Origin of the sequence: Brevibacterium album DSM 18261, assembly GCF_000426445.1 — a bacterium.
In the GTDB taxonomy this organism is placed as follows: domain Bacteria; phylum Actinomycetota; class Actinomycetes; order Actinomycetales; family Brevibacteriaceae; genus Brevibacterium; species Brevibacterium album.
In genome coordinates this window covers 566212-623882 of the sequence record NZ_AUFJ01000010.1, presented here as the reverse complement: position 1 = coordinate 623882, position 57671 = coordinate 566212, and the positions used below count along the sequence as shown (strand labels likewise).

Annotated in this window: 48 protein-coding genes and 1 pseudogene (2 of these 49 only partly in view); 30 read left to right on the top strand and 19 right to left on the bottom strand. The window is 70.2% G+C overall.

Annotation, left to right across the window (positions count from 1 at the left end; genetic code table 11):
- Positions 1-336 carry the beginning of a glycosyltransferase family protein gene (locus K318_RS0106940; RefSeq protein WP_245579791.1) on the bottom strand. 1539 nt of this gene lie to the left of the window's left edge, so only the first 336 of its 1875 coding nucleotides appear in the window; the start codon lies at positions 334-336; its stop codon lies beyond the left edge, outside the window.
- A 208-nt stretch (positions 337-544) separates the two neighbouring features.
- On the opposite strand from K318_RS0106940, the gene K318_RS20050 reads away from it, so the two are divergent.
- The 9 genes from K318_RS20050 (at position 545) to K318_RS0106895 (ending at position 11988) form a co-directional block, all read left to right on the top strand.
- The gene (locus K318_RS20050) at positions 545-2497 is read left to right on the top strand and encodes a polysaccharide biosynthesis protein (protein ID WP_051297639.1); all 1953 of its coding nucleotides are present in this window, start codon (positions 545-547) and stop codon (positions 2495-2497) included.
- The gene (locus K318_RS0106930) at positions 2494-3597 is read left to right on the top strand and encodes a glycosyltransferase family 4 protein (protein WP_029088945.1); all 1104 of its coding nucleotides are present in this window, start codon (positions 2494-2496) and stop codon (positions 3595-3597) included. Before K318_RS20050 ends, K318_RS0106930 begins: the two co-directional genes overlap by 4 nt.
- A complete protein-coding gene (locus K318_RS0106925; protein ID WP_029088944.1) occupies positions 3594-4823 on the top strand; it encodes a glycosyltransferase family 4 protein in 1230 nt (409 codons plus the stop codon). Before K318_RS0106930 ends, K318_RS0106925 begins: the two co-directional genes overlap by 4 nt.
- Entirely contained in the window at positions 4820-6649 is a 1830-nt protein-coding gene (locus tag K318_RS0106920; protein ID WP_051297638.1) for a glycosyltransferase, read from the top strand. Before K318_RS0106925 ends, K318_RS0106920 begins: the two co-directional genes overlap by 4 nt.
- On the top strand, positions 6646-7533 hold the full coding sequence (locus K318_RS0106915; RefSeq protein ID WP_051297637.1) for an ABC transporter permease: 888 nt from the start codon (positions 6646-6648) through the stop codon (positions 7531-7533). Before K318_RS0106920 ends, K318_RS0106915 begins: the two co-directional genes overlap by 4 nt.
- Positions 7517-8578, top strand: a complete 1062-nt coding sequence (locus K318_RS20045; protein ID WP_051297636.1) for an ABC transporter ATP-binding protein — start codon at positions 7517-7519, stop codon at positions 8576-8578. The genes K318_RS0106915 and K318_RS20045 overlap by 17 nt, the downstream gene beginning before the upstream one ends.
- A gap of 7 nt (positions 8579-8585) precedes the next feature.
- Positions 8586-9461, top strand: coding sequence for a DUF6270 domain-containing protein (locus K318_RS23575; RefSeq protein ID WP_051297635.1), 876 nt, complete (start codon positions 8586-8588; stop codon positions 9459-9461).
- A 142-nt stretch (positions 9462-9603) separates the two neighbouring features.
- Positions 9604-10758 carry a non-hydrolyzing UDP-N-acetylglucosamine 2-epimerase gene (gene wecB, locus K318_RS0106900; protein WP_029088941.1) on the top strand — a complete coding sequence of 385 codons (1155 nt, stop codon included), beginning with the start codon at positions 9604-9606 and terminating at the stop codon, positions 10756-10758.
- 369 nt (positions 10759-11127) lie between these two features.
- Entirely contained in the window at positions 11128-11988 is an 861-nt protein-coding gene (locus K318_RS0106895) for a hypothetical protein (protein WP_156913833.1), read from the top strand.
- Between the two features lie 33 nt (positions 11989-12021).
- Here K318_RS0106895 and K318_RS0106890 read toward each other — a convergent pair whose 3' ends face one another.
- From K318_RS0106890 to wecC, 6 genes are all read right to left on the bottom strand, one after another.
- Positions 12022-14241 (bottom strand): hypothetical protein, encoded by a 2220-nt coding sequence (locus K318_RS0106890; RefSeq protein ID WP_029088939.1) that lies wholly within the window; start codon positions 14239-14241, stop codon positions 12022-12024.
- Positions 14238-18743 carry a glycosyltransferase gene (locus K318_RS23570; RefSeq protein ID WP_051297634.1) on the bottom strand — a complete coding sequence of 1502 codons (4506 nt, stop codon included), beginning with the start codon at positions 18741-18743 and terminating at the stop codon, positions 14238-14240. Before K318_RS23570 ends, K318_RS0106890 begins: the two co-directional genes overlap by 4 nt.
- On the bottom strand, positions 18740-19339 hold the full coding sequence (locus K318_RS24630) for a hypothetical protein (RefSeq protein WP_156913831.1): 600 nt from the start codon (positions 19337-19339) through the stop codon (positions 18740-18742). The genes K318_RS23570 and K318_RS24630 overlap by 4 nt, the downstream gene beginning before the upstream one ends.
- Complete coding sequence (locus K318_RS0106875) at positions 19336-20802, bottom strand: hypothetical protein (RefSeq protein ID WP_156913829.1); 1467 nt, start codon at positions 20800-20802, stop codon at positions 19336-19338. Before K318_RS0106875 ends, K318_RS24630 begins: the two co-directional genes overlap by 4 nt.
- A 455-nt stretch (positions 20803-21257) precedes the next feature.
- Complete coding sequence (locus K318_RS0106870) at positions 21258-21704, bottom strand: hypothetical protein (RefSeq protein ID WP_156913827.1); 447 nt, start codon at positions 21702-21704, stop codon at positions 21258-21260.
- Between the two features lie 384 nt (positions 21705-22088).
- On the bottom strand, positions 22089-23342 hold the full coding sequence (wecC, locus tag K318_RS0106865; RefSeq protein ID WP_029088936.1) for a UDP-N-acetyl-D-mannosamine dehydrogenase: 1254 nt from the start codon (positions 23340-23342) through the stop codon (positions 22089-22091).
- Between the two features lie 264 nt (positions 23343-23606).
- On the opposite strand from wecC, the gene K318_RS20030 reads away from it, so the two are divergent.
- Entirely contained in the window at positions 23607-24704 is a 1098-nt protein-coding gene (locus K318_RS20030) for an LCP family protein (RefSeq protein ID WP_245579790.1), read from the top strand.
- Between the two features lie 50 nt (positions 24705-24754).
- The gene (gene ppk2 / locus K318_RS20025; protein ID WP_084499795.1) at positions 24755-25693 is read left to right on the top strand and encodes a polyphosphate kinase 2; all 939 of its coding nucleotides are present in this window, start codon (positions 24755-24757) and stop codon (positions 25691-25693) included.
- 46 nt (positions 25694-25739) lie between these two features.
- Here the strand turns inward: ppk2 and K318_RS0106850 are convergent, their stop codons facing one another.
- The 4 genes from K318_RS0106850 to K318_RS0106835 all read right to left on the bottom strand — a co-directional run bounded on the left by K318_RS0106850 (position 25740) and on the right by K318_RS0106835 (position 29896).
- Complete coding sequence (locus K318_RS0106850; RefSeq protein WP_029088935.1) at positions 25740-26672, bottom strand: LCP family protein; 933 nt, start codon at positions 26670-26672, stop codon at positions 25740-25742.
- A 183-nt stretch (positions 26673-26855) separates the two neighbouring features.
- Positions 26856-27989, bottom strand: coding sequence for a fatty acid desaturase family protein (locus K318_RS0106845; protein WP_051297672.1), 1134 nt, complete (start codon positions 27987-27989; stop codon positions 26856-26858).
- Between the two features lie 373 nt (positions 27990-28362).
- Complete coding sequence (gene cspE / locus K318_RS0106840; RefSeq protein ID WP_029088933.1) at positions 28363-28566, bottom strand: transcription antiterminator/RNA stability regulator CspE; 204 nt, start codon at positions 28564-28566, stop codon at positions 28363-28365.
- 694 nt (positions 28567-29260) lie between these two features.
- Complete coding sequence (locus K318_RS0106835) at positions 29261-29896, bottom strand: NUDIX hydrolase (RefSeq protein WP_051297633.1); 636 nt, start codon at positions 29894-29896, stop codon at positions 29261-29263.
- A 96-nt stretch (positions 29897-29992) separates the two neighbouring features.
- Between K318_RS0106835 and K318_RS20020 the strand changes: the two genes are divergently transcribed.
- The 3 genes from K318_RS20020 to K318_RS23565 all read left to right on the top strand — a co-directional run bounded on the left by K318_RS20020 (position 29993) and on the right by K318_RS23565 (position 31538).
- On the top strand, positions 29993-30424 hold the full coding sequence (locus K318_RS20020) for a YchJ family protein (protein ID WP_035281056.1): 432 nt from the start codon (positions 29993-29995) through the stop codon (positions 30422-30424).
- Positions 30425-30508: 84 nt separating this feature from the next.
- Positions 30509-30955: a VOC family protein gene (locus K318_RS0106825; protein WP_029088931.1), complete on the top strand. Its 447-nt coding sequence runs from the start codon at positions 30509-30511 to the stop codon at positions 30953-30955.
- A gap of 10 nt (positions 30956-30965) precedes the next feature.
- Positions 30966-31538 carry an OsmC family protein gene (locus tag K318_RS23565; protein WP_051297632.1) on the top strand — a complete coding sequence of 191 codons (573 nt, stop codon included), beginning with the start codon at positions 30966-30968 and terminating at the stop codon, positions 31536-31538.
- 145 nt (positions 31539-31683) lie between these two features.
- On the opposite strand, the gene K318_RS0106815 is transcribed toward K318_RS23565, so the two are convergent.
- On the bottom strand, positions 31684-32301 hold the full coding sequence (locus tag K318_RS0106815) for an HhH-GPD-type base excision DNA repair protein (RefSeq protein ID WP_029088930.1): 618 nt from the start codon (positions 32299-32301) through the stop codon (positions 31684-31686).
- 100 nt (positions 32302-32401) lie between these two features.
- Between K318_RS0106815 and K318_RS0106810 the strand changes: the two genes are divergently transcribed.
- Both K318_RS0106810 and K318_RS25880 read left to right on the top strand, forming a co-directional pair.
- A complete protein-coding gene (locus K318_RS0106810; protein ID WP_029088929.1) occupies positions 32402-32626 on the top strand; it encodes a FitA-like ribbon-helix-helix domain-containing protein in 225 nt (74 codons plus the stop codon).
- Positions 32623-32961: pseudogene (locus tag K318_RS25880) on the top strand (type II toxin-antitoxin system VapC family toxin); the annotation flags it as partial. The gene K318_RS0106810 and the pseudogene K318_RS25880, both read left to right, overlap by 4 nt.
- A 142-nt stretch (positions 32962-33103) precedes the next feature.
- On the opposite strand, the gene K318_RS20010 reads toward K318_RS25880, so the two are convergent.
- Positions 33104-34834 carry a sodium:solute symporter family protein gene (locus K318_RS20010; protein ID WP_051297631.1) on the bottom strand — a complete coding sequence of 577 codons (1731 nt, stop codon included), beginning with the start codon at positions 34832-34834 and terminating at the stop codon, positions 33104-33106.
- Positions 34834-35178: a DUF4212 domain-containing protein gene (locus K318_RS0106800; RefSeq protein WP_029088928.1), complete on the bottom strand. Its 345-nt coding sequence runs from the start codon at positions 35176-35178 to the stop codon at positions 34834-34836. The genes K318_RS20010 and K318_RS0106800 overlap by 1 nt, the downstream gene beginning before the upstream one ends.
- A gap of 289 nt (positions 35179-35467) precedes the next feature.
- Here K318_RS0106800 and K318_RS20005 point away from each other — a divergent pair, with 289 nt between their 5' ends.
- The 9 genes from K318_RS20005 to K318_RS0106755 all read left to right on the top strand — a co-directional run bounded on the left by K318_RS20005 (position 35468) and on the right by K318_RS0106755 (position 44138).
- Complete coding sequence (locus K318_RS20005; protein ID WP_051297630.1) at positions 35468-35950, top strand: hypothetical protein; 483 nt, start codon at positions 35468-35470, stop codon at positions 35948-35950.
- Entirely contained in the window at positions 35947-36393 is a 447-nt protein-coding gene (locus K318_RS20000) for a hypothetical protein (RefSeq protein WP_211233293.1), read from the top strand. Before K318_RS20005 ends, K318_RS20000 begins: the two co-directional genes overlap by 4 nt.
- Complete coding sequence (locus K318_RS0106785; RefSeq protein ID WP_029088927.1) at positions 36390-38045, top strand: solute symporter family protein; 1656 nt, start codon at positions 36390-36392, stop codon at positions 38043-38045. Before K318_RS20000 ends, K318_RS0106785 begins: the two co-directional genes overlap by 4 nt.
- The gene (locus tag K318_RS0106780; protein ID WP_029088926.1) at positions 38042-39364 is read left to right on the top strand and encodes a histidine kinase; all 1323 of its coding nucleotides are present in this window, start codon (positions 38042-38044) and stop codon (positions 39362-39364) included. The genes K318_RS0106785 and K318_RS0106780 overlap by 4 nt, the downstream gene beginning before the upstream one ends.
- Positions 39365-39500: 136 nt before the next feature.
- Positions 39501-40568: a LytR/AlgR family response regulator transcription factor gene (locus K318_RS25520; RefSeq protein WP_245579789.1), complete on the top strand. Its 1068-nt coding sequence runs from the start codon at positions 39501-39503 to the stop codon at positions 40566-40568.
- Positions 40569-40741: 173 nt separating this feature from the next.
- Positions 40742-42169, top strand: coding sequence for a sugar porter family MFS transporter (locus tag K318_RS0106770; protein ID WP_029088924.1), 1428 nt, complete (start codon positions 40742-40744; stop codon positions 42167-42169).
- 143 nt (positions 42170-42312) lie between these two features.
- The gene (locus K318_RS0106765; RefSeq protein ID WP_035281051.1) at positions 42313-43338 is read left to right on the top strand and encodes an LLM class flavin-dependent oxidoreductase; all 1026 of its coding nucleotides are present in this window, start codon (positions 42313-42315) and stop codon (positions 43336-43338) included.
- A gap of 150 nt (positions 43339-43488) precedes the next feature.
- A complete protein-coding gene (locus tag K318_RS0106760) occupies positions 43489-43755 on the top strand; it encodes a type II toxin-antitoxin system Phd/YefM family antitoxin (RefSeq protein ID WP_029088922.1) in 267 nt (88 codons plus the stop codon).
- Positions 43752-44138, top strand: coding sequence for a type II toxin-antitoxin system VapC family toxin (locus K318_RS0106755; protein ID WP_029088921.1), 387 nt, complete (start codon positions 43752-43754; stop codon positions 44136-44138). Before K318_RS0106760 ends, K318_RS0106755 begins: the two co-directional genes overlap by 4 nt.
- Positions 44139-44575: 437 nt before the next feature.
- Here K318_RS0106755 and K318_RS19995 read toward each other — a convergent pair whose 3' ends face one another.
- Positions 44576-45040 (bottom strand): maleylpyruvate isomerase family mycothiol-dependent enzyme, encoded by a 465-nt coding sequence (locus tag K318_RS19995; RefSeq protein WP_051297629.1) that lies wholly within the window; start codon positions 45038-45040, stop codon positions 44576-44578.
- 164 nt (positions 45041-45204) lie between these two features.
- Here K318_RS19995 and K318_RS0106745 point away from each other — a divergent pair, with 164 nt between their 5' ends.
- The 4 genes from K318_RS0106745 (at position 45205) to K318_RS19985 (ending at position 51255) form a co-directional block, all read left to right on the top strand.
- Positions 45205-47295, top strand: a complete 2091-nt coding sequence (locus tag K318_RS0106745; protein WP_029088920.1) for a 5'-nucleotidase C-terminal domain-containing protein — start codon at positions 45205-45207, stop codon at positions 47293-47295.
- A gap of 186 nt (positions 47296-47481) precedes the next feature.
- Complete coding sequence (locus tag K318_RS19990) at positions 47482-48108, top strand: FMN-dependent NADH-azoreductase (protein WP_035280775.1); 627 nt, start codon at positions 47482-47484, stop codon at positions 48106-48108.
- Between the two features lie 60 nt (positions 48109-48168).
- Positions 48169-49539, top strand: coding sequence for a diacylglycerol/lipid kinase family protein (locus K318_RS0106735; RefSeq protein ID WP_029088919.1), 1371 nt, complete (start codon positions 48169-48171; stop codon positions 49537-49539).
- A gap of 75 nt (positions 49540-49614) precedes the next feature.
- Positions 49615-51255 (top strand): AAA family ATPase, encoded by a 1641-nt coding sequence (locus K318_RS19985; RefSeq protein ID WP_051297628.1) that lies wholly within the window; start codon positions 49615-49617, stop codon positions 51253-51255.
- 129 nt (positions 51256-51384) lie between these two features.
- On the opposite strand, the gene K318_RS25515 is transcribed toward K318_RS19985, so the two are convergent.
- Positions 51385-52500, bottom strand: a complete 1116-nt coding sequence (locus K318_RS25515; RefSeq protein WP_051297627.1) for a GmrSD restriction endonuclease domain-containing protein — start codon at positions 52498-52500, stop codon at positions 51385-51387.
- A gap of 299 nt (positions 52501-52799) precedes the next feature.
- Between K318_RS25515 and K318_RS25510 the strand changes: the two genes are divergently transcribed.
- A complete protein-coding gene (locus tag K318_RS25510; protein WP_156913823.1) occupies positions 52800-54239 on the top strand; it encodes an FAD-dependent oxidoreductase in 1440 nt (479 codons plus the stop codon).
- Positions 54240-54325: 86 nt separating this feature from the next.
- Here K318_RS25510 and K318_RS0106715 read toward each other — a convergent pair whose 3' ends face one another.
- The 3 genes from K318_RS0106715 to K318_RS25505 all read right to left on the bottom strand — a co-directional run.
- Positions 54326-55975 (bottom strand): FAD-binding dehydrogenase, encoded by a 1650-nt coding sequence (locus K318_RS0106715; RefSeq protein WP_029088918.1) that lies wholly within the window; start codon positions 55973-55975, stop codon positions 54326-54328.
- Positions 55976-56155: 180 nt separating this feature from the next.
- Positions 56156-57058, bottom strand: a complete 903-nt coding sequence (gene zupT, locus K318_RS0106710; RefSeq protein WP_035280771.1) for a zinc transporter ZupT — start codon at positions 57056-57058, stop codon at positions 56156-56158.
- Positions 57059-57141: 83 nt separating this feature from the next.
- Positions 57142-57671, bottom strand: the 3' portion of a protein-coding gene (locus K318_RS25505; protein ID WP_029088916.1) for a GntR family transcriptional regulator. It continues 208 nt past the right edge of the window; only the last 530 of its 738 coding nucleotides appear in the window; its start codon lies beyond the right edge, outside the window; it ends in the stop codon at positions 57142-57144.

The following is a 57671-nucleotide window of genomic DNA, read 5'->3' as shown; positions in this document are numbered from 1 at the left end:
GTTGCCGTTCCACGCGGATTCGACGAAGAGCAGGTCAAGGCCGTCGAGCTGGTCCCGCCAGCCCTCGCGCGTGAGCGGCACGGTCGTCCATTCGCAGGAGAAGGCGAGCTGGGAGAAGTCGTCGAGGATCACACCCGCACGCACGCCGCCGAATACGGGGGGACGGCCGTCCGCAGTGACGGGAGCGTAGGCGTCGAGGCCGTCACCGGGCGCGCGCCGCGGCGGATTGCGCCGGTCGACGCGCCTGCGCCTGCGCCACTCGGAGAGCTGCGGGAGGCCGCCCCTGCGGAGGTGCCACAGAGCCGTGCGGACGTCATGGAATGTCGGCCTGGCCACGATGAGGGTATGGCTCCTTGCGTTCAGATCAGGGGCGAACCCACACTATACTCGCATTGTTCTGGCATTCTCCGCCGGGGAATGAGGACCGAACGGGGCGCACGCGCTCACAACCAGGCGAAGGGCGCACGGGCATTTGACGATGACTTCACCGGACACACCCGGCCACAGCATGATGGGGTGGTCCAGCAGTGTCCGCCGTCCCCTCATGCGCGCCGTGCTCCGCGCGATGCGCGACGGGATCATCTTCGCCCTGTGCGTGTGGGGCGCAGCCCTGGCCCGGTACGACTTCTCGCTGTCCGAGCCCAGCTACCCGGCGATCGCGGTCTGCTCGGCCATCGGCTTTCTCGTGTTCACGGTCTTCGGCACCGCCCTCGTCTACCGCGGCCGCTACTACCGGGGCTCCGGTGACGAGTACATCGGCATCGGGGCGCTCCTGGCGGTGTCGAGCGGGCTCATGTACCTGCTGGGCGCCTTCGGTCCGGAGTTCCTGCGGATCCCCAGCAGCGTGCCCCTGACCTCGTCCGCGCTCGCCGTCGTGGTGATCGGCCTCGTCGGCTGGACGCGGAGCACGCTCCACAACCTCAGCCGCAGCCGCAGCGGGCGGAGCCGGAGGACGCTCATCGTCGGTGCGGGCTACCACGGGCTCGCCGCGTTCCGGATGATGGCCGACGACCCGCATGCCGAGCACGTGGCCGTCGGCTTCCTCGACGACGATCCGGAGAAGAGCTACCTGCGGATCGAGGGCGTGCGGGTGCTGGGCACGCTGGCGGACCTGCCCACGGTGCTCGAGGCCCGCATGGTGGACACCGTCGTCCTGGCCAGCCACTCGCTGCCCACGGAGAAGCTCGATGCGATCGTCGAGGCCACCCGCCGCCGGGCGGTGGAGCTCAAGGTGCTGCCGGAGCTCGACGCCCTCGACCTCCGCGAGCGCGGGGCGGCCAGCCACTCCGCTGTCGCGCTGCGCCCGACCTCGTTCCGCTCGGTGGAGATGGACGACCTCATCGGCAGGCGGCCGATCTCCACGGACATCGAGGAGATCGCGAGCTACCTGGACGGCAAGACCGTCCTCGTCACGGGTGCGGGGGGCTCGATCGGCTCTCATCTGTGCAAGCAGCTGGCCCGCTTCTCCCCGGCCCGCGTGGTCATGACCGACCGGGACGAATCGGGACTGCACTCCACCCAGCTGATCCTCGAGGGCTCGGCGATGCTCACGAGCGAGGACCTCGTGCTCGGTGATCTGCGCGACTCCGGTTTCGTCCGCTCCCTCATGGCCGAGGTGAAGCCGGACATCGTCTTCCACGCGGCGGCACTCAAGCATCTCACCTTCCTCGAGCGGTTCCCGGACGAGGCGATCAAGACGAACGTGGGCGCGAGCCTCAGCCTGATGGACGCGGCGGTGGAGCAGGGAGTGCGGCAGCTCATCCACATCTCCACGGACAAAGCGGCCGACCCCACCTCCGTGCTGGGCGCGTCCAAGTACCTCACGGAGCGGACCGTGGCCGCGCTGGCCGCGGAGACCGGCCTCGGCTTCATGTCGGTGCGGTTCGGCAACGTGCTCGGCTCGCGCGGCTCCGTGCTGGGCTCCTTCGTCGCCCAGGCGCAGGCCGGAGGCCCCCTCACGGTGACGGCCCCGGAAGTGCGGCGCTACTTCATGTCCGCGGACGAGGCGTGCGAACTCGTCATGCAGGCCGGCGCCATCGGCCGGGCCGGCGAGACCCTCGTGCTGGACATGGGCGAGCCGGTGTCGATCGAGGCGCTGGCACGCCGGGTGATCGCCCTCAGCGGCCGCGATGACATCGAGATCGAGTACACCGGGCTGCGCGCCGGCGAGAAGCTCGAGGAAGCGCGGCTGGCCGCGGGTGAGGAGGATCTGCGTCCGCGGCATCCGCTCATCACCCAGGTGCCCATCGCGGCGGTGTCCCTCGCAGGGGTCCGCGCACTCGTCGTGAGCGCACGGCAGGCCGGCCACCGGCGCGATGCGGAGCTCGTGGCCGCGCTCCGGCGGATGATCGCCGCACCGTCCCCGGAGGCAGACGCGGGGAGCCGGGGTGCAACGGGCGGCCCCGCCGTCGCCGAGCGCGCGGCGGCGGGCCCTGCGACCGCGCCGCTGTCCCTGCCGCGCATCCTGGACGGTTCGCAGAAGGACGGCAGCCTGTGACGGCGCTCGTGCTGATCGCGGTGTGCTGCGCGTGCGCCGCCGCGTCCTATGCCCTCAGCCGGTTCGCCGTGCTGCCGTGGCTGCGCCGGCGCGGTGTGCTCGACCATCCCACCGTGCGCTCCTCGCACGATGCGCCGGTGGTGCGCGGCGGCGGGGTGGCGGTCGTCCTCACGGTCCTGCTGGGCGGAGCCGCGGTGTCCTCGGCAGCGGTCTGGGCGCTCTACGGTGATCCGCCCTGGGCCCTGAGCGTCCTCGGCGCGGCCGCGGAGGCACCGCCGACGGCGGTGCTCACTGCTGTGCTGCCCCCGCTCGCCGCCGCCGGATTCGGCCTCATCGGCCTCATCGACGACTTCAACTCGCTCTCCGCCGCCGGGCGCCTCATCGTGCAGGTGCTGCTCTCCACCGCCCTCGCGGTGTGCCTCACCGTGACGGGCGGCATGCTGGGGATCCCCTTCGGCCTCGCCGGAGCGCTCAGCGTCGCCCTGAGCCTCGTGCTCGCCGTCAACGCGGTGAACTTCATGGACGGCCTCAACACGCTCATCACTGCCTGGGGCGCGATTGCGGCTCTGTGGCTGGGCGGCGCGGGACTCCTTGCGGGCCAGCCCCTGGCCGCCGCGGGCGCCATCGTGCTGGCGGGCGCACTGGCGGGCTTCCTGCCGCTCAACCGCACGCCCGCGGACGCCTTCCTCGGAGACGTGGGCAGCTATGCGGTGGGCGGCGGGCTCGCGGTCCTGGGCTGGCTGGTCTGGACCGGAGGCGCGCCTGCAGTCGTGGCGCTCGCCCCGTTCGTGGTGCCCGTCTTCGACGTCCTGCTGACCCTCTGCGTCCGGCTGGCCCGCGGTGAGAACATCTTCGCGGCCCACCGCTCGCACATCTACCAGCGCACGCGGGCCGCGGGCGAGCTGGAGCACGAGCAGGTCTCCGTGCTCCACCTCGGCGCCGTCGTCCTCTGCCTGGCCGCGGTGGGCCTGGTGCCCCTCCTGCCGGCCTCCCTCGGGTTCCCCGCCGTGCTGCTGACCTGGGCGGCGGTCCTGGCCTGCTACGCGCTCGCCCCGCGGGCGGCCGAGGCCCTCCGCACCCGGACGGGAGGCCGCGCATGAGGATCCTGCTGCTCACGCACTACTACGAACCGGAGATCGGTGCGCCGCAGCGCCGCTGGCGGTCCCTCGTCGACGGGTTCACGGCCCGGGGCCACGAGGTCGCCGTGATCGCCCCGGTCTCGCACTACCCGCACAGGCGGGCAAGCGATCTCGGCGGACCACGGCAGCTGCCGTGGGAGTGGTCGGCGGGCGTGCGCGGCGAGCAGGTCATGCGGGTGCCGTATGCGCCGCTGTCCGGTTCGATGCCGGGGCAGATGGCGGACCAGACGCTGTCGTCTGCGGCTGCGGCATTCGCCGCTCTGCGGCTGCGGCGGGCGCGTCCGGATGTCATCGTCTCCACCACGCCCGGGCTGCCCATGCCTTTCGCGGCCGCGGGGATCGCCCGGATGCTGGGCGCACCGCACGTGGCGGAGGTCCGCGATGCCTGGCCGGACCTCGTCGCGGACTACCGTCTGGTGGACTCCGTGACCGCCGGCCGCCTGCCGCGCCGGCTCGCCGAGGACGCGGAACGGCGTTGGATCCCCGGGCTCTTCCACTCCGCGCTGCGCCGTGCCGATGCCCTGGTCACGACCGCGGAGTCGTTCTCAGCGCAGCTGCGCGCCCGCGGCATGCGGCGGGTCGAGACGATCCGCAACACCGCGGAGACGGCAGGACCGGCCCCGGTGGTCCGCGTGCGGGCGGCGGGGGAGCCGCTGCGGCTCCTCTACGTGGGCACGGTGGGCCGGTCCCAGGGGCTCGAGACCGCGATCAGGGCGGTGTCCCGCGTGTCGGGCGTCCTGCTGCGGGTGGTGGGCGCCGGGGCGCAGTGGACGGAGCTGCGTGCTCTCGCGGGACAGCTCACGGACCGCATCGGGTTCCGGCCGCAGACCACGGGGCCTGCGCTGGAGGAGCACTGGGACTGGGCGGACTCCGGCCTCGTGAGCCTCGCGGACGTCCCCTCCTTCGAGCGGACCGTGCCCTCGAAGCTCGTGAACCTCATGGCGCGCGGTCTGCACGTGACGGGCGTCTGCGCGGGAGAGGCCGCAGAGATCATCCGCGGTGCGCACGGCGGCCACGTGAGTGCGCCCGGTGACGAGGACGGCCTCGCCGGCCTCCTCGTGCGGCTGCGCGATGATCCCCGTTCCACGGCGGTGGACGGGAGGCCGCGCCAGTGGCTGCGCGAGCACGCCTCCCCGCAGCGTGCGGTCGAGGACTATCTCACCCTGCTCGAGGAGGTGCGGGCATGAGTGCTGTGAAGACTCCTGGCACAGACGCTGCGTCCGCGGCGCCGGGCACTGCGCGCGGCATCCGGCTGGCGGAGGGGGTGAGCGTCCTGGTGCGCCAGTGCTCCTCCCTGCTCCGCATCGTCGCCGATCATGTGGCGGACGATCCCGTGCAGTTCGGCATGCAGGTCTCGCGCAGGCTGCCTGCCCGTGTGTCCCGGACGGCGGGCGCAGTGCTCGCGCGGGTGCCCGCGCGTCCGGCCCGCGCGGCGGCGGCCTGGCTCACGGGGGATCCGGCAGCGGCGCGGGATCTCGTGTCCGCACGGACGGCCCGGGGACTCGAGGCGCGCCTGCTCGGCGAGCTCGCGCTGAGCATGGGCCTGCGGGAGTCCGCCCGTGCGCTGGCCTCGGCCTCGGCGGGGACGAGGGGAGGGCTGCGGCTCGCCGCCCGGATCGCCTGGCACAGCGGTGAGATGGGCGAGGCCGTGGCGCTGGCACCGGAGGGCGCGATGCGGATGCGTCTGGCCTCCGAGCGGCGCACCTTCCAGCCGGGCTGGTGGCCTGCCGCATGGTCTGTCCGGGCGGCTCCTGCACCTGCGCGCGCACCGCACGCCGATGTGCTGTTCGCGCTCACCAATTCGCTCCCGCACACGCAGTCCGGGTACACACTGCGCAGCCACGCGGTGCTCACCGCCGTGCGCGATGCCGGCGTCCGGGTGCTGGCGGCCGACCGCACCGGCTATCCCACCGCGGTCGGGAAGCTCACGAGCCGGGACCGCAGCTTCGTGGACGGCATCGAGTACCTGTACGACCTGCCCGCCCGGATGGGGCGCTCTCCGGAGGCCCGGCTCGAGCAGCAGGCGCAGTTCCTCAGAACCGCCGCGCAGGTCTCCGGGGCGAGGGTCATCCACACGACCACGCACTTCACCAACGGTCTGGCCGCCGGCGCCGCGGCACGCGCACTCGGGCTGCCGTGGGTCTACGAGGTGCGCGGTTCGCTCGAGGACACCTGGGCCTCGGGCCGGGGCGATGCCGCCGCCGTCGCGCAGGCGAGGGAGAGCGAGCGCTACCGGCTGTTCCGCGCCCGCGAGGCCGAGGTCGCCTGCGAGGCCGACGCCGTGGTCACTCTCGGCGAGACGATGGCCGCGGAGCTCGCGAGCCGCGGGGTGGACCGGTCCAGGATCCTCGTGGCTCCCAACTCGGTGGGCGCGGATGTGCTGGAGGCGGACTGGCAGAGGCCGGCAGCGGATGTGCGCGAGGAGCTCGGGCTGCCGTCCGGGGGCGTCTGGGTGGGGACCGCGGCCTCGGTCGTGGGATACGAGGGCCTCGATGTGCTCGTCGATGCCGTCGCCGAGGCCCGGGTGGCGGGAACGGACCTGCGCCTCCTCGTGGTGGGCGGCGGCGTCGAGCTGCCCACGCTGCGGCAGCGCGCGCGGTCCCTGGGCGAGGCCGCCGTGCTCACGGGCCGGCTGCCCGCTGTCCAGGCGCGCAGGCACGTGCAGGCCCTCGATATCGTGGCGGTGCCCCGGCGGGACGTCGAGGTGTCCCGGAAGATCACTCCGCTCAAGCCCGCGGAGGCCGGCGGTCTGGGGCGCGCGGTCGTGCTCAGCGATCTGCCCGCGCTGGCGGAGGCGCTGCCGCCGGGTGCGCGGAGGCTGGTCCCGGCGGAGTCGGTGCGGGCCCTGGCGGCCGAGCTCGCGGCACTGGCGGCGGATCCGGAGGAGCGCGCGCGTCTGGGCGCGAGCGCACGCGGATTCGTGGAGGAGCACAGGACGTGGGAGAAGCTGGGAGAGCGGTACGCGCGGATGTACGAGGATATGGGAGTGGACGTGAGGGGCGGTGCAGTGTGAGCGTGGAGCGGACGTTCGGCCCCGGAGAGCTGCGGACGGCGGTCTCCGTGCCGTCGTGGACGCTGGGGCAGGTGGGGCGCCGGCTGCCGCTCGACACGTACATCGAGCAGCTGTGGCGCAGACGGCACTTCATCCTCGCGGAATCGCGCTCGAAGATCGCGGGCACGGCGGGGCGGAACCTGCTGGGATACGGCTGGCTGGTGCTCAACCCCCTGCTCAACGGACTGGGGTTCTATGTGATCTTCGGTCTGATTCTGGGGACCAGCAGGGGCATCGACAACTTCGTGGGCTTCCTCATGATCGGGGTGTTCTTCTTCCAGCTCACCATGCGCTGCGTGACGGGCGGCACGCAGGCCGTCCGGAGCGGGCGGTCGATGATCCGGGCGTTCGCCTTCCCGCGCGCGGCGCTGCCGATCACGGTGGTGGTGCGCGAGGTGCTGAACTTCATGCCCACCTTCGCGGTGCTGGCGGTGGTGCTGGCGGTGCTGCCGCCGGCGGAGAACCTCACCTGGCGGGTGGTCCTCGTCGTCCCCTGCTTCGTACTGCAGGTGCTCTTCGCCCAGGGCTGCGCGTTCCTCCTCGCGCGGCTGGGGCACATCCTGCCGGACATCAGCAATCTGGTGAATGTGCTCGCGCGGTTCTGGCTCTACGCCTCGGGGGTGTTCTTCTCCATCGACAGGTTCGATCTCGTGCCGTTCGTCCAGACGATCATGAAGATCAATCCGATGTACTCGTACCTGGAGATCTACCGGAACTCGATCCTCTACGGGGTGGACTCGCCGCCGTGGATGTGGATGCTCGCCGCGGGGTGGGCGTTCGTCTTCGTGATCTTCGGCTTCCTGTTCTTCTACCGGGGTGAGGAGACGTATGGCCGCGCCGAATGAGACGAAGGCCGCCTCCGTCGTGGTCGAGGACGTGCACATGGACTACAGCGTGCGCACCTCGGGCGGGGGCAGGGGGCTCGCCGGGAAGGTGAAGAGCCGGATCGGCCTGGGGGAGAGGACCCGCGTCGAGGCGCTCCGCGGCGTCTCTCTGCTGGCGCGGGAGGGCGAGTTCGTCGGGGTCATCGGTGCCAACGGTTCGGGGAAGTCGACGCTGCTGCGCCTCATCGCCGGGGTGGAGAAGCCCACGAGCGGGCAGATCCTCGCTCGGCGCCAGCCGACGCTGCTGGGTGTGAACGCCGCGCTGCAGCAGGCGCTCTCGGGTGCAGCGAACGTGCGTCTGGGATGCCTTGCGATGGGGATGACGCCGGAGCAGACGGAGGCCGTCTACGAGGACGTGGTGCGGCTGTCCGCCCTCGGAGATGCGATCAAGCGGCCCATGGGCGGCTACTCGTCCGGTATGGCCGCGCGCCTGCGATTCGCGATCGCAGTGGCGGCGCGGCCGAAGATCCTGCTCATCGACGAGGCCCTCTCCACGGGCGATGCGACGTTCGCGCAGCGCAGCGAGGAGGCGATGAACGAGATGCTGGCGGACGCCGGCACGGTGTTCCTCGTCAACCATGCCGCCAAGGTCATCCAGGAGCTGTGCACCCGTGCGATCTGGATGCACGAGGGGACCGTCATCATGGACGGCGAGGCCGAGCACGTGGCGGAGAAGTACCGCTGGTGGGCGTGGAACGTGGCGAAGGGGGAGACCGCGGTCGCGGAGAAGCTGCTGGCGCAGGCGATGGACGAGGGGGAGATGCAGAACGTCTACGTGCTGCCGGAGGCGCCCATGCGGATGACCTCGCCCCGTCATGCGACCCGCGTCCGGCGCGGCGGCGGGTACCGCACCACATCGCTGCGGCCCACGCAGGCGCCCGCGGTCGCACCGGGCTCCCAGGACGAGAGCCGATTCCCGGAGACGGATCTGCTGCCGGTGGTCAACGATGTGGTGATCGCGAAGCAGAGCAAGCCGGTGGGCGCCCGGCACGTCTCGCGGAGGTGAGGGCGCGATGAGCGGGGAGGCCGTGCGGGTGGGCATCTGGGGGTCCTGTGTGAGCCGGGACACCGTCGAGGTGATGCCGGAGGTCGAACCTGTGCCCTATGTGGCGCGACAGTCGGCCATTGTGTCCCTGCAGCCGTACACCGGACCGCTGCACCTGGAAGCGCTCGGCTCCGCCTTCCAGCGGCGGATGATGGAAGGTGACGCAGCTGCGAACGCGGCTGGGCGGATCGTCGCGGCAGCGCCGCAGGCCGTGCTCATCGACCTCGTGGACGAGCGCAGGGGTGTGTGGCGGTTTCCCGACGGTTCGCATCTCACCAACTCCGTCGAGGCCTTCCGCACCGGCGTGGACGGATGGGCGCCCGAGGCCGGTGCCCGGCTCATCGAGTTCGGCACCGATGAGCACTTCGAGCTGTGGCGCGAGGGCTTCGCACAGGTGACGGGCAGGCTCCGGGAGCTGGGGGTGCCCCTCATCCTGCTGGACATCGCCTGGGCCGAGGTGTTCGACGGGCAGGAGATGCCCGGGGGCGTGCGCTCGTACCTGGGTGCACGGGGCAGGCGCTTGCGACGGGGGTACCGCGAGGCGGTGCAGTCGCTCGCGCGGGGCGGGACCATGAAGCACGCGGTCAAGCGCTTCGCCTCCGTGGGTCCGACCGAGGCCGAGGCGCTGGCCGCATCCTCGCGCACCGCGAACGGCGAGTACCGGCGGTACGCGGCCGAGGCGGGGGAGCGGGTGACGGAGGTTATCAGCCGCACTGTCGCTGATGTGCGCATGGACTCCGAGCACCGGTGGGGCGTGGGGCCCTATCACTATCGTGAAGGCGACTATGCCTCGATCGCGGCGGAGCTGCGGGGGCGTGGGGTGGTTTCGTCCCCGCGATCGTAAGAGGCAGCGGGGCCGGCGGTGATATGAGGGTGAACAGAGAAGGTCTCCTGTCGAGATGGGTCTCTGCGCAGGGCCGGGCACCGTTAGACTGCGGCGGTACCGTCCTCGACGTGTGCAGTCGCCCGCACTATCAGGAGTTCCTGTGTCTCATCCCACAGTACTGTCCATCTTCGGCACGCGTCCGGAGGCGGTGAAGACCGCACCGCTCATCAAGGCGATCGAGCGCAGCGGCTCACTGCGATCGCGGGTGGCCGTCACAGCGCAGCACCGGGAGATGCTGGATCAGGTCACGTCGCTCTTCGACATCACCCCGGACACGGATCTCGACATCATGTCGCCGGGGCAGACCCTCAACGGCATCACGGCACGGGTGGTCGAGGGGATCGACCGGGTGCTGGACGAGGAGCCACCCGATGCGGTCCTCGTGCAGGGCGATACGACGACCGTCATGGCCGCCTCCATCGCGGCCTTCAACCGCGGCGTTCCGGTCATCCACCTCGAGGCGGGCCTGCGCTCCGGTGACATCTCCAGCCCGTTCCCTGAGGAGGCGAACCGCAAGCTCACCAGCCAGATCGCGGCTCTCCACCTCGCGCCCACCGAGCGCTCCAAGGGGAACCTGCTGGCCGACGGCGTCTCCGGGGACCAGGTGATGGTCACCGGCAATACCGTAATCGACGCACTGCACTGGGCGGTGGAGCAGAAGGTGAAGCCCACGGACGAGGCCGCGCGTGCGTTCACCGCCTATGAGGGGCCGTCCCTGCTGGTGACCACGCACCGCCGGGAGAACCTGGGGAACTCGATGGAGCAGATCGGCGATGCGCTCGCAGAGCTTGCCGCTGTCCGTCCGGAGCTCACCATCCTGCTGCCCGCCCACCGCAATCCGCTGGTGCGTGAGGCCGTGCTGCCGCGCGTGGAGGAGTTCGCCAATGTGCTGATCTCCGAGCCCCTGTCCTATGGGGAGTTCACCACCGTGATGGCCGCCGCCGACATCATCCTCACGGATTCCGGCGGCATCCAGGAGGAGGCCCCCAGCCTGGGCAAGCCCGTCCTCGTCATGCGGGAGAACACGGAGCGGCCTGAGGCTGTCGACGCCGGTGCCGTGAAGCTCGTGGGCACCCGGCGGGAGACGATCGTGGAGGCCGTCGGGACGCTGCTTGACGATCCCGATTCCTATGCGGCGATGGCTCGTGCGATGAATCCCTATGGAGATGGCCGGGCGGCCGAGCGCTCAGTCTCTGCCATGGAGCAGTTCTTCGGTGTGGGAACGCGGTCGCCGGAGTTCGCCGCGGAGGGGTGAGGGCGGCGGCCGGTCCGGGAGACGCACTTCGGCAGGACCGCACAGCTGTACTATGACCGGGTGCCCATTCCCATCCACCGGCGTCGGCTCGCTGCGGGCGTTTCGACGGTCACCGCCCGTTTCCGGGTGATCAGGACGATCGCGGAGAAGTCCGCGATCGCAGCTTTCGGATTCGACCCCCCGGTGGATCCGAGCGCCTTGATTCCGGGGCTCACCTGGTCACCCTCGGCCGGAACCTTCTACCAGTACCTTCCTGCGACGGAGGAAGAGGGGTGGATGGCGATTCGTCCCGTCACGCTCCCACAGGGAGCGAGGTCTGTCACCGTGCGCGTCCTGCCCTGGCCCGCGGGAGGGGAGCCGGATGCGCCTGTGGGGGCGATCGACATCGTCGAAGGAGGATTGCCGCAGGCTGCGAGCGAACGCTCTGCAGATGAGCGGGAGCCGGGGGAGGCCCGTCATTGGACCCCGTCCAACCAGGCGGAGTTCGAGGTCGACCGCAGCCTGGAGGGACTGCCGATCTACTACCGTGAGACCGACCGCGGTGGACTGGGCGTCGATGCCCTGACGGTTCTCATGCCCGCTGCGCTGGGCGGGGCGCGCAGCGACCGGACTGCGGCCATTGTGAGTCGGTTCTCCTGGGCGCACCTGTGGCCGGAATCGGCGGTGCTGGCGATCGCAGACCCCTGTCTCCAGGAGTCTTCGAAGCTGAACGGGGCATGGTTCATCCACTCGCGCCACGACGTGCTCGCAGCGATCGCCGCGCTGGCTGCCCGGAAAGCCGAGCAGCTCCGTGTTCCCGCAGACAGGATCACATTCTACGGCTCGAGTCTCGGCGGCTTCGGGGCCATCGCCGCAGCATCGGCCCTGCCTGGATCACGCGCAGTGGCAGAAGTCCCGCAGATCTATTTCAGGAATTGGATGGCGAGCTCCGTCCGTGATGTGGAGAGGCACCTTCTCCGTATGCCGATAGCCGATTTCCACGCTCGTCATCCCGAACGGCTGAGTCTCCCGGATCGGCTGATCCACTCCGGAAATGTGCCGTCGATCAGGCTGATCACCAATCCGGGCGAGTTGCGCCTGGACGAACAGCTCGAGTTCCTCGAATGGGCGCGCACGGCCGGTCTGCCGATATCGGGTCCGATCGAACTGTTCAGCACCGACAGGGTCTCCGGGCACCAAGTCCTGGACAGATCAGCGGTGCGGTGGCTGGTTTCATCGCAGTCGCTCTGATCTGTCGCTCGCGGGGCATCCCCAAGTCGTGCCTCAGGCGCTCATCCATTCGCTGTATCGCTTGATGAGCCGATTCTCGTGACCGGGAAGGCGGGCGAAGGCCAGCGCGCGTATTCTGGTGCCGGGGTCGATGTCCGGGAGTGGAAAAACCGCCTTCTTCGCCGAGCTGTACCATCTCGTCGCCTTCTTCTCGCTGCCCGCGTAGAGATAGACCGCCCATTCGACCTCGGGCACGTGGTCGCCGCCGTGGATCGCCACGCTCACCTGATCCCCCGACCGCCGCAGTGCCACGGAGAAGGTGAAGGGATCGGGGCGGCGATGCCTGGGCGGGGAGATCCGTGAATGATGCCACGCCGATGTTCCGGAGAGCAGCGCCTGTGCCGGCCGCCCGGGGTCGCGCCGAGAAGGAGCGTCTTCCGGGAGGGAGAGGAGCACGGACTCATAGGGGGAATGCCTGCCGGTGAAGGCCACTCCCATGGTCTCGATCTTCGCCGCGGTCTGGCCGGGGTTCAGGGAGTTCTGCACGAGCAGTGTGGGCACGACGGTTTCGAAGTCCCGGATCGGGACTTCGGTGAGATCGGCGAGCTCCCATCCCGCTCTCATGGCGAACGAGGCGACAGCTGCGGCATTGTCGAACGGTGCGACGTGGCTTCCCGGATCCTGAATGAGCTCGATGGAGCCGCGGGACTTCCGGTCGGCATCCTCTCCGGCGAAATACGTCGAGAAGTCTGCAGGGCCGCGGGCGCTCGGAACGGAGTCCGCGGGCGGCCGTGCTGCGGGGAGACCGCGCCAGGGCCCGTCGTCGAAGGGGATCTCGTTGAGCTTCGGACTGCACATCTGGATGATGTCGTAGGCGAGCCGGCCGCGCGCTCTGTCATCGTCGTCGAGCAGTCGTGAGGCCTGCAGGAACTCGGGCTGCGCGAGAGGGTAGAGCACCAGGGCGTTCCTGTCGTATCGCTGGAGGAGCTCACCAAAGTGATCTCTGTTCCGGAAAGCGGCGTAATGCCGATTCAGCTGCTCGGACAGGGGGAGACCGTGGCCGAGGGCCATGCTCTGTGCGAACACCTCGGCCGCCTCATCGCGCAGGTCTCCCGTCATGTGCCGCGCATGGGGGACTGCTGTCGAGAAGAGCGCGCGGGCATCGTCGTGGACCGTTTCGGGCCGGTCGGCGAGTGCGGCGAACGAGGGGTGGCTGCGCACGTTCTGATACGCCCGCCGCAGCAGCTCGCCGGAGCCGCCGTGGACCTCCAGGCGCAGTGCGGTCGGCCAGATCGCCGAACTGGAGCACGGCCACGTGAACTTCGCACCCGCCCAGCGGCTCTGGAAGACGTCCAGGCTGGTGTGGAAGTCGAGCGGCACGCCTGTCACCCCGGTCTCCCTGGACCATTCCATGCCCAGGTGCGCACGCAGCTCGTGCGCTGTCTCCAGATCGAGTTCCAGGGTCTTCTGCGCTGCGGCGGAGGACGCTGTGCGCGGATCACCGGTCATGGCTGTGAAAGCCGAGTGCACACCGGCCGAGTGTGTGATTGCCAGAGCGACGCGCGAGTCCCGCCCACCCGAGACCGCATGGCGCTTGTCGGGGACGCTGCTGTGCGCCAGAGCCCGGATCTGGCTCTGGGCGCGGGCGATGCCCGCGGAGAGCAGATCGCGGTAGGCGGCTCCAGCGGGGGCGCTGAAGACGTCGTGCGGCACCTCATACGTGCCCGCTTCGTCGATGACGAGCTCCGCCGCGGCGGGAAGCGAGCGCACGCCCTCGAACATCGTCCGATGGCTGAAGCTGCTGTGCATGAGCGTGTGAGAGCTCAGCAGGTGTGCTGCTGCGACGGGCCAATCGATCGCCACGCTTCTGCCCTGCCGCCTGAGCTCGGCGACCACCGAGGTCTGGTTGTCGCCTACCACGGTGACCTCGTCCTCGCCCAGCCGGTAGGTCGAGTAGTACAGCCGGTAGTAGCCCATCAGGTCGGCGAGGAAGCGATATGAGTCGTCCTCTGCGCGGTGGAAGGCGAGGAACCACTCTCCGGCTGTGTCGCGGACCTCGTCGAGCTCAAGGTCGTGGAGGGGCGCCCTGTCGAGCGAGCGGGCACCCGTGCCGGTCCACATGAGGCCTCGGCCGTACACGGCGCGGAATCGGCGAGGCTCGAGACTCCCGGAGGCGGCGGGCCGCCCCGAGCGTCCGTACGTGCGCCGGGGGCGCACGACGGTGAGGCACACCGCCCTGCGCCTGAGCCGGGAGTCGACGATGCTCTCGCTCATGGGACCTGCGCGCGCACGGGCGGGGCCGAGGCGTCCATCGACCGGGCGAGGGCGTGGAGGCCGGTGTAGCGGCCCTGCAGCTGCTGGACCGAGACGCCCGCGGCGAGAACCTCGGCGACGACCTCGGCGCCCTCGGCGGGATTCTGCTCCACGTAGCGGGCGACGAAGCTGAGCTGATCGTTCTGGAGCGCGCGCACGCATCCGGTGATCCGCGCAGAACCCCGCGTGCGCACCTCTTCCAGATGGCCGATCACCGCGAGTCGCTGTGCCACTCCGAAATCGCGGGAGAGTTCTCGCCGCGAGATCGAGTCGGGGCGCATGTGCCTCACATAGGCGGCATCGGGTGCAACGCCGGCAGGGACGAGCTCGACGGGGTGCAGCAGGAGCTGGCTCATGAAGACCACGTCCTCACCGCTGTGCAGGCCGGCCGGATAGCGCATGGAGCGGGCGATCTCTGCGGGGATCAGCTTGCAGGCGTTGAGCCCCAGCAGCCCTGAGACCCGGGCGAGGGGGGTGCGGCGCCCCCGGAGGTGGGAGAGGCGCCGGTTGTTCGGCAGATCCGTACGGAAGACTCCCTCCGGCGTCACATCGCGGAGCGGCGCCGCGACGACCGTGTCGGGAGCGGCGGAGAGCCACAGATTGAGCACATAGTTGCGCTCGATCTCGTCATCGTCATCGACGAAGGTGACATAGTCTCGGGTCGAGAGCTGCAGCCCGAGGTTCCTCGCCTCGGAGGCGCCCTCGATCTCCGAGTGGGCGAATATCGTCGCGAGCTGCGGATGTGCGGAGCGGAACGACTCGACCACTTCCGCGGTGCCGTCGTCGGGGCCGTTGTGCACGACGATGAGCTCCATGCGCGAATGGCGGATCGACTGTGCCGATATCGAGGCCAGCATCGCTGGCAGGCGATCGGCCCCGAGGCGGGTCGCGATGATGAGTGACACGCCGTCGGACTGGGGGAGCGCGAGACCGCTCAGCGCATGAGCGGGAGAGCCGCTCGAGGCGGGCTTCGGCCGTGCCGGTTCGGGGGCGGCGCCGTTCCCGTGCCCGTCGTGCGCGGGTCCGTTCGGCCGTCCCACTCCGATCGCGGACAGCGCCTCGAGCACGCGCGCGGCGTCGCCGTCGTCGAGCGAGGCCGAGCCGACTCGGGAGATCGAGTTCGGATTGCGGATCAGCAGACCACCGGTGAGGATCGCCCGGGTGCCTGTGAGGGCATCGGCCTTCTCCGCCATCCGCGTGATGGGGTGATCACCGCCGGTGAGACTCTTCGCGTTGAAGATCCCGACGATGCCGAGCGACCGGGCCAGATCGAACAGGTGCCGTACGCGCGTCACCAGATCGCCCTTCCCTGGCACGCGCTCCGGAGCGGTCTCGATGCTGGCATCGACGACGAGAGCGTCGAAGGACGGACTGAGTCCGTCGAGGGAGGAGAGCGGCTTTGAGTCCAACAGGGCGTGATGGTCCGCCATCCGCCGGACGAAGCCCGGCGAACCGACGAGCGCCAGGCGCACACGTGAGCCGGCGGGTGACGCCGACCCGGCGCTGTGTGCAGAGTTGAGCGCGCCGAGGTGGGACGCCTCGGCAGAGCTGCCGGCCAGCGCCTGGATCTCCGCCGTCATCCGCGCATCGAACACAGGGGGCGCCGAGCCCGACGCGGCCTGTGCCGCCCCTGCAGGCAGGACGCCGATCGCCCCGGGCACGCCTGCAGCGGTGCTGCCGGGGCTGATCAGCGCCAGACTCCGGGAGACGAGCAGCCCCGTGAACTGCGCAATCAGATCGCCGGTGTAGGGATGGTCCGCGATCTTCCGCAGCGGCATCGCGAGCTCATCCGCGGGCGGAGCCCACACGTAGGCGACTCCGAGCCGGCTCGCCGCCAGGGCCGCAGGCAGGGCGATGTGCCACGGGGCGTCGATGAGAACGCGCGAGCGCGGGAAGGACATGAGGTGCGTGCGCACTTCCGCGGCCGTCGCCTCGACCCAGCGGTCGAACCTGAGCCGGTCGCTGACGCGGATCCGCGCATCGAGGTGCTCTTCCAGCGCATCGGTGATGAGCGGCCCCGAGGACATCGCCGGATGCCGCCGGGGATCGCTCGGGGCAGAGGCGGCGGAACCGGAATCCGCCCGGACGCCTCGGCCCGTGTAGCCGAAGGGCACGATCCCGATCCCGCCGATGACGAGCTCCGGGTCGGCGGTGAGGCCGGAGGGGGACGCCGGGCCGGAGTGGGCGGCGACGCGCACGTATCGCGGCTCGGGCCCGGCGAGGTTCTCCGAACCTCCGCAGCGGACCGGGGGGAGAAGGTCGATGCGCCGGGCGTCCAGGGCCAGCAGCCCGCGGACGAACATCTCGAGCACCTTGAGGCTGCCCGAATCATCCTTCGTGACCTCGATGTTCCGGTCGAGTGCCCCCTTCGCCTCGTCGAACTCGCCCGAGGCCACCAGTTCGTCGACCTCGCGGAACACGCGACCGGGCACTCCGGCAGGTGCGCCGGAGGCCTGGTCTGTCCGGGAGACGGCGCTGAATCCGACGACGGTCTCGCGCCACAGCTGTCCCACCCGGTCCGACCGGTATCGCTCGGCATGGGCCCGGGCCTGCTCCGCGACGGCCTGGTGAGCCGCAGGGGTGGTGCTGTGCGCGAGGACGAACTCCGCGATCTCATCGGTGGAGCCGAAGGTGCGATCCGCACCGATGATCTCCCGTGCGCCTTCGCGCTCCCACGCGAGCGGCACCGCACCCGAGACCGCACCTTCGATCGCCGCAAGGTGGAAGGTCTCCCGGCTGCTGGGCGAGAGCACCCAGCCGATCTTGCGCAGCCAGTTCGCCATATCGGGCGCGAAGGGCTCGAAGCTGATGCTGTGCAGGAGGTGGGGCCGTTCGCCCAGCCGGCGGTAGAAGTGCCGGTAGGCGTCCTGGTGAGCGGCCTTCTTCCACTCCCACGAGTAGTTCCACGGAGCGTGTCCGCGGATGTGGAGAGTGAAGCGCGAATCGACGGTCAGGAGCTTCTCGAGAAGATCCAGTGCCCGGTCGGGGCGTTTGAGGATGGGGACCATGCCGACCATCCCGAGGTGGTGCCTCGCGTCGTCGAGCTTCGGCCGGTCCAGATCGAATGCGTTGACGGAGTTCGGGATGACCACGATCTTCTCAAGGGGCCAGCCGTGCCTTTCGTGTGCCTTCCTCCGGTAGAACTCCGAGGCGACGACCACTGCTGCCACGCGATCCATGTCGAGATCGACGATCCAGTCGGAGAGCAGCTCGAATCCGTGCAGGTGCACGATGAGAGTCTGATGCGGACCGATGTTGTGCGAGTACCAGACGGCGTTCTGGACCGCGAACTCCGTGAGCACGACATCGGCCCAGTCGAGATAGGGGGCACTGGCACGGGGCTGCGCTTGGGAGTGATGGGCGAAAATGTCGAACCGCACGTCGAACCCGGGATCAGCGAGAAAGCTCTCCACCAGGTCTCCTGCGAACTTGAAGTCGCTGCCGGCGATCACGGTGCGCAGCGGGCGCGAGGTCCCGGTGTCGACTCGCGCGACGTCGGCTTCGGCGAATGGATCGTTTGCCTCTCCGGCTCGGACGGCTTCCCCTGCGGCATCGGGATCGCCGGCCGGGGACAGCGACACGCAGAGCCGCCCCTCGGATTCGGCCAGCCTCCGGCCGTAGTGGCGGGCCGGGGGGTCGGAGGGCAGGAGCTCCGCGCCGTCCGGCGCGGGGAACCGCCTGCCGTCGACGAGCCCGGGCAGCCTGCGCAGGGTGCTGTGCACCGCTGAAGGCTCGGAGGCTTCGCCGCCTGTCGAGGCGTCGTGGAGCAGGATCCTCGGAATGCTGGGACGCTCTCGCAGACGGCCCGCGAACTCGCTGAGATCGTGCAGGTCTGCGCTGGAGAACAGCGCCTCGCGGACGTGGAGGTCGGTGACTTCCGTGACGTCGGCCGGATCCGCGGGGAGCGGGCGGCGCGCTTCGTCAAACCACGGGAGCACCCGCACCTTCGAGGAAGCTTCGGGGAACTCCGAATCGAGCATGGATCGCTGGGTCTCGTCTGCCACGAGGATCCTCGTGGAGGAGCCGGCGACGATGCCCAGGTCTGTGAAGCTGGACCGGGGGAACCCGCCGCCGGCATAGGGGCGGTCCACGGGAATGGTCCAGAGCCGATGCCCGAGCCTGCCCGAACCGGCGACGAAGCGACTCAGGCTCAGGCCCTGCACGATGACGAGATCGGGATCGAGCCTGCCAGCCTGGGCGATCACCGAGCGCGCGCGGTATCTGGCGAGATGTCCCTCTGCATCCTGGTGGTCGGAGGGGACGCCGCTCTCGGTGACGACGACGGCTCCTGTTCGTCGGAGAGCTTGGTAGCGTTCGACGCCGTCGACCTCACGCGCCAGGAACTGGATCTGCCAGCCGCGGTCGGCCAGTGCTCCGACCAGACCATCGACCCAGAACCTGGCGATCTGATCAGAGGCATAGCGGACATCGCAGGCGACGAGGACTGATTTCCTTTGGTTCATCGACTGTCCTCCACGTCGTTGCCGAATGGGGCGGGGCTTCCCTGCGGATCCGGGCCTCCGCTCACCTCGACGAGGACCTCCCAGAGGGGCGATTGTGCGGCACCTTCCTCGAGGTCGACCGCGGGAACGGAGCTGAGATCAGCGGTGAACGTCGACAGCAGCCGATCGCCCATTGTTCCGAGACGGCGGCCGCAGGGGAGGAATAGCGCCTGCCCGCCGCGCGCGCGGAGAAGCCGACCGGCTTCAAACAGCTCTTCTGCGAGGTGCCGCGACTGGTGCGAGTCTGCTCCTTTCCACTGTCCTGAGAGAAAGGCGCGAGCTTCGACGACCAGACACTCCACTGCATCCAGGGCGGCGATCTCAGCGGTCATCCCCGGTACGGCGGGGACGACGGGCTGGACCCGCTGGAGACGAGCCGCGGTGGAGGCGGTCCCGACCAGAAGCACGGAACCGGGGCGGACGTGGGGGAGCACACCGGAAAGGGAGCCCAGACTTGGACCGTTCTCCATCTCCGGCACCGACGGCGTCGACGCGCGCCCCAGGGCGGAGAGTACTCTGTTCGCGTTGCTGGGCGGTCCGGACTCCGCTGCGTTCACGGTTGCCCCCTCTCGGAGGGCCGGTCGTCGATCGGATCGCCCAGCAGTTCGTCGGCGAACTTGTCCGTCACCATGTTCCAGAGGGCAGCGCGGGCGGCATGGGAATCGCCGATCGGAGTGCGCACGTCGGGATCCATGCCCGAGAGCACGCTGCCGCTCTCCTCAAGGGCCCAGACTCGCGCTGCCGAGCCCCTGTAGTCACTCCATTTGGACGGCAGGTAGGGATTCACCGCGTGTCCGGAGCCCGATTGCGCATCTGTGACGACGAGGTAGTCGAGGGCCTGTGAAACCGCGAGGAAGCGGAGGTACGGGAGAGAGCTGTTGAAGGTGATCCGGTCCTCCACACCCTCGACTCCGACGCCGTCCAGGGTGCGCCTGACCAGCAGATCGAACTGTGGGCGGGAGAAGCTCGCAGGCTTCACGCCTCCGGCGGATTCCGGAATGTAGTTCGTGAATACATGCAGGCGGATCCTCGAGCGCACGTGCTCCGGCAGAGCCCGGAGCGCATCCGTGATTTCCGTGATCCCCCGTGCGGTGTAGAACTCCCCGAAGTAGCCCAGATGTACATGATCGTCGTCGACCACATAGTCAGTCTGTGCCAAGTCGTAGAACCCGGCGTCGAGGGTGGGATGGTGGGACACGACGGCGATCCCCTCGGCACGCTCACGCAATCGCGGCTGTCGGATGGTGCTGAGCATGACCTGCCGCTGGTGATCGTTGGTGAAGATGAGCGAGTCCGCATACGCATAGGCGAGGAGCTCCGCGAAGCGGAAGATCGTGAGATCACCGGGCTCCATGTATCCGAAGTCGGCCTCCCACCGGTCGATGAGCCCCGTCGTGAAGTCATCACGGGGGATCGCCCCGCCGCGCGCTGCGCCTTCGACATCCAAAGAGAGAGGGTCGGAGAACTCCACTGTCCACGGAATGCCGTCATGAACTTGTTTGATGCAGATGCCGGCATAGAGGGACGGCGCCCACATCGCTCGCGTATACAGCCTGCGATATACAGCCCCGTCGGCAATGCGATCCGAGGCGACCTCGGCAGCCTTTTCTGCAAAGGCTCGGTATGCCGGCCATGACGCCCATGAGGGGGTCAGCGGGAGGAATCGCTTCGAGGATACGTATGGCCGCGAGATGAGTTCGACGGTCGGATCCTGCTTCTTGTGCTGAAGAAACGAGCACGAGATGACGTCGAAATTCTCAGCGAATACCCGTAGGCGCTTGGACGCGACTGTGGACCCGGTGTCCTGGAACGGTGAGAAGTTGTAGAGCACTGCCAGTGACTCCACCTGCCCTCGGACACGGTCCCAAGGGAAGCTGAACCCGGCGCCGGCGAATGTGAGGGCGTCGCACAGTGCTCGGCGCAACTCGCCACCACGGGCATAGAGCTCGGCCGCTGGTGCAAGTGCGTGGACGATGAAGCGCTGGACGATCCCTGCGTCGGCCCCCGTGACGGTGGCCATAGCCTCATGAATGGAGGCGACCGCTGAGACCGCGTCTTCTGCGATCCGGCTCGGATCGTCCCCGGTACGGCCCGTTCCTCTCCGGCCCGAGCCCGGCTCCGGCTGCATCGGAGCGGCGGGGCCGGTGAGCTGAACGGTCTCGCACACGGCCGCCAGGGTCCAGGCGCGGAGACCGAACTCGCCTCCGGCGGCGGCGATCGCGGAGAAGTCCGCCCCTTCTCCGCCCGGCGCGGTGATCCGGGCCGCTGCGGCCGAGCTCACCCGCTCGAATGCCTCGGCGCGGGTGAGGGGCGGGACGACTGCCGTCCATGAGCCGGCCGGCGCCATGAGCTCGAGGGGCGGGCCGGCGGGGGCGTCTGAGACGGCGGAGGACACGCTCAGGCTGGAGAAATCTACGGTCCAGACGACCCGGCGGTTCAGTTTCGGGACGTCGGACGATGCCTGTGGGGGCACGATCAGCGGCCCGCCCGCACATCGGCGTCGGAGGACGCTGCGGGAGAGACGGCCTCGGAGACCGAATACTGCAGCAGGCGCACTTCGCGGCGCAGGCTCTGAGCGAGCTGAACCAGATCGGTGCGCACGTCATCCGGAGCCGGCTCGGCCTCGGTGCGCGCACGGACCACGGCAAGGTCCTCGCTGATCCCGTCGAGGCGAGCGAGCGTCTGGGCCGCATGGGGCGCCGCGGATCCCCGCGCGGGAGCGGCATCGCGCACGGAGCGGATGCCGGCGTTGATCACACGGGTCTGCATGTGGAGCAGCGCGGCCATCACGATCATCCAGGCCCCGGCGCAGCCGGCGACCCCGCCCCACGCGCCGAAAGCGCCGAGGACGACGGCCAGGGCGGCGGCTGCGACGGCGGCGGCCAGCAGGCAGCGGTAGGCCAAGCGGTCTCGGGGGTTCATTCGGGAGGCCTCCTGGGAATGCCGGCACATGAGAATCCCACAGCTGTCGAGGGGCATCGGCTCTCGGTCATCCGGCTGTCTGTCCGCACGGTCGGTCCGGGAAGCATATGGCTGCGGGATCCATTGCACTCTAGCATGGCGCCGCAGGCGCGGAATGGGTGAACGATTTCATTCTGTCCTGAAGCGGTGCTGTTCTCGGAGATCTCCGATGGTGTCGGGAGGGGGCTGCGGCTTTTCCGGTGAATGGCGTTCTCGAGCAGATGATTTCCGCGTCGAATTCGCGAATGTCAGCTGAACCGGCGGCTGTGTGCACGGCCGATGCGGCCGATGGCATTCACTGCGCCTTCGAGGGCTGAGCTTCCCGGGCCGCCGCGGGCGCTGCACTCATCGCCACAGACCCTTCGTGTCGATGACGATCTTCTCCTGCAGCTTCTCCCGGTCGAAGACCTTGAAGGGATCGTGATCGACCAGCACCAGCACGATGTCAGCGCGCTGTACGGCGTCGGCCAGGTCTGCGAGTTCGACATCGGCCCTGCCGGTGAGCTCGCGGGGCAGTTCGTCGATGTTCGGTTCGACGATCAGCACCTGCCCGTCCTCCAGCCGATCAGCCAGTTCGACGGCGATGCTCTTCGAGGGGGACTCGCGCAGATCGTCGATGTTGGCCTTGAAGGCGATGCCGAGAGCGGCCACGACGGGCTTCTTGAGGCGATCCGCCCGCTCGAGGACCTTGTCGATCACGACCTGGGGCTTGGAGTCGTTGACACCGCGGGCGGCGGCGATGAGCTTCGCGTGCTCGCGGTCGGCGGACACGATGAACCACGGGTCCACGGCGATGCAGTGGCCGCCCACGCCCGGGCCGGGCTGCAGGATGTTGACACGGGGATGGTGGTTGGCGAGCTCGATGAGCTCCCAGACGTCGATGCCCTGGCGGTCCGCGATGATGGAGAGTTCATTGGCGAAGGCGATGTTGACATCCCGGAAGGCGTTCTCGGTCAGCTTCGCCATCTCCGCGGTGCGGGCGTCGGTGAGGAGGAGCTCTCCGGTGCAGAAGCTCGCATAGAGGTCCCGGTTGAGCTCGGCGGCCTCCTGCGTGAGCCCGCCGATGATCCGGTCGTTCTCGAGCATCTCGACCATGATGCGCCCCGGCAGCACGCGTTCGGGCGCATGCGAGAAGTAGAGCGAGCTCGTGAGGTTCGGCTCCTTGGCGAACTCCGGTCGCATCCCGAGGATCACATCGGCCATGAACTCGGTGGCGCCGGGAGGGGCGGTGGACTCGAGGACGATGAGCTCTCCGCCGCTGAGCCTGGGCGCGATTCCCCGGGCTGCCGTCTCGATGTAGGAGAGGTCCGCCTCGTGGTCGCCCTTGAACGGGGTCGGGACGGAGACGATGTACGCATCGGCCTCGGGAGTCTCGGTCTGGGCACGCAGCGTTCCCCTGGCGACGGTGCCTGCGACGACGGTCTCGAGGCCCTCCTCGACGAATGGAACTCGTCCGGCATTGACCGCGCCCACGGTCGATTGGTCGATGTCGACGCCGATGACGGACTTGCCTGCCTGCGCGAGGACCGCAGCGGTCGGCAGGCCGATGTAGCCGAGGCCGATCACGCTGACGGTGTCGAGGGGGACGTTCGGGCTCACAAGGGCTCCTGGGTTGGGGAACAGCACGCTCGTGTCAACAGTACTGGTGCTGGCCGAGTCCCGTGATGGATCTGAGGAGTGAGACGCACCGCATGAGCGCTCCCCGCCGGCCGGCTGCGCGCCTCCCGCAGGAGCTGTGCGTCACCCGAGAGTCGCGTCCGCAGGGTGCGTTTATACTCGGACATTCACGATTATGCAGGCCTGTGCTGAGCCGAGGCCCGGTGCTGTCCGCTTGCGCGTACCCCCTACCCATGAGGTTCGAGCGTGTCCCACCACTCTGAGTACGAGGTGCCCGCCGGTGCCGGAGCATCCATCGCCGCCGCACCGTACGGCTATGACGCCGCGGGCAATCCGGCGGAGCCTCCGCGCCGGGGCCGCCAGCGCAAGAAGCGCACCGGCAGGAAGATCCTCGCCGTCCTCGCCGTGCTGGTGCTCCTGGCGGCGGCGGCGATCGCCGGGTACGTCTTCTACCTGGGCAAGCTCTTCAACGACAACTCGACCCAGCTGGGTCAGGACGAGCTCTACTCGGGCGAGCAGCCGGTCGCGGAGTCCGGCGACCCCATCAACATCCTCCTGCTGGGCTCCGATGCCCGCGATGAGGACGTGGACTACGCCGGGGGAGCGCGCGGCTTCCGCTCGGACACCATCATGGTGATGCACCTCGACGGCGACCGTAAGGGCGCGCAGGTCATGTCGATCCCCCGTGACATGTGGGTCCCGGTCGAGGGACACGGCAATGCGAAGATCAACGCCGCGATGAGCTACGGCGGTCTGCCGCTGGCCAACCAGACGATCAGCGAGTTCATCGACGCGCCCATCCACCACGTCGCCATCATCGACTTCGAGGGCTTCAAGGCGCTCACGGACAGCGTGGGCGGCGTGACCGTCGACTCCGAGCAGTCCTTCGAGATCGACGGTCACTCGTTCACGCAGGGCGAGAACGAGCTGGACGGTGAGCAGGCGCTCGCCTTCGTCCGCGAGCGCAAGGGATTTGCGGACGGCGACCTCCAGCGCGCGCGCAATCAGCAGGCCTATCTCAAGGGGCTCACCTCCAAGATCATCTCCGCGGACACGCTCAGCAACCCCAACAAGGTGGCAGGCATGGTCCGGGACTTCGCCCCGTACATGACCGTGGACGAGAAGCTCACAGCGGGCAACATCGCCAGCCTCGCCTACGAGATGCGCGAGGTGCGCCCCGGCGAGGTCAAGTTCTTCTCCGCCCCGATCGCCGGCGCCGGCCGCTCCGCCGACGGGCAGGCGATCCTCAATGTGGACGAAGCCGGCAGGGACGAGATCCGCCGGGCCTTCGCCGAGGACGCCGTGGGCGAGTACGCGGACAGCGCACCGACCCCGCACCTCTGACCCAGCGCGCCGCCCGCGGCGCGCCCCACCGGCTGGAAGGCCCACCGAGCATGACCGACGCGAACCCCCGCACCGTGCACGAGAGCGGCACCGCCCAGTCCGGCGCGGCCGGTCCCGGTGGTGCCCGCTCCGATAGCGGCTCACGCGGTGCCGCGGCGGCTGCCGAGCTCCCCGCATGGCGTCAGGACTACCCCTACGAGAAGAAGCTCGGCAGGCGCGAGTACGAGGCGGAGAAGCGCCGGCTGCAGATCGAGCTCCTCAAGCTTCAGCGGTGGGTGAGGAACTCAGGCGAGAAGATCGCGATCCTCTTCGAGGGCCGCGATGCCGCAGGCAAGGGCGGCTCCATCAAGCGCTTCACGGAGCACCTCAACCCGCGTGGCGCCCGCATCGCCGCGCTGGGTGTTCCCACGGACCGGGAGAAGTCCCAGTGGTACTTCCAGCGCTACGCCGAGCACCTCCCGGCCGGAGGCGAGATCGTCTTCTTCGACCGGTCCTGGTACAACCGGGCGGGAGTCGAGCGGGTCATGGGCTACTGCACGCCCGCCCAGCACCGGGAGTTCATGCGTGCGGCACCGGAGTTCGAGCGGATGCTCGTGAACTCCGGCACCCACCTCATCAAGTTCTGGTTCTCGGTGGGCCGGGCCGAGCAGCGTGAGCGCTTCCGCGCCCGCTCCCAGGACCCGCTCAAGCAGTGGAAGCTCTCACCCACGGACCTGGCCTCCCTCGACAAATGGGACGCGTACACGGAGGCCAAGGAGGAGATGTTCTTCTACACGGACACGGAGATCGCCCCGTGGACCGTCGTGAAGTCCAACGACAAGAAGCGGGCGCGCCTCGAGGCGATGCGCCATGTGCTCAGCCGCTTCGACTATCCCGACCGGGACCTCACGGCAGTGGGCGCGGTGGACCGCCTCATCCTGGGCAGGGCCGCAGAGATCCACGAACCGGACGAGCATCCCGGCGAGCTGAGCTTCCCGCCGCTGCGGTAATCAGACGGGCCGGGCCTCAGCCGAGGTGCCGGCCGGGGACGCAGCCTCAGTAGCCCATCGAGGCGAGGCCGCGGACGAACTCCGCAGCCTGCCCGTCGTGCAGGGCCTCGCGGAGCGCGGGGGCGGCCTCCTGATCGAAGTCGACGGTCACGCTGCCGTCCTCCTCGCGTCGCGAGCGGCTCGGCACCGTGACGGCGACGAGGTCGTCTGCGGCCACGGACCGCAGCTCCCGCCCGAGCTTCCCCAGCTCCAGGGTGGACAGCCGCGAGTCCTTGCGGGCGCCGTGTGCGATGTGCCCGAGCACAGAGGCGAGCTTCGCCGGACTCTGCGCGAGACCGGAGGACCTCAGCCCCAGCACCAGTGCGCGCAGCAGTGCCCGCTGGTTCCGGGTACGGGTCTGGCCGGCATCGTCGACGGCCGAGGCGGCAGCGAAGACGACCGCGCCCCTCCCGTCCAGGCGGTTCGTCCCCTCGGCAAACTGCACGCCGTCAGCGGCGAACGCAGTGCGGCTGTACACCGGGAGCGTGCCGATCTCGTCGACGACAGCTCCCAGCGCCTCCGCGCGCAACTCCAGGACGTGGTCCACGCGGATGCCCAGGAACTCCTCGACCATCGCCACGCAGACCGGCCGGCCAGAGGTCTCGATCAACTCGCCGAAGGTCAGCCCGGCCTCCACCCGCGCCCTGGGATTGAACGCGAGCAGTGCGATGAAGTCCCGTGCCTCAGGGATGTGGACGACGGCGAAGGCATCACGTTCGCAACCTGAGAGTGCCGCAGCAGAGTCCATGCCTCCCGAGGCATCGTCCTGGACGACGCGCAGGAGCAGGGTGCGCGCGCCGGTGACCGGCGGACGCACCGAGTCGGGAGGGAAGAGCTCCCCATCGACGATCACGGTCCCCGGATCGTCGAAGAGGGCGCGTGCGCGTCCTGCGTCCTTCGCCGCCCCGAGGGCTGACAGGGCGGTGCGGAGCTTCGCCACAGCGTGCCGCCTTCCTCTGATGTGCGATTCGGGTGCAGTGCGGCCGCAGCGGTGTCGCCGTCGCGGGCCGCGGGAGACATTATCGCATGTCAGGTGCGTGGCCCCGTTGCCCCGGCAGGATCGCAGTGCTCGATCGGGCTGTACCGCAGCGGAGGGGCGCGCAGCGGGGCGTCCTGACCGTCCCTACGCGCGCCGGTACTGGGCGGTGATGGGGCAGTCGAAGGGATCGCGCGCTGCCAGGCCGACTCGGTTGAGGTAGTCGATCACGATGGCGTAGGAGCGCAGCAGCGAGGTCTCGGTGTAGGGGACGTCGTGCGTTCTGCAGAACTCGAGCACGATGGCCCGCGCCCTGGCCAGATGGGGCCGGGCCATGCTGGGGAAGAGGTGGTGCTCGATCTGGTAGTTGAGGCCGCCCATGAGCCACGTCGCCCACCAGCCGCCGCGGATGTTGCGCGAGGTGCGCACCTGCTTCGAGAAGAAGTCGAGCTTGGCGTCCGGGGCGATGACCGGCATCCCCTTGTGGTTGGGGGCGAACGAGGCGCCCATGTACACCCCGAACACCGCGAGCTGCACGCCCATGAACGCGAACGCCATGCCCAGCGGCAGAAGCGCGAACACGGGGACCAGCACGAGCGGGAAGCGGATCGCGAGCAGCGCCAGCTCGACCCACCGGCCCTTCACCTGCTTCTGCGTGAGGAGGTGACGGACGCCGAGGATGTGGAGGTTGATCCCCTCCAGGGTGAGCAGGGGGAAGAACAGCCAGCCCTGCCTGAGCGTGATGAGTCTGCGCAGACCGCGGGCCTGGACGGCGTCCTCCTCGAGGAACGAGATGGTGTCGACGTCGATGTCCGGGTCCTTCGCCACCCTGTTGGGGTTGGCGTGATGGCGCGTGTGCTTGGAGTCCCACCACGCGTAGCTCATCCCCACGATGCCGCCGAGGAAGCGGGCAAGCCGATCGTTCGCGGGGCCGGAGGAGAGGATCTGGCGGTGCGCGGCCTCGTGGGCGAGGAACGCCGTCTGCGTGAAGAGGATGCCGAGCGCGGCGGCGATGAGCAGCTGGAACCAGGAGTCGCCCAGGAGGACGAACCCCGTGACCGCACCGGCGAAGCCCGCCGCGATCCCGAGCGCCGTCCATGCGTAGAACCAGGGCGTGCGCCTGAGCAGTCCGGCCTCGCGCACGGTCTTCGACAGCTGCGAGTAGACCTTCGTGAGGGAGGGGAAGTCGTCGCGGCGGGCATAGGTGCGTCGCAGGGGTCCCTGGACGGCCTGGGGAGTGGGCGCGGTGGTCGTCGAGGTCGAGGCGGATGCGTAGGAGATGGTCGGCACCTGTCTGCTGTGCGGCCCTGTGCACTGTCCGTGATCTGCTGAAGGGGCTGTGCGAGGCCGGGGCGAAGCCAAAGGCAGTTGCCGATCGCTTCTCCCACGGTAACAGCGCGCCCCGAGGGATCTGTGTGCGTGACCGCATGGTGGCATGTGAGGGGCTGGACGGGAGCCGCTGGAGCTGCGGGAGCGTCCGGGGACGCGCGAAGGGCCGGCACCTGGTGTCAGGTGCCGGCCCTTCTGCTCCCCGGAGGGAGCGAGCCGTGCTCTCAAGCGGAGCACCGGCGCAGATGACCCATGGGTCACCGCTGCGGTTCAGGCCTCCCGGATTCTTCACCCGGGAAGCCCGTCGCAGAAGCGGTGCGGTGGATCAGAGGCCGCGGATGTTCGCGGCCTGCGGGCCGCGGTCGCCCTGCTCGATGTCGAATTCGACCTTCTGGTTCTCCTCGAGGTTCCGGAAGCCGGAGCCCTGGATCGCGGAGAAGTGGGCGAAAACGTCGCTCGAGCCGTCATCGGGAGCGATGAAGCCGAAGCCCTTGTCGGAGTTGAACCATTTGACGGTGCCTGTGGCCATGACGTCATTCCTTCTCTGTCTGGGACCACGGGAGTGATCCATGAAACCGCGACGACGGCGCCGCCGCGGAGCGTGAGGGCGCGCCCGAGGCGCGCGTGAGGACCGCGGCTGCGGTCGGGGTCGAGAAATCCTCCAGAGCTGTGCGAGCTGCTGCGAGGGAGAAGTGCGCGCTGATGCGCTGGCCCAGCGGGCCGTAGGCAGTGAAGTCGAGGCCGTTCTCGACGATGTGGCCGGCATACTCGCCGGTGAGCGTGGCTGCGTGAACATCGTCGGCAGCCTGCTGCCAGGAAATCGGGGGACGTGCGGATGAAACGGGAGATGCAGTTGAGATGAGAAACCGATTCGTTCAGGTCGCGGAGAAGCCCTCAGGGGGTTCGAACGCGAATATTTATGTCTTGCGGTCGCAGAGCGAAGAGCTCGGGGACCGCCGCGCGCCGTCGCGGGCAACCTCCGTGGAAGGTGCACGTCTGAGCGCTGTGAACAGCCTACCCCATCAGTGCGTTCAGCGCACGGGCGAGTTCGAGGTCCCTGTGAGCCAGGGTCCGGCAGAGGCCCTTGCCCCGCCGCTCGCCGCCGGAAGCCCGCGAACGGCGGGGCAAGAGGCGCATGGGAAGGCTCCCGTGAGGGCAGGGGCGGATCATCGCTCAGCGCAAGGGGGAGCAGTCCGGGCAGAGCCAGCACTGCTCCGGCAGGCTCAGAGACCTTCGAGCCGGAGCGGCTCACGGGGTGCGCCGTCGGCGCGGAGCCGGCTGAGCAGGTCCGGCAGACTGCGGGGCGCGAACACGGCGTTCTCCGCCGCGACCTGCTCCGGGGACAGCCAGCGGACCTCCTGCACGCCCTCCTCGCGGAGCTGCGCCGTGGTCATGGACGGCGCCGGGACGAAGCGCTCGGTGCGGAAGAGGTAGACGTGCTCCGTCTGCCCGTCCCAGCCGCTGAAGGGGCGCAGCGCAGTGCGGGTCCACAGGGGCGGACCGAGCTCGGCCACGGGCATCCCGGTCTCCTCGCGCATCTCGCGCCGCAGCGCCTCGAGGTGCGTCTCCCCGGCCTCGATCCCGCCGCCCGGTGTGGCCCAGAGCCCATCGGCCTGCGGCCACCCGCTCCAGCGGAAGCGGACGAGGAGGATGTGATCGGCCGGGTCGAGGATGACCGCGCGCACCGCCTGGCGGAGGCGCGCCCGCCCTTCCGGGTTCCCTGCGGTCTCCGGGATTCCGTGTGCTTCCGGAGTTCTTGCGGCTCCCGTCGCTGCTGCGGTGCGCTCCTGAGCCGGGTCCGCCTTCTGCGACGAGCTGCCGCCCAGCGCGGTGTTCGCCGCCGTCCGTGTGCGTGCCATCGTGGTGCTTCGTCTCCGTGCTCATCCGCTGCCGTGGGCAGGACAGTGCCGCCGATCGGTGCGAGCCTGCTCGTCCGGCACTATTCTGGACCCGTGATGGACTCCCGCGCGCCCCTCCCGGACCCGCCGGCCTCGGCCCCCTGCCCCTGTGGAGGATACCCGCAGGGAGCGGAGTACTCGCAGTGCTGCGAGCCCGCGCTCACGCTCGCCGCCTGGCCGCCCACGGCCCAGCAGCTCATGCGCTCGCGGTACACCGCGCATGTCCTGCGGAACGAGGACCATCTCTTCCGGACCTGGCATCCCCGCACGCGTCCGCCCGAGGTCGAAGCGGAAGACGGCACCGTGTGGACCGGGCTCACCGTCGAGGCCGTGACCGCAGGCGGGCTCGAGGACGAGGAGGGGATCGTGGAGTACCGTGCCTCGTACCGGGAGCCGGACGGCGCGCCGGGGGAGCTGCACGAAGTCGCCCGCTTCGTGCGCAGGGCGCGGAGGTGGATGTACCTGGGCCCCGCCGAGGTGCTCAGCTGAACCGGTGCCCGGCGAGTCGCAGGGGCAGCCGCAGAGACGATTCGACAGTCACTCAGACACAGTCACGCAGACAAGGAGCCGCAGATGGCAGTCACCCCGTTCCTCATGTTCGAAGGTCGCGCACAGGAGGCGATCGACCTCTACACCGCGGTGATCCCGCGCTCGTCCGTGGAATCGGTCGCGCACTTCCCCGCGGAGCAGATCGCGCAGACGGCGGAGATCGCGAACGAGGCCAATCCCGCGGTCGAGGCCGCCGGGCCGCTGATCATGATGGCAGTCGTGAGCCTCGACGGGCAGCGCGTGCGGGTCAACGACTCACCCATCCACCATCAGTTCACCTTCACCCCGGCGTCCTCCCTCTACTTCGAGACCGAGGATCCGGCCGAGTACGAGGCGGTGCTCGCAGCGCTGGGCGAGGGCGGGGGCTTCCTCATGGAGGACCGCGACGACTACGGCTTCGCCCAGCGCTACGCATGGCTGGCCGACCGGTTCGGCGTGAGCTGGCAGCTCGCGCTCGCCTCGGCGGTCTGAGAGGGCGGGGATGGACGGCGGAGCGGACGCGGGCGCCGAGCACGGTCCGGTGCGGTCCCCGGAGCTGCGGGAATCAGCTGCGCGAGCCGGTGCCGCGGGACAGCGCGATGACGCGGTCGAACGCCGCCGGGTCTCCGTCGAGCGCACGGCGCCGGAGCGCTACCGGGTGACGACGGCCTCGGGAGCGCAGCTGGAGTTCGGCAGGGGAGAGGGCCTCGTCGATCCCGCAGACCTGCTGCTCTCCGCGCTCGCCGGCTGCATGGCGATCTGCCTGGACCGGCCGCTGACCCGGAGGGGTGAGCCGGAGCGGTTCGCGCTCACGGTGGAGGCGGACAAGCTGGCCGAGCCTGCGGACGGCGGCGGCTTCGGCACCGCCACCCGGCTGGAGGACATCGCGGTCGCCTTCGACCTCGACCTCGGTGAGTGGCGGCGCAGGCAGGATCCCGCGGCGTTCGTGGAGCGCCTGCTCGAGGCCGCCCACGATTCTCTGTGCACGGTCTCCCGCACCCTCACCCATGGCGCGCGCGTGACGACGAGCGCCGAGGTGGAGGCGCGGACCGCGGACGGCGATGCGGGGGTCTGAGGCCGCGTTCGCGTCTCACCTCTCGCTCGGGTCTCAGACTGCGTCGATGTCCGGGCGCGAGAGCGACGTGGATTGAGACGCGAGCAGGAACCGAGACCTGAACGGGGACTGAGACCTGAGCAGGAACCGAGACGCGAAGGCGCGCTCACTTCGCGGTCTTCGCCACCTTCGCCGCGGCTTTGCGTGCCTTCTTGTTCGCACGGACCTGCTGGAGGCTCTCCTCATCGGTGACATCGGCGATCGAGAGGAAGGCGTCGGCCGGACCGTATTCGCCTGCGGCCTCGCGCCAGCCCTCCGCCTCGAGGCCGAACTGCTTGCCCAGCAGCGCAAGGAAGATCCGCGCCTTCTGGTCACCGAAGCCGGGCAGCTTCTTCAACCGCCGCAGCACCGCAGCACCCGAGGGATCTGAGCCGTCCTTCTCAGGGCGGGTCCAGATCGCCTCGGCCTCACCGCCGTACTCCTCGACGATCGCCTGCGCGAGCTTCTGGACGCGCGCGGCCATCGAGCCGGGGAAGCGGTGGACGGCCGGCGGCTGGCGGAAGGCCTCGAGGAAGGCATCGGGGTCCATCGCGGCGACCGATGCCGGGGTGACGGTGCCCAGCCGCTGCACGAGCTTATGGGGCCCGGCGAAGGCGGACTCCATCGTCACCTGCTGGTCGAGGAGCATGCCGATGAGGAGGGCGAAGCGGTCATGGGCGAGGAGGGCATCGGCCTCCGGCTCCGTGGAGAGGAAGACTGCGGGGGCTGCGTGCGGAGTGCTCATGGCCTCAATCCTGCCGCAGCCCGGACGTGAGCGCCACGGCCGGGCTGCGGCAGAATGGAACACGATTGCATGCACGGTGCATGCTATGCATGCTGACTCGATGGCCACGATTCAGGTTCGCAATGTCTCCGATGAGACGAGCCGTGCGCTCAAGGCGAAGGCTGCACTCGAGGGCCGCTCGCTGAGTGACTGCCTGCTGCGCGAACTCGACCGCATAGCCGCGCGCCCGAGTCGCGCCGAGCTGCTGGAGCGGATCGCGAGCCGCACCGTCGTCTCTCTCGATCCTGCGGCGCAGGTGCTCGCGGACCAGCGGCCCGGTCGATGACGCTGGTCGTCGACGCATCCGCAGTTGCCGAGATTCTGTTCGGAACTGAGGCCGGTCGTCGGGCCGCCGCTCTGCTCGACGGGCACGAACTTCTGGCGCCGCAGCACCTCACTGCGGAAGTCGCTTCGGTGATCCGAGGGTGGTCGCTCAGCCGGCAGATCACCGACGAGATGGCGCTGCGGGCGTTCGATGAGTTCGAGGCGCTCGGCGTAGAGCAGATGCCGATGATGGCGTCGCTTCCGGCTGTCTATGCGCTGCGGCACAGTATCAGTGCCGGCGATGCCATGTATGTCGTGCTCGCGCGGGCCGCGCAGTGTTCGCTGCTGACGCTCGATGCCCGGCTTGCAGCATCTGCTCCCGACTGCGCTCTGCTCCCACAGTCCTCTCGCGCTGTCTGTTGGAAAGACACGGGTGTCGCCTCTGAGGCGCCGCAGCCGGGCCGTGATCGCCACGGCCCGGCGGCGGCAGGAGGCGCGGTCAGCGCTCCGCGGAGCCTTCGGACGCTGCGCCCTCGGAGGCGGCCCCCTCAGCAGCCCTCTCCGCGGAGGGCGCCTGCTGGGCGGGGTAGCGGATGGACTCGACCATCTCCTGGATCTCCGGCCGCGGCGGGCGGGTGAGCTTCGAGACCACGATCGTGACCGCGAAGTTGACGACGGCGCCGATCGCGCCGATGCCCTCCGGGGAGACGCCCAGGATGTGCTCATTGGCGCTGAGGCCGAAGACCTCGAGTGTGTAGAGCATGTAGCCGCCCGTGAACACGAGGCCCGTGAGCATTCCCGCGGCCGCCCCCGTCCCGTTCGCCCTCTTCCAGAAGATGCCGAGGATGAGGATGGGGAAGAACGTCGAGGCCGCGAGCCCGAACGCGAACGCCACCACCTGCGCGACGAACGCCGGCGGGTTGAGCCCGGCGAAGATCGCCACGACCAGCGCACATGCCATCGCGATGCGGCCCACGAGCATCTGCTGCTTCTCCGGGGCCTTCTCCTTGGTGACCATCCGGAAGTAGATGTCGTGCGAGGCCGCCGAGGCGATCACCAGCAGGAGCCCCGCTGCGGTCGACAGCGCCGCCGCCATCCCGCCGGCCGCCATGAGGCCGATGATCGGCGCGGGCATGCCGCCGATCTCCGGGGAGGCGAGCACGAGGATGTCGTTGGAGACGATGAGGTCGGCGCCGGAATCGGCGGCGTTCGAGACGGACTCGATGATCCCGTCGGGGGCGTTGACCGTCACGTATCCCGCCTCCGACCACGGTGCGATCCAGGCGGGCAGATCCGCCTCCGTGGAGCCCTTCGCGCCCTGCAGGAGATTGAGGTTGGTGAATGCGCCCACTGCAGGAGCCGTGAGGTACAGCAGTGCGATGAACAGCAGCGCCCAGAACGCGGAGAACCGCGCCCCGCGCACCGTGCGGGTGGTGTAGAAGCGGATGATGACGTGGGGCAGGCCGGCCGTGCCGAGCATGAGCGAGGCGGTGACGAGGAGGACGTCGAGCTGACCGCCGTCACGGCCGACGAAGGCCTCGGTGAACCGGTCCAGGCCCAGCTCCAGGCGCAGCGCGTCGAGCTCGGAGAGGATGCTCCCGTAGGAGATCTGGGGGATCGGGATGTTCGTCATCCGCTGTGCGACCGCGACCGCGGGGATGAGGTAGGCGACGATGAGGACGGTGTACTGCGCGACCTGGGTGTAGGTGATGCCCTTCATGCCGCCGAGGACGGAGTAGAAGAAGATCACGATGCCCGTGGCGATGACCGCCCATTCCGCGCTCAGCCCCAGGAAGCGGGAGAACACCACGCCGCCGCCGGTCATCTGCCCCACCACATAGGTGAAGGAGATGACCATGGCGCACACGGCCGCGACGACGCGCACGAGGTCGCTGTACCGGTCTCCCACGAACTCGGGAACCGTGAACTTGCCCCATTTGCGCAGGTAGGGTGCCAGCAGCAGGGCCAGCAGCACATAGCCGCCGGTCCAGCCCATGAGGTAGACCGAGCCGTCGGAGCCGAGGAAGGCGACCATGCCGGCCATGCCGATGAAGCTTGCGGCGGACATCCAGTCGGCGGCGACCGCGGCGCCGTTGGCCACGGGGTTGACGCCCCGTGAGGCGACGTAGAACTCCTTCGTCTCCTTCACGCGGGACCGCCAGGCGATCGTGATGTAGATGCCGAAGGTCAGGATGACGAAGACATAGGTCCAGAGCCGCACCTGATCCATCACCGCTCACCTCCTGCGGCCTGCCCGGCCTCCTCCGGGGCCTCGGCCACGCCGAACTCCCTGTCGATCCAGTCCATACGCAGGGCGTAGACGAGGATGAGGACGACGAAGGTGATGATCGAGCCCTGCTGGGCGAACCAGAGCCCGAGCGGGAAGCCGAGGATGACGATCGTGTTCAGCTGTTCGATGAACAGGATGCCGCAGCCGAAGGATACGAGGAACCAGATCGCGAGCAGCACCACCATGAGCCGGAGGTTCTTCTTCCAGTACTGCCGGCGCCAGTCGTCCTTCGCCGCCGGGGGCGGCGCGTGCCCTCCGGTGCCGGTGTGCGCGGGATCGGACATCGCGTGCTCCCTTCTCCTGCCGGGCCGGCCTCTCTGCCGCTCCCGGAGTCTGTGCATCACCTCAAAGAAACGGCACGGGAAGGGGAATGACAACAGTGTCGGGCCGGCGGAATCGCGGGTGGCGCTATCGGGTTCGCGGGCGGTCGATTCCGCGCCGCGAGCGGCTGGGCGCGAGGCCCGGCACCGCTCATGGGGCCCGCCCTGCCGCTCACGGGCCCGGAGCGGCCGTTCGCCGGTTCTGCTGCCTGTGGAGCTTTCCGGTGACGCGGCCCACTCCTAGGATGTCCGTATGGATGCGCTGATGGAGCGGCTGCGGGCAGGCCGGAGCACAGGCTGGGGGATCTTCCATCCGGGCAGCGGCCCGATGATCGTGGGCGGGCTCATGCTCATGATCTCCGCGTTCCTGCCGTGGGTGCACGTGACCCTCACCCAGAGCCTCATCGGTGAGGCCTTCGCACTGCGCGGCACGGACGGTCCCGGCGTCGCCACCCTCGCGCTGGGCTTCCTCGCGCTGGCCGGCGGCCTCATCCCCAGGCGCCGCCTCGCCATTGCGCATGCGGCGGTGGCGGGAGTCCCGGTCGCACTCATCGTCGTCCTCCAGATCTGGAACATCATCGCCGCCTCGGCCCAGACGGCCTGGGGTTCGTTCCTGCCGGGGATGGGCGTGGTGCTCGCCGGCGGTGCCGCTGTCATCCTCATCCGCGCGACCGTCATGATGTGGCGGCGCTGGATGCCGGAGCAGGGCGCTGCTGCCCGTCCCGTCCGGGCATGAGGCCGGAGGGGCAGGGCGCAGAGGAGCCGTTCCCGGAGGGCATCCCGGACACCGGGGTGGTCCGCGACACCGCCGCCGAGGTCGATGCCGCCTTCCGCACCGTCCGCCGGATCGCGGTCACCTATTTCCTCGTCTTCCTCGCCCTGCTCATCTCCTTCCCCGTCCTGACCATGACGCTGGCGTGGTGGACGGAATCGCGCGTCCTGGGCTTCAGCCCGGCCTTCCTCACCGCCGCGCTGGGGCTCTATGCGGCCTTCGCCGTCGTCGGCGTCGCCGCGGCAACGCTGGCGAGCTCGGTCGAATCGCGGATGCTCGGCGGGCGCTCGGCCCGCTGGGAGCCGGGGGACTCCGAGGCCGATGTCCTGCCGGCGCGCCGGGGAGCGAACAGGCACCGCGCCCGGACCGCACCCGGGAGCGTCCCCCGCGAGGGAGGGGCCGGGTGAGCGCGGCCGCGGTCGTCACCCTCGCAGTCGTCGTCCTGGTGGTCGTGCTCGTCTCCGCGCTCACCCGGCCCCGGCGGTCCTCGACCGTCGACTTCTACCTCGCCGGTCAGCGCGTGGGCGTCGTCACCAACTCCTGGGCGATCTGCGGGGACTACCTCTCAGCGGCCTCATTCCTGGGCGTGGCCGCGGCCGTCTACGTCTCGGGCCTCGACGGAGCCTGGTACGCGGTGGGCTTCGCTGCGGGGTTCGTGCCCGTGCTCCTGTTCGTCGCCGCACCCCTGAGGCGGTTCGGCGAATTCTCGCTCGCGGACTTCCTCGGCCGCCGCCTCGGGTCCGAGACGGTCCGGCTCACCTCTGTGGGCATCATCCAGCTGGTGATCCTCTGCTACCTCGTGCCGCAGTCGATGGGCGCCGGCATCACCTGGGAGCTGCTGGTGGGGCACGGCGTCCTCGGCCTGAGCCCCTATGCCACAGGCGTCCTGCTCTCCACGGCGGCCATCGCCGTGATCGTGGCCTTCGGCGGGATGCGCGGAACCACCTGGAACCAGGCGATCCAGTTCCTCCTGCTCATGGCCGCCCTCGTGTGGCTCACGATCGTGGTCACCGCAGACGGCTTCCGCTACGGTGCGGCGGTCGAGGAGCTCAGCCGCGAGCCGCTCGGATCGGGCCGCAGCCTCGTCCATCCGGAGGATCCGCCGGTGTTCGGCGAACCGGGCGCCCGCTACGGCGGCCTCGGGCAGATCGCCCTCGTCGTGACGCTGGGACTCGGGACGGCGGGGCTGCCGCACGTCATGAACCGTTTCTTCACCTCGCCCACCGGCCGGGCCGCCCGGACCACCACGCTGTGGGTCCTCGTGCTCGTGGGCGCCTTCTACGCGCTGGCGGTGATGATGGGGACAGCCGCCCGCTCCGTCATCGCCGAGGCCGCCGGCGAACGGGACTGGCTGCGCGCGCTCACGACGGACGGCATCCTGCTGGTGCCCGAGCATGCGCTGCCGGTCCTCGGCCGGCTCTACGGCGGCGAGTCGGGCCTCGGGCTGGTGGCGGCGGCCGCACTCATCGCGGCGATGTCCACGGTCGCGGGCCTGCTGCTGGCCTCGGCGGCGAGCTGGGGCCATGACGTCTACGAGCGGCACATCAACCCCCGGGCCACGCAGCGGCAGGCGGTGCGCGCCGGACGGGCCGTCACCCTCGCGGCCGCGGCGCTTGCCGCGATGCTGGCGCTGGGGATGCAGCCGGGCGCCTTCACCGCGACCGTGCCCTCGCTCGTGGCGACGATGGTGACCTGGGCCTTCGCCGTCGCCGGTTCCGCACTCACCCCCGTGCTGCTGCTGACGATCTGGTGGCGCGGGACCACGGCTGCCGGCGCCGTTGCGGGGATGGTGACCGGCGGTGCGCTCGCGGTCGCGATGTTCCTCTCGTCCGGCGCCTCGGCTCCTGAGGCCCTGCACGATCTGCTCGCGGCCCCGACTCTCGTCGCCGCGCCGGCGGCCTTCCTCGTGACAGTGCTCGTCTCGCGGTTCACCGCAGCCCCGGCCGGGGTCGAGGAGGCTTGGCTGATCATGCACGGCACTGCCGCGGACAGGCAGGCCGAGGAGCTGGCCCGGATGACGGTGCGCGGCGGCCGGGAGCGGAAGGGGCGTCGGCGATGAGGGGCGGTCTGCTGCTCTCCGGCGTCATCTGCGGGATCTGGGCTCTGCTGTGCCTCATCACGCAGGCGCTCGTGGATCCACCGCTGTCGGTGCTGCCGACGGTGGGGATCGGGGTGGTGCTCACGGTCGTCGTCGTGCTCGGCTACTCCTCGGCGCTGCGCGGTCCCCGAAGCAGCAGGCGCGCGCCGATGTACCGCGATCCCGGGGGCGGGGTGAGCGACCTCGCCGCGGCCGGCAGCTCCGTTCCGCTGCGGGCCGGCCTGACCCCGGATGCGGCCAGGCGCACGTGCGAGCTGCTGCGGCCCATGCTCTCCGGCGACGCCGTCGCGATCACGGACAGGACCGACATCCTCGCCTATGTGGGGCCCGAGGCCGGGCACCACAGGGCCGGAGGCAGCCTGCAGACGAAGGTGGCGCAGCGGGCGGCAGAGCGGGGCAGGACGGTGACCGCATCGGACCCGGGCGGCATCGGCTGCCGGGTGGAGGGGTGCCGACTGCAGTCCGCAGTGGTGGTGCCGCTGAAGGTGGGCACGCGCGTCATCGGCACGCTGGGGGTGTACCAGGCGGACACCCCGCCGCCGCCGCGCCGGCTCGTCGAGGATATGGCGAGCATGCTCTCCCTCCACCTCGAGCTCGCGGAGCTGGACCGCGATCGGCGACTGGCCGCCCACGCCCGGCTCGACGCCCTGCGTGCGCAGATCAATCCGCACTTCCTGTTCAACGTCCTGAACACGATCGCCTCGAAGGCCCGGACGCGGCCGGAGGAGGCGCGTGAGCTGCTGCTGAGGCTCAGCGAGTTCTTCCGCTACACGGTGAGGCAGGAGGGGCATTTCGCGGAGTTCGCGCAGGAGTACTTCTATGTGCGCACCTATGTCTCGCTTGAGCAGGCGCGGTTCGGCGAGAGGCTGGCGGTGAGGTATGACATCGATCCGCAGGTGCTCACCTCGCGCGTGCCCGTGCTCACCATCCAGCCGCTCGTGGAGAATGCGATCAAGCACGGCATCGGGCCCAAGGTGGCAGGCGGCACGGTCCGCCTGCGAGCGCGGTTCGACCCCCTGAGCAGAACGGTCTCGATCCGGGTCAGCGATGACGGCGTCGGCATGGACCCGGCCGTGCTGGAGCGGCTGCTGGGCGGGCGCGCCCGCGTGCTCGGCGGCGGGGAAGGAGGACCCGGTGCGGCAGGGCCGGAGCATGCTGGGGTCGGTCTGCAGAACATCAGCGAGCGTCTGGACGCCCTCTTCGGCGACCGCTATGCGCTCAGCGTCACCGCGCCCCGCTCCGGCGGCACCGTCATCGACATCCGGGTTCCGGCGCAGTAGGCGTCCCGCGCCCCTCCGCTCCCCGGCATCGGGGAGGTTTGTACGGTCCAGGCAGGTGGCAGGGTGTCCGCACCGTAGGAAGCTCCCAGGCCGTGCGATTGAACCCCCGGCCGCGCGACGCTCGTAGACTGAAGGGATGAACCGGACAGCACAGGCGCTCCCGCGTGCCCTCATCGTCGACGACGAGGCTCCCGCGCGTGAGGAGCTGCGTCACCTGCTGCAGGAGCTCGGGTCCGGCGCCTCGGACACGGGCGGGGCGCCGCTCGTGCAGGTGGTGGGCGAGGCGACCAACGGCGAGGAGGCCCTCGTGCTTCTGACATCGCTCGACTACGACCTCGTGTTCCTCGACATCCGCATGCCCGGGCTCACGGGACTCGAAGTCGCACGCCGTCTGGGGGAGCTGCCGCGGCGGCCTCAGATCGTCTTCACCACCGCCTATTCCGAACACGCGGTCGACGCCTTCGACCTCGCAGCTGCGGATTACCTCGTCAAGCCCTTCGACCCGGAGCGGCTGCGCCGGGCCGTGGAGCGGGCGCTCGGGACAGGGGCGGATTCCCGTGCAGGAGCGTCCGATCCCCGTGGGGGAGCAGCGGACCTCCGTACAGCTGCCGGATTCGCCGCCGAGACCGGATTCGCCGCGGAGGTCGGACCCGCCGCCGCGGTCGGCGGCTCGGGGACCGGATCCGCAGGGACCGGATCTGCCGGGGCCGAGGGTGCGCTGGAAGCGGAGGGAGCCTCGGGTGCGGTCGGCACAGCGGGTGCACGGACGCCTGCGGGAACAGCGGGAGGACTGGGGCCGGGCGGTGCCGGGCAGGAGGAGCCGAGTGGGCACAGTCGAGCGCGGGCGGCAGACGAGGGCACGGCCGGATTCGTCCGCATCCCCGTGCAGCGCGGCGGGCGGACTGTGCTCGTAGACGGCGACGACATCGTCTATGTGGCCGCTGCGCGCGGCTACTCCGCGCTCAAGCTCGTGGACGACCAGGTGCTCGTGTCCTATTCGCTCAGCGAGCTCGAGCGCCGGCTGCAGGGACACTTCTTCCGGGCGCACCGTTCGTACCTCGTCAATCTGCGCTGTGTGCGGGAGCTGGTCTCGGGCTTCCGCGGCGGTCTGGTCCTCGTGATGAATGACCGGGAGCGCAGCCGGGTCGAGGTCTCACGCCGCCACTCGCGGGAGCTGCGCCGCAGGCTGGGGCTGGCCTCCTGACTTCCGGGCCGCTCAGCGCGCGGCGTCGGGGAGGTCTGTACGGTGCAGGCATGAGGCAGGGTGCCTGCACTGTACAAACCTCCCCGACCGTGCGCCGCCCACAGAACCGCTCGCAGAGCATCCCGCCGTGGTGCCTCCGCCGCAGGTGCCCGGTGATCTGCTAGACATTTCCCATGAACGCCACAGCACACAGCGGTGCAGCGCCTCGGAGCGCCGAGTCCTACGTCTTCGGGCGGGTCGTCCAGCTCGCCGTCGTCGCGGCTCTCGGCGGGTTCCTCTTCGGCTTCGACACCGCCGTCATCAACGGGGCCGTGGACGCGATGGAGAGCGCATGGGAGACCCCGGCCCTGCTGACGGGCTTCATGGTCTCGTCCGCGCTGCTCGGCTGCATGGCTGGTGCCGCACTGGCCGGGCGCGTCTCAGCGAAGTACGGCCGCGTGCGCGTCATGGTCATCGCGGCCGTGCTGTTCACGCTCTCCGCGGTGGGCTCGGGCCTGGCCTTCGGCCCCACGGACATGATCATCTGGCGCGTGATCGGAGGTCTGGGCGTCGGCGCGGCCTCGGTCATCGCCCCGGCGTACATCGCGGAGATCGCACCGGCCTCCGTCCGCGGCCGCCTCGGCTCGCTCCAGCAGCTCGCGATCGTCGTCGGCATCTTCGCCGCCCTCCTCAGCGACGCCGCACTCGCGGCTGCGGCCGGCGGCGCCTCGGAGGAGCTCTGGTTCGGGCTCTCCGCCTGGCGCTGGATGTTCATCATGGAGGTGGTGCCCGCGGTGGTCTACGGCGTCCTGGCGCTCACCATCCCGGAGTCGCCGCGCTACCTGGTCCAGCAGGGCCGCGAGGCCGAGGCCGGCAAGGTGCTCTCGGAGATCTACGTCGACGGCGTGGCGCTGCGAATCCAGGAGATCCGCCGCACGGTCGTCACGGAGCGCACCCCGCGCTTCTCCGACATCCTCAATCCCAAGCGCACCGGCCTCCTGCCGATCGTCTGGGTGGGCATCGTGCTCAGCGTGTTCCAGCAGTTCGTGGGCATCAACGTGATCTTCTACTACTCCACGACGCTGTGGAAGTCCGTGGGCTTCGACGAATCGGATGCGCTCACGATCTCCGTCATCACCTCCGTGACGAACATCGTCGTGACGCTGCTGGCGATCGCGCTCATCGACCGGATCGGCCGTCGGCTGCTGCTCACGATCGGCTCCGCCGGCATGACGGTGTCCCTGGGCCTCATGACTCTGGCCTTCTCGCTGGGCCGCGATGCCGCCGTCACGGACACCGTGGCGCTGCTGCCCGGCTGGGACACCACCGCCCTCATCGCCGCCAACGCCTTCGTCGTCTTCTTCGGCATGAGCTGGGGCCCGGGCGTCTGGGTGCTGCTGGGTGAGATGTTCAACAACCAGATCCGCGCGATCGCGCTCGGCGTCGCCGCTGCCGCCCAGTGGCTGGCGAACTTCCTCATCTCCACCTCCTTCCCCGCGATGGCGGATGTGGGCCTGTGGTTCGCCTACGGGTTCTACACCCTCGCAGCCTTCGCCTCCTTCGTCTTCGTCCTCAGATGGGTGAAGGAGACCGCCGGTCGGGAGCTCGAGGACATGGAATGAGGCCGCCGAGGCGCGAGGCGGCGGTATGCGAAGGTGACTGTGACTGTCGCGCTGCTGTTCGCGCGCCTCTGAGACGTGCATGCGGCCCAGCGCCGCACCCCACGTGAGGGAATAGGCCTCCGCACGTGCGGGTTGTGCGTGAGGTGAGCAAGAAGATCGGATTCCTGTCCTTCGGCCATTGGGCCCCGCATCCCACCTCCCACGCGCAGACGGCGGCGGACACGCTGCTGCAGAGCATCGACCTCGCGGTGGCGGCGGAGGAGCTCGGCGCGGACGGGGCCTACTTCCGCGTCCATCACTTCGCGCGGCAGCTGGGCGCGCCGTTCCCGCTCCTGGCGGCGGTCGGCGCGCGGACGAGCCGGATCGAGATCGGCACGGGCGTCATCGACATGCGCTATTCGAATCCCTTCGCGTTCGCCGAGGACGCCGGTGCGGCGGACCTGATCTCCGGCGGCAGGCTGCAGCTCGGCATCTCGCGCGGCTCGCCCGAGCAGGTGATCGACGGCTGGCGCCACTTCGGCTTCGTCCCTGCCGAGGGTGAGAGCGATGCGGACATGGCCCGCAGACACACCGAGATCGCGCTGGAGCTGCTGCGGGGCGAGGGCTTCGCGCAGCCGAACCCGCGTCCGATGTTCCCGAACCCTCCCGGGCTCCTGCGCCTGGAACCGCACTCCGAGGGGCTGCGTGAGCGGATCTGGTGGGGAGCCGGTTCCGATGCGACGGCCCGATGGGCTGCGGGGACGGGCATGAATCTCATGTCCTCGACGCTCAAGGACGATGAGTCCGGCGAGCCCTTCCACGTGCAGCAGCGGAAGCAGATCGAGGCGTTCCGCGCGGAGTGGGCGGAACATGACCACGGCTTCGAGCCGCGTGTCTCGGTGTCCCGGTCGATCTTCGCGATCACGAACGATCTCGACCGCAGGTACTTCCTGGGCAGCGGGGAGCGGGAGGACCAGTTCGGCATGCTCGATGCGAACACCCGCGCGGTGTTCGGGCGATCCTATGCGGACGAGCCCGACGCTCTGGTGGAACAGCTGCGCGAGGACGAGGCGATCGCCGCCGCGGACACACTGCTCCTGACGGTGCCCAACATGCTGGGCGTGGACTACAACGCCCACGTCATCGAGGCGATCCTCGCGGAGGTGGCCCCGGCCCTGGGCTGGCGGTGAGAGCCCGGCCCTGAGGCCATCAGTGCCGCGGCAGGGGCGCAGGGATCCGCACTTCCGGGAAGAGCGCCTAATGGCGCTGGGTCCTGGAATGACAGGCCGGTCTTCGTGCCTCCGAGGACCAGATCGCCACAGCTTGCTACACTGTGCTACATGGATACGATCAGCCATCGGGAGATGCGGAACCGCAGCGGCGAGATCCTGCGCCGGGTGGAAGCCGGCGAAGCGCTGCAGGTGACCAACAATGGCCGCCTCGCCGCGATGATCGTGCCGGTCACCGGATCTGTGCTGGACGGCCTCATTGACCGTGGCGAGGCTCGCGCACCCGTCGCGCCGCGGGAGGACCTCCTCGATGTGGAGCCGTGTGCCTCGACCGCGTCGTCGAGTGAGCTCGTCGAGGATGCGCGAGGACAGTGGTGACGACGGCGTACCTCGATATCTCCGCGGTGATGAAGCTGATCATGCGCGAAGCGGAGACGGGGGCGATTCGCGAGTGGTGGGCGAGTGCGAATGCGGTTGTCGCCTCCTCGTGGCTGCTGCACACAGAGCTGCACTGCGCCGCAGGCCGCCGCCCGGAGGTCGTGACGATCGAAGCGATCTCGGCTGTGCTGGGCGGTGTCACGCTGGTCGATGTCACACGCGGTGATCTGCTCGCGGCGGGGACGCACGCGCCCCTGCGCTCGAACGACGCGATCCATCTTGCCACGGCGCTCCGGATCGGTGCCGACGAGTTCGTGACGTACGACCGCGAACTCACGGCTGCAGTGACGGCGGCGGGTCTGCGCGCTGTCGCGCCGCGATAGGCGAGCACAGAGCGTACGTGGGAGCGGCCTGGCCGGGGTCTGGGCATCCATCTCCGCACGAGCGGTGTCCTGTCAGTGTCATCGGAGCCGGAGGACGACGCCAGTGCTGATGACCTCACGAATGTGACACGCGGTACGTTCGAAACAGCGGGTCGCCAAGTCAGGAAGAGAATGAGGTCGCATGCGACAGCAGTCATGGGCTCCGTGCGGACCTCTCGCCGGACTCCATCGGCGAGCAGCCTGAAGGCAGGGATCGCAGGTGCGCGTGTGCCTGTCGCCGTCGCGCGAATCGAGGTGCGTCATGCCTGCCGCGATTGGGCAAGGGGTTCGCATAGGCCGATCCACTGTTCAAGCCGCAGCGGATCGAGGTGCTCCGGCTCGCGGTCGCGTGCTGCCCCAGGACAACTGACCTCTTTGGCTCTGGGCGTGCGGCGCCCTCACGCAAGCCTGCGCCGGAGCTCCTCCGCTCCCTCGCCGTGAAGCGCCGCGGCGGCCCCGGGACGGCCGGCCATGGCCGTCACCAGGTCCAGCAGCGTGCCCCTGACCGCCGGCCCCGTGCCGCTGCGGAAACCGGTGTCCTCGGCCTCGATCGAGAGGCCCTTCACCAGTGTCCGGCTGTTCACGGCGAAGTCCTTCGTGGTGAAGAACCGTGCGACCTCTTCGACCGCCCCGGGCGCGGGTTCGAGCTCGATCCCCAGCGGACGTGCGATGTCCTGGCCGTGCACCACGACCTCTCCGAGGAAGGCCGCATAGTCCTTGGTGGGCGCGATGGTGTTCGACACCGAGTTCCGGAACCGCTCCAGCGTCGCGGCCGGGGTGGGGCCCAGGTGCGGAGCGAGACTGCGGTCGTTGTGCCTGTTCGCATTGAACCCCGCACGGATGAGATCCCAGAGCTGCGGCATGCGCTCAATCTACGGAGGAGCGAAAGGGAAAGCCATGCCTGGGTCTCAGTGCCGGTGCCGGAAAGCTGAGACATAGGTGCGAAGGCCCGCCATTCACCTCGCGTCCGCTCCCGCGATGCTCAGCGGATTCCGCTGTGTCTGTGCGTTGTCTTACAGTGACCTGTATGCCATATCTGCGTATTCCCGCCGCGCTGGCGGCTGCCGTGCTCGTGGGTCTGCCTGCCACCTCGGCGGCGGCCCTGCCTGCACCCGCGCCGGCCGAGCCGGTCTCCCTGTCCCTCCTCGCCACCACCGATATCCACGGGCACGTCCTCAACTGGGACTACTTCACGAACGGCCCCTATCCCGCCGGCGAGGAGCTGGGCCTGGCCCGGGCGAAGACTCTCGTCGACCAGGTCCGCAGCGAGAAGGGCGAGGACTCCGTCCTCCTCTTCGACAACGGGGACTCCATCCAGGGCAACCCGCTGACCTCCTACTACTCCTCCACGGAACCTGTGACGGAGACCGGTGCCCAGCATCCGATGGCGGTGGCCAACTCCCTCATGGGCTATGACGCCCAGGTGGTGGGCAACCACGAATTCAACTACGGCCTCGACATGCTCGACACCTACGCGGGCCAGGTGGACTTCCCCGTCCTCGTGGCCAATGCACGGGTGGCGGGCTCCGGTGAGCCCCTCCGCGACCCCACCGCCATGATCGAGCGCGAGGTGAATGGCGAGACGGTCCGGGTGGGCGTCATCGGCCTCACCACCCCGGGCTCGCGCGTCTGGGACAGCAGGCACCTGGACGGGAGGGTCGAGTTCGCGGACATCGTGGCGACGGCGCAGGAGTACGCGCCGCAGCTCAAGGAGCAGGGCGCCGATGTCGTCGTCGCCCTGTCCCACAGCGGCAAGGATCCGAAGGAGCAGACCTGGGATCCGGAGAAGCTGCAGGAGAACGTCTCACGGACGCTTGCGGAGCAGGTCCCCGACATCGACGTGGTGGTCGCCGGCCACTCGCACGTGGACGAGCCGGAGGAGGTCGTCACACAGACGGACGGCACCCGGGCGCTCATCACCCAGCCCTACTACTGGGGCCGCTCCCTCAACGAGGTGGAGCTCAGCCTCGTCCCCGACGCCGATGGTGAGGGCTTCGAGGTCGACTGGGAGGAGGCCGCGCCCAGCGTCACCCCGCACTACACGCAGGGCGAGATGGAGGAGGATCCCGAGATGGTCGAGGCCATCGCGGACCACCACCGGACCACCGTCGACTACGTCAACCGGAAGGTCGGCACGGCCACGGAGACCATGAGCGGGGCCACCTCCCGCTATGAGGACACCGCCATCCTCGACTTCATGGGCATGGTGATGACCGAGCGCACCCGTGAGGGGATCGCCGGCACCGAGTACGAGGACCTGCCCGTGCTCGCACAGACCTCGCCCTTCAGCCGCGACGCGGTGTTCAACGCCGGCGATGTGAGCGTGGCCGATCTGGGCGGCTTCTACATCTACGACAACACCCTGGCCGGGGTGACGATCGACGGCGCGCAGCTCAAGGAATACCTGGAGCGGGCCGGGAGCTTCTACGACCAGGTGTCCGAGGGCGAGGACTTCGATCCGGCCGAGGTGAGCAACGCCTACGACCCGGAGGAGGGCCGCGACCGGCCCGACTACACCTACGATGCGATCACCGGTGTGAGCTACGACGTCAACATCTCCAAGCCGGTGGGTGAGCGGATCGAGAACCTGCGCATGGACGACGGTGCGCAGGTCGCAGACGATGACGAGTTCGTCCTCGCGATCAACAACTACCGCCAGTCCGGCGGCAGCGGCTACCCGGTCGCGGACCTCGAAGAGGTCTACAACGAGCAGGTCGAGATCCGCCAGGCCCTCATCGACTGGACGGTGGAGAACCAGGTCATCGACCCGGCTGACTTCTTCCGGGAGAGCTGGGTGCTGACTTCGGAGTCGATCGACCGGGATGACGAGGGCCCCAGCGGTGAGCCCACCGATCCGGGTGGCGACCCCACCGGCGATCCCACCGACGCGCCCACCGAGGGGCCCTCGGAACGGCCCACCGATCAGCCTGACGGGCAGCCCACCGACGAGCCCGGCGGACAGCCCGGTGAGGACGGCGGCGACGGTCGCGGCGACGAGGACGGGGATTCCCGTCTGCCGCGCACGGGCACGCAGATTGCGGGGCTCGCTGCACTCGGCCTCGCGCTTGCAGGACTGGGTGCGGCAGCCGTCGTGGCGGCGCGGAGGCGACGGCTCTGACCTCATCGGTCTGAGCCGGTCAGCCTGTGCGGCAGCGGCCTGTGCGATCTGAGGTCTGTACGGCAGCGGTCCGTGCGATCGGCAGGGCTGCTGCCGCACAGGCTCGTGGGAGGACTCCCGGGGGCATGCACCGGTGCGGCGGAGGGAGCTTCCGCCGCGCCGCACCCCTGCGGATAGGGTGAGGGCGTGAGAACACTTCTGCGCATCGACAGCAGCCTGTCCGGCGACGCCTCGTACTCCCGCCGGCTCACCGCCGCCTTCTCCGGAGCATGGGCCGAGGCCGGCGGGGAGGTCGTCACGCGCGACCTCCACGCGGAGCAGGTCCCGCATCTGCCGCACTTCGGCCTCCACTTCGCCTCGCGTGAGGGCGTCCCGGCGGACAGCCCTGCCAGAGCGCTGCAGGACGAGCTCATCGGGGAGGTGCTGGCCGCCGATGCGCTGGTCATCGGCGCCCCGCTCTACAACTATTCTGTGCCCTCCACGCTCAAGGCATGGCTCGACCATCTGCACGTGCCCGGTCGCACGGCAGGGAAGCCCGCCGAATCCGGGCCGCTCGCCGGCAGGCCCGCCGTCATCATGTCCTCCCGCGGGGCGGCCTACGACACCGCCGAGGCCGAAGCCCACTTCGACCACGCCGTTCCCGTCTTCCGCGCCCTGCTGGGCACTGCGATGGGCATGGAGGTCGAGGCGATCACGGTCGACCGGACGCTCGCGGGCCTCCTGCCCGAACTCGGAGCGGACAGGGCTGCGGGCGAACTCGAGGAGGCGCTCACCGCCGCCCGTCGCCGAGGCCGCGAGCTGGCATCCGTCTGAGCATCTGAGCACTGCGTGCGCAGCCTCCGCAGCTGGAGGCGCACGGCGGATAATGGCCGCATGCACGTCGAGATCGTCGTCAACCCCGTGCACGGCCGCAGCCGGCGCGCATGCGGACGTGTGAAGGCCCTCTGCCGGGCCTACGGCGCGACCTTCCACGTGAGCCGCACGAGCCCGGTGCGCCCGGGCGGGGCCCTCACAGTGGTTCCCGCACCTCCGAGGCCGCGCACACGTATGTGGTCTCTGCGCACATCCGGACCGGAGAGCGCAGACACCACATACGCGGAACCCGAGCGGGGGCTGGACGCCCATGCGCCGCCGCGGACGGACCTCGTCGTGGTCATCGGCGGCGACGGCACGCTGCGTGAGGTCGCGGGCGGACTGGCTCCTGCCTCGGGGGCGGTGTCCCTGCCGGCTGCGCTGCGCCCGGGCACCGAGCCCCCGCCGCTCCTCGCCGTCCCCGTCGGCACCGCCAATCTGTTCGCCTTCTCCCACGGCGTCCGCTCGCCTCGGAGCGCACTCGCGCTGCTCCGTGAGGTGCTCGTCGCCGGGGGGCTGCCGCACGGCGATGCAGTGCGCCCGTGCCTGTCCCCACCGAATGCCGGGGTCCGTCCGTCCGGTCAGGGTCCGGCCGATCCGTGCCTCACCGGTCGGGAGAGAGCAGGCACGCGCGAGGCCGCTCTGCTGAAGCCACTCGCGCGGGGGTCAGACCTGCACGAGGCCCGCCTGTGCGGTGCGGGCCCGCGCGCGTCCGGCGACCAGACCGAGGCTCATCCCAGGTGGGAGGCGGTCCGGTCCGACCTCGGCTGGGCACGGCTGACGCGCTCCGATGGGAGGCGCACGCCGCCGTTGCCGTTCCTCACGGACGCGGGGATGGGAGGCAGCGGCCGCGCGATCACGTCCACACCGCACGGGGCCAAACGTCTGCTGGGTCCGCTGGGCTACGGCCTCGGTGCAGTCCGCACCCTCACGGCACCGCCGATCCAGGTGCGCCTGCGCACTGTGGAGCCTCCCGGCACGCTCGAGGACTCTCCCTGCCCCCTCGAAGGCTCTGTCGGCCGGGCCGGGAAGGCGCTCGTCCGGTCCGAGACGAATTCCGTCTGGGGCGTGGAGTTCGGCAACATCAGCATGATCCCCGGCGGCGTCACGGTGTTCCCCCATGGCAGCACCGACACCGGCACCCTCGCATTCCTGGCCGTGCGCGGGGAGGAAGTGCCCCAGGGGTGGCCGGACGTGTTCCTGGCCGGGCTCCTCGGCGGGCACCTCTCCAGCCCCGCTCTCCGGTGCGAGACGGTGACCGCTGCGGCGGTGGAGGCAGAGACGCCGGCACCGGTGCACCTCGACGGCGAATCCGCCGGCTGGGCGACGGCGCTCGCGGTGAGGACGGCGCCGGGCGCTCTGCGGGTCATCCGCCCGAGGCCACATCCCTGAACCGCACGCGCATGCCCCCGCGCACGTTCAGCCCGCCTGCCCCGCGCGCCCGCCCCGCCCGCATAGGCTGGGCGCATGAGCGAGCACACGAGCGCATCAGCAGCAAAGCCGTCCTCCATCGACCTCGAACGCTTCGCCGTCGACTTCCACGAGTTCATCACCGCCATGAGCCAGGCCGCGGGAGCGGAGAAGCGCAGGGAGCTGGAGACGCTGCTCGGCGACCACCTGGGCGTCGGACCCCGCTCGCTCGAGCCGGTCCGCCAGGAGTTCCCGCTGTGGCGGTGGGCCGATGTCGACGCCGCCCTCGAAGCGCTCGCTGAGGGCCAGGCACTCCACGGGGTCGTGCCCGCGGGCGAGTCGCCGGCGCTGAGCGAGGTGCTCGCCAACCAGTTCGCCATCTACGAACAGGGTGCGGTGGAGCGCCAGGCGGTGCCGGTGGGCCCGGGCGCGGTGCGCCATGTCGCGACGAATGCGATCCGCCTGCTGCGTATCGGGAGCACACCCGCGGTCGTGTACGCGTGTGCCGCGGGGGAGGGCCCGCATCCTCCGGTCATCCGGGTCGAGGTGCTCTCGGCCGACGAGAGGCTGTCGCGATCGGTCCTCGCGGATGTCGAGGCCCATATGCGGGAGGGCTCGGTGCTGAGCGGGCAGGTCGTGAGCTTCATCGCCGATGAGTTCGGCTCCGACGAGGTGGGCATCGAGTTCCACCCGCGGCCCCGGCTCACCCGCGAGGACATCGTCCTGCCGGAGGGCACGCTCGAGCGGATCGAGGCCTCGGTCCTGGGGATGAGCGAGAACGCCGCCGAGCTCCGTGCGGTGGGTCAGCACCTCGCCCGCGGGGTGCTGCTCTACGGCCCTCCCGGCACGGGCAAGACCCACACCGTCCGCTACCTCCTCTCCCGGGCCCCCGAGACGACCGCGATCCTCCTGCAGGGCGGAGCGCTCTCGCGCATCCGTCAGGCAGCGGCGACCGCGCGCTCCCTCGGCAGGGCGATCATCGTCCTCGAGGACGCGGATCTCGTGGCCGCCGACCGGGACTTCGGCGAGGGCGAGCGGGCGGTGCTCTTCGATGTGCTCGACGTCCTCGACGGGCTCGACGACGACGCGGACATCGCCTTCGTGCTCACCACCAACCGTGTGGACGTGCTGGAGGAGGCTCTCGCGCTGAGGCCCGGGCGCATCGACCTCGCCGTCGAGGTGCCGCTGCCCACGCGTGAGCTCCGCCGGCAGCTCCTCGCCCGCAGCGCCCGCGAGCTGCCCATCACCGAGGCGGGAATCGAACTCGCCGCCCTCGCCTCGGCCGGCACGACGGGATCGTTCGCGAAGGAGGCGGTGCGGCGGGCCGTGCTGAGCGCGCTCGCCGCGGGGGAGGAGACCGAGGACCGGCACCTCCTCGGAGCCGTCAGCACGCTCGTAGCCGAGGCCGCGGAGCTGCGCGAGGCGATGAACCGGGATGCCCTCTCGGATGGCTCCGCCGCCGCTCCGGACGAGGGGGATGACTTCGCCGATGGCGGGGAGGCCGGTGACTGGGCTGACGGTGGCTGGACGGACCGTGGCCGGGCCGCAGGTGTGCGAGCCGAGGGCGGCTGGGCCGCTGATGACCGGAGCGGGGAGTCGGACGGCCCGGGGGAGGAGCGCGACCCCGACCATGACCTCGCGGACTATGACGAGGGCCTCTCCGGTGAGGATCTCCTCGACATGGACGACCGCGACTGAGCGCTGACCCTCCCTTCCCCTGTCTCTCTGTCCCCGCTGTCTTTCCGTCCGGCCGAGTGAGCGGCTTCTGTCGGTGTGAGGGTCGCGAACCGACAGGAACCGCTCACCCGGCGAATCGGGGCTGAGGGGCTACTCGCAGCCCACTCCGTCGCCATCGCGGTCGAGGTGAGGGCCGTAGCCGGGATCGCCTCGGTGGACGGGCGCGGCCCCGGCCTCGCGTGCGGCGGTGCAGTTCTCGAACGCTCCGCCTGCGTCTCGGGCTGAGCCGCCCGCGGTGCCCTCGCTCCTCGTGCCGGAGGAGCCGGAGCCCGAGCCGCCGCCCGAGCCGGAGGAACCGGAGGAGCCCGTACCGCTGGACCCAGATCCGCTGCTGCCCGAGCCGGCCGAGCCCGAGCCGGCTGTCCCCGTGCGCTCTCCGCTCGTTCCCGCACCGGTGCGGCCGGTACCCCCGCCGGAGGAGGATGTCCCGGTCTCGTCCCCCGCCCGGGAGCTGGTCTCCGGGTCGAGATCGCCGTCATGGGCGGCCGGCCACGCCTCGTCCTCGTCGTAGGCCGCTTCGCCGCAGTCGAGCAGGAGGCCCTCGATGGCGTCGAACTCGGCCGGGGTCACCCACAGCTCGTAGTCGTGCTTCACGCGGACCTGGCGGGCCACGTACTCGCAGCGGTAGTCCCGGCGCGGCGGCAGCCAGGTCGCGGCATCGGCGTCGCCCTTCTGCCGGTTGAGCGAGGACTCCACCGCGATGAGGTTGAGCGGATCGTTGGCGAGGGCGACCAGTTCAGTGTCGTCGAGCTGCTGCGCGCCGGTCTGCCAGGCGTTCGACAGGGCGACGATGTGGTCGATGTCGATGTTGTTGCCGTCGCCGCGGATGAAGTCGAAGGTGTCTCCCGTGTAGTCGGAGGTGAGCGAACCGCCCAGCACCACGCAGCCGTCGGGGGCGAGTTCGATCCGCGCGAGGTCGCGGCGCAGCACGTCATTGCGGGTGTCGCAGCCGTTGTGATCGACGTCGTCGCGCCAGCCGAACGCCTCGCGGTCGTAGCCGGTCTTGGGCGCTCGGCCCTTGACGTCGAGGCCGCGCAGCATTTCGAGGGCGGTGCCGGTGGCGGCCTCAGAGGTCTCGTGATCGTCTGCGGCGGGCGCCGAGGCCGTCGCCGCGGCGGGTACGGCCTCCGTGGTCTCGGCGGAGCCGGACTCGCAGGCGGTCAGGGTGAGGAGGGCGCACAGCGCCAGGGGAAGAATCTTGCGCACGAGGCTCGATCCTACGCTTCTATTGCATAAGCGAACAATTCATGTGAGCGCGGGAGAGGGGACTGTGAAGAGTCTCACGCTGCTCCGGCCGGCCCGGGAAGTGCCCCTCATGATGTGCTCCAAGGTGCGTGCCCCACGGTAAGCCACGTCTGCGTCCCGGCCGTGTCGGACAGCCGATGCGCAGACGCAACCTGCTGGAGGCCGAGGCCGGGGCCGGTGAGGGCCCGGTATCGTCCACGGATGGGGGCACGGGAACCGGGTTCACACAGCACATCGCACTGCAGGCAGGAGGGCAGCCCATGAGCCGAACCGGATCCGCGGCGCACGAGTCCGATCCGCTGGCGGGGATTCCGGACCGGGTGTCCGTGCTCGTGATCGGGATGGGGCAGGCAGGTCTCTCCACCGCCTATCATCTGCGGCGGCGCGGTTTCGCAGACGAGCGCGCGCTTCTGCTCGTGGACGCGAACCCCGGTCCCGGCGGCGCCTGGCAGCACAGGTGGCCGAGCCTCACCCTCGAGACGACGAACCGCGTGAGCGACCTGCCGGGCTGGGGTCTGCGCGATGCCCTCCCGGTCGACGAGACGGTGCCCGCCGCAACCACGGTCCCCGAGTACTACGGCCGCTACGAGCGCCGCTATGGGATGAGGGTGCGGAGGCCGGTGACCGTCGAGCGCGTGGAGCAGCCCGGGGGAGTCGGTTCGGATTTCCTCGTCACGCTGTCCGCGTCGGGGGCGGCCGGAGACAGCGGCCCAGGGCGGCAGATCCGCCGGGTGCGGGCGCGGGCCGTCGTGAATGCGACGGGGACATGGGACCGGCCGCGTCGGCCGTACGCGCCCGGCTTCGAGACCTTCCGCGGCCGCGTGCTGCACACGCACGACTTCACTCAGGCGGAGGACTTCCGCGGACAGCGTGTGCTGGTGGTGGGCGCCGGCATCTCCGCCGTCCAGCACATCGAGGAGCTCTCCGCCGTGACAGAGGTCTTCTGGACCTCCCGGCGGAAGCCCGACATCCGCGCCGAGCAGTTCACCCCCGAGTACGGCCAGGCCGTCATCGCCCGGGTCGAGGAGCGCGTGCGCGCCGGGCTGCCGCCGGGCTCCGTCGTGTCGAACACGGGCCTGCCGCTCGGCACCGCGGGCACCGCCGGCCTGTGCACCCTGACCGAGTGCATGCCGATGTTCGACCGGGTGGAGGCTCGCGGCGTGGTCTGGGAGGGGCTCGATGCGGCCTCGGGCGGTGCGCCTTCCGGCACGTCCGTGGACGAGGCGCCCGCCTCGCAGATATCGCCCAGGACGGCGGCTCCCGAGGCGACCCTGCGTCCCAGAGCGCCCTCCTCTGCCGAGGTTTCCCTGCCTCCTGCGACGCCGGCCGCTTCCGAAGCCCCTGCCCGGGAGCGCGGACTCGTCCCGTACGGCTGGGGCAGGGTGCCGGCCTCGGGGCGCCTGAGCGTCGACGTCCTCCTCTGGGCGACGGGCTTCCTCCACCGGCTCGATCATCTGGCGCCTCTGGGCCTGCGCACCCCGGAAGGCGGCATCGTCATCGACGGCCGGCTCGCCACACGGGCGGCGGTGAATCCCGGACTGCACCTGCCCGGCTACGGGCCCAGCGCCTCGACGATCGGCGCGAACCGGGCCGGCCGTGCGGTCGCCCGCGAGATCGAGGACTACCTGGCGGAGCACGGCTCATCGGACCGGCTCCCGGCAGACCCGTGCCTTGCAGACCAGCATCCGCCTGGGAACTGACCGATCCACACCGAGTCGGTCGGTGCGCCGACCGACTCCGGCGTGGGGGATTCCCCGGCCTCGATCCCCGGTCCCTCGCCCGCCATTCACCCCGCCGCCTCGCGCCCGGCCACCCTCCCGGAGAACAGGCATCCGCCCAGGAACGTCCCCTCGAGCGCGGAGTGCCCGTGCATGCCCCCGCCTCCGAAGCCGGCGGCCTCGCCCACCGCGAACAGCCCCTCGATCACCTCGCCGTCTGCGTCCAGGACACGTGCCTGCGGGTCCGTGTGCAGACCGCCCAGCGTCTTGCGCGTGAGCACCCGCAGGCGCACCGCGATGAGGGGACCCGCCTGCGGGTCAGTGAGCGGATGCGGTGCGACGGTGCGCATGAGTCTGTCGCCCCGGTAGTTCCTGGCGGCGTGGATCGCCTGGATCTGCCTGTCCTTGGCGAACGGATTGGCGACCTGGGCGTCCCTGGCGGCCACGGCCTCGGCGACGGTGTCCGCCTCCAGCAGCGGCGTCCCGGTGGCGGGATCCGGGCCCGTGAGCGCGTTCATCCCGCGGACCAGCGCGGCCACGGAGTCCGCCTGCACGAAGTCCTCCCCGTGGTCGAGGAACGCCTGCACGGGGCCCGGCGCGCCGGGGCCCAGCCGTCCGGCCAGCTGCGCGAGCGACTTCCCCGTGAGATCGGGATTCTGCTCCGAGCCGGAGAGCGCGAACTCCTTCTCGATGATGCGCCGGTTGAGCACGAACCACGAATGGTCGTACCCCGTGCGCCGCAGGCGGGCGAGCGCGCCCATCGTGTCGAAGCCCGGGAAGCAGGGGTCCGGCAGCCGGCGTCCGCGGGCGTCCAGCCACAGCGAGGACGGCCCCGGCAGAATGCGGATGCCGTGGCCGGGCCACACCGGATCCCAGTTCCTGATCCCCTCGACGTAGTGCCACATCCGGTCCGGGTTGAGCACATGCGCGCCCGCAGCCTCGGCCACGGGGAACATGGAGCCGTCGACATAGGCGGGCACGCCCGTGAGCATCTCCGCAGGCGGGGACCCCAGCCGTTCCGGCCACTGCGCGCGCACCCGGGCTTGGTCCCCGCCGATCCCGCCCGAGGCGATCACGACGGCATCGGCGCGCAGCGCGAAATCGCCCGTGACAGCAGTGCTCGCGAGCGTGCCGCGGGGTGAGTCGGTGGCGGCGAGGACGGTGCCCGAGGCACCCGTCACCCGTCCGCTCTCGCGCGTCAGCTCGGTCACCCGGTGGCGGACGTGCACGCGGATCCGGCCAGCGCGGATGTGGTCCCTGAGCCGGCGCACGAAAGGCGCGACCACACCCGGTCCCGTGCCCCAGGTGATGTGGAAGCGCGGCACCGAATTGCCGTGACCGGTCGCGGTGCCGTCCCCGCGCTCGGCCCAGCCGACGACGGGGAAGAACCGAACGCCCATGCTGCGCAGCCAGGCGCGCTTCTCGCCCGCGGCGAACTCGAGGTAGGCCTCGGCCCACCGCCGGGGATTCTCGTCGCGATCGGCGAACTGCGCCGTGCCGTGCCAGTCGCGCCGGGCGAGTTCGAGGGAGTCGCGGATGCCCATGCGCCGCTGCTCCGGCGAGTCGATGAGGAACAGGCCGCCGAAGCTCCAGTGGGCCTGCCCTCCCAGATCGGCCTCGCCCTGCTGGTCGATGAGCGTGACGGTCGCGCCGCCGTCCGCGGCCTCGACGGCGGCGACGAGGCCGGAGAGGCCGAATCCGATGACGAGCACGTCCATGAGGTCTCCTCCCGCAGGCCTCCGCGTCGAGGCCGGGTGCGCCGGTGGGACCACGGTAGCCCGGACGGGCGGCGACCGCCATGCCCGTGGTCGGCGACGGGCGAATGGCCTCGGCGGGCAGTGGTCTGCGCTCAGCAGAGGCCAGTGCGCGGTGCCCGCCCGCCTCTGACGCGAGGCACCTCAGCCGAGCAGCATGAGGCTGATCTGCATGACGAGCGCGCCCGCGAGCATCCCGAGCACCGCCGTCCGCCTGTGCGCCTGCGCGAAGGCGGCGGGGATGAGCTCCTTCGCGCAGATCATGATCATCACGCCGGCGACGCCCGCGAGCACGCCGCTCATCACCGCCGGTGTGAGGAAGGGCGCCAGCAGCATCCAGCCGAGCAGCGCCCCGGCGGGCTCGGCGAGGCCCGAGGCCGTGCTGAGGAGGAGGGCGCGCATGCGCGAACCGGTCGCGTGGTAGACGGGCACGGCCACCGCGATGCCCTCGGGGATGTTGTGCAGGGCGATGGCCGCGACCACGGGCAGCGCCGCGCGGGGATCGCTGAGGGCGGCGACGAAGGTGGCGAAGCCCTCGGGGAAGTTGTGCACCGTGATCGCGAGGGCCGTGAGCATGCCCGTGCGCAGGAGCAGGCGCCGCTGGGAGTCCGAGAGCGCATTCCCGCCTTCGGAGGATGCGCCGGCGTCCGAGGGCGAGTCGTCCACGGCGGGACTGCTCGCGGGGCCTGCGGCTGAGGGCTGCGGGCGCTGGGCATCGGCGCCCCGGGACGCCTTCCCGGCGATGGGGGACTCCGCCCGGTGCCGCGTGCGCGAATGCACGAGACGGCTGAAGGCGAGGACGACCAGGGCGCCCACGAGCACTGCGACGCCGGCCCACCAAGGACTCCGGCCGTCATGGGCGAGGTCCTTCGCGGACTCCGGGATGAGCTCGACCACCGAGACGCACAGCATGACGCCGGCGGAGAAGCCGAGCGCGCCGGCGAGGAAGCGACGGGAGGTCCCGCGTCCCAGGACGGAGACGAGACCGCCGAGACTCGTGGCGAGACCGGCGACGAGACTGAGGGTGAGAGCGAGCAGCGGTGTCACACCGTCATGGATATCGCCCCGGCTCAGCCGCCCACAAGTCAATGCTTGCGCAGATGAGCGAACGTCCGCGGGAGCGGTTCTGCTCAGGCCGCGCGGATGAGCGTGAAGTCGAACTGGTCCTGCACGAAGTGCGTGGCCGACCAGCTCACCGCCGTCCCGCTGGGCAGGAACTGCGTCTGCTCGAGTGTGAGGTAGAGGGGTGTGGCGGGTCGGCGCTCCCCCCATGCGAGGTCGGGGTCGTGCGTCGCGCGCACATGCGTGAGCGACTGGTCCGGCAGCATCCCGAGCGGTTCGAGGAACTCGAAGATCGAACCCGTGAGCGCCTCGGCGTCCGTGCCGACCGGCAGCCCGTCGGCGGCGATGACACCGGACTCGAAGGCCAGGGCGGACCTCCTTCCGAGGAACGCCCGCTCGTAGTCGAGCACGACGGGGAGCGAGGACCGGCGCAGGCGCCCGGCCTCGGCCTCGGTCGCCGCCCGCAGCGTCCTGTGCCGGTAGCGGATCTCGAACTCGTGGCCCTGATCGCGGATCAGCTGACTCGTGGACCGCAGGGACTGCAGGCTCGCCCGGATCGCACCGCCGTGCTCGGACACGAAGGTGCCCGTGCCGTGCC

What these genes read in the sequence shown, in the direction of transcription:
- K318_RS20050 (WP_051297639.1), top strand. Translation starts at nt 545, where the DNA reads ATGCGCGCCGTGCTCCGCGCGATGCGCGACGGGATCATCTTCGCCCTG.
- K318_RS0106925 (WP_029088944.1), top strand. Translation starts at nt 3,594, where the DNA reads ATGAGGATCCTGCTGCTCACGCACTACTACGAACCGGAGATCGGTGCG.
- K318_RS0106920 (WP_051297638.1), top strand. Translation starts at nt 4,820, where the DNA reads ATGAGTGCTGTGAAGACTCCTGGCACAGACGCTGCGTCCGCGGCGCCG.
- K318_RS20045 (WP_051297636.1), top strand. Translation starts at nt 7,517, where the DNA reads ATGGCCGCGCCGAATGAGACGAAGGCCGCCTCCGTCGTGGTCGAGGAC.
- K318_RS23575 (WP_051297635.1), top strand. Translation starts at nt 8,586, where the DNA reads ATGAGCGGGGAGGCCGTGCGGGTGGGCATCTGGGGGTCCTGTGTGAGC.
- K318_RS0106890 (WP_029088939.1), bottom strand. Translation starts at nt 14,241, where the DNA reads ATGAGCGAGAGCATCGTCGACTCCCGGCTCAGGCGCAGGGCGGTGTGC.
- K318_RS23570 (WP_051297634.1), bottom strand. Translation starts at nt 18,743, where the DNA reads ATGAACCAAAGGAAATCAGTCCTCGTCGCCTGCGATGTCCGCTATGCC.
- K318_RS0106875 (WP_156913829.1), bottom strand. Translation starts at nt 20,802, where the DNA reads ATGGCCACCGTCACGGGGGCCGACGCAGGGATCGTCCAGCGCTTCATC.
- K318_RS0106870 (WP_156913827.1), bottom strand. Translation starts at nt 21,704, where the DNA reads ATGAACCCCCGAGACCGCTTGGCCTACCGCTGCCTGCTGGCCGCCGCC.
- ppk2 (WP_084499795.1), top strand. Translation starts at nt 24,755, where the DNA reads ATGACCGACGCGAACCCCCGCACCGTGCACGAGAGCGGCACCGCCCAG.
- cspE (WP_029088933.1), bottom strand. Translation starts at nt 28,566, where the DNA reads ATGGCCACAGGCACCGTCAAATGGTTCAACTCCGACAAGGGCTTCGGC.
- K318_RS0106835 (WP_051297633.1), bottom strand. Translation starts at nt 29,896, where the DNA reads ATGGCACGCACACGGACGGCGGCGAACACCGCGCTGGGCGGCAGCTCG.
- K318_RS20020 (WP_035281056.1), top strand. Translation starts at nt 29,993, where the DNA reads ATGGACTCCCGCGCGCCCCTCCCGGACCCGCCGGCCTCGGCCCCCTGC.
- K318_RS0106825 (WP_029088931.1), top strand. Translation starts at nt 30,509, where the DNA reads ATGGCAGTCACCCCGTTCCTCATGTTCGAAGGTCGCGCACAGGAGGCG.
- K318_RS23565 (WP_051297632.1), top strand. Translation starts at nt 30,966, where the DNA reads ATGGACGGCGGAGCGGACGCGGGCGCCGAGCACGGTCCGGTGCGGTCC.
- K318_RS0106815 (WP_029088930.1), bottom strand. Translation starts at nt 32,301, where the DNA reads ATGAGCACTCCGCACGCAGCCCCCGCAGTCTTCCTCTCCACGGAGCCG.
- K318_RS0106810 (WP_029088929.1), top strand. Translation starts at nt 32,402, where the DNA reads ATGGCCACGATTCAGGTTCGCAATGTCTCCGATGAGACGAGCCGTGCG.
- K318_RS20010 (WP_051297631.1), bottom strand. Translation starts at nt 34,834, where the DNA reads ATGGATCAGGTGCGGCTCTGGACCTATGTCTTCGTCATCCTGACCTTC.
- K318_RS0106800 (WP_029088928.1), bottom strand. Translation starts at nt 35,178, where the DNA reads ATGTCCGATCCCGCGCACACCGGCACCGGAGGGCACGCGCCGCCCCCG.
- K318_RS20005 (WP_051297630.1), top strand. Translation starts at nt 35,468, where the DNA reads ATGGATGCGCTGATGGAGCGGCTGCGGGCAGGCCGGAGCACAGGCTGG.
- K318_RS20000 (WP_211233293.1), top strand. Translation starts at nt 35,947, where the DNA reads ATGAGGCCGGAGGGGCAGGGCGCAGAGGAGCCGTTCCCGGAGGGCATC.
- K318_RS0106780 (WP_029088926.1), top strand. Translation starts at nt 38,042, where the DNA reads ATGAGGGGCGGTCTGCTGCTCTCCGGCGTCATCTGCGGGATCTGGGCT.
- K318_RS25520 (WP_245579789.1), top strand. Translation starts at nt 39,501, where the DNA reads ATGAACCGGACAGCACAGGCGCTCCCGCGTGCCCTCATCGTCGACGAC.
- K318_RS0106770 (WP_029088924.1), top strand. Translation starts at nt 40,742, where the DNA reads ATGAACGCCACAGCACACAGCGGTGCAGCGCCTCGGAGCGCCGAGTCC.
- K318_RS0106760 (WP_029088922.1), top strand. Translation starts at nt 43,489, where the DNA reads ATGGATACGATCAGCCATCGGGAGATGCGGAACCGCAGCGGCGAGATC.
- K318_RS19995 (WP_051297629.1), bottom strand. Translation starts at nt 45,040, where the DNA reads ATGCCGCAGCTCTGGGATCTCATCCGTGCGGGGTTCAATGCGAACAGG.
- K318_RS0106745 (WP_029088920.1), top strand. Translation starts at nt 45,205, where the DNA reads ATGCCATATCTGCGTATTCCCGCCGCGCTGGCGGCTGCCGTGCTCGTG.
- K318_RS0106735 (WP_029088919.1), top strand. Translation starts at nt 48,169, where the DNA reads ATGCACGTCGAGATCGTCGTCAACCCCGTGCACGGCCGCAGCCGGCGC.
- K318_RS19985 (WP_051297628.1), top strand. Translation starts at nt 49,615, where the DNA reads ATGAGCGAGCACACGAGCGCATCAGCAGCAAAGCCGTCCTCCATCGAC.
- K318_RS25510 (WP_156913823.1), top strand. Translation starts at nt 52,800, where the DNA reads ATGAGCCGAACCGGATCCGCGGCGCACGAGTCCGATCCGCTGGCGGGG.
- K318_RS0106715 (WP_029088918.1), bottom strand. Translation starts at nt 55,975, where the DNA reads ATGGACGTGCTCGTCATCGGATTCGGCCTCTCCGGCCTCGTCGCCGCC.